Here is a 55,675-nt window from a genome sequence, read left to right as displayed (position 1 = left end):
TCCACACCAGGTTCACGCGCAGCACCAGGTAAATGCGCTCGATCGCCTCAATCAGGCGCGTGGCCCAGGCCGGGGTCCCGGCACGGTCCGACGGGGTTCGGGAAACGGTCATGCGGTGCAGGCTATCGCTCCGTGTGACACGCCGCTCATCTCTTGGTCGTGATGGACCGGCGGAGCCGCGTGCTCTGCCTCGGAGCGATGTCGAGCTGACGGGCCTGGCGACGCCCGTGTGCATCCGGACGGGTCGGTCCAGGAGTTCGCGTGATCATCGGATCTCCGGAGGCGTGGAGGGCGGCCACACGGTGTGGAGAGATCGGATGGCTGTCAGGCGTTCTCTGCACGGCGGCACGCAGAAAAGTGTCCACCACCGAGGTGTCCGGCTTGTGGATCGCGCCCGCAATCCGTACCGTCGCCTCAAACATCGGAGGAGTGGGTCAATTTCCCACGGCGTGATTCGAGGTAGACGATGCCCACCATCACCGAGCTGCAGGTCCACGACGTCCGCTTCCCCACGTCGCGCGACCTCGACGGCTCCGACGCCATGAACCCGGACCCGGACTACTCGGCGGCATACCTGGAGCTGATGACCAGCGATGGGAATGCTGGCTACGCCCTCGTGTTCACGATCGGACGCGGCAACGACGTCCAGTGCGCCGCTATCCGGGCCCTGGCGGATCATGTCGTCGGGCGCGACGTCGAGGCTCTCCTGTCGGACCTCGGCGGCTTCTCCCGCGAGCTCGTCGGCGACTCCCAGCTGCGCTGGCTCGGCCCGGAGAAGGGCGTCATGCACATGGCGATCGGTGCCGTGGTCAACGCTGCGTGGGATCTGCGGGCCCGGCGCGAGGGCGTACCGCTGTGGCTGCTGCTGGCGCAGCTCTCGCCGGAGGAGATCGTGGATCTCGTCGACTTCCGTTACCTCTCCGATGCCCTGACCCGCCAGGAGGCGCTGGAGCTGCTTCGTCGCGCGCAGCCGGGCAAGACCGCGCGGATCGCCGCTCTCCAGGCGGTCGGCATCCCTGCGTACACCACCTCTCCGGGGTGGCTCGGCTACAGCGACGAGAAGCTCGTGCGCCTGCTGCGGGAGGCGCGTGCTGAGGGCTTCGGCATGGTCAAGCTGAAGGTCGGCGGCGACGTGGAGGACGATGCCCGCCGGCTCCGGATCGCTCGCGAGGAACTAGGACCGGGGTATCCGATCGCCCTGGATGCCAACCAGCGCTGGGACGTCGAGGAGGCGGTGGCCTGGCTGCAGCGCCTGGCGCCGGAGGGACCGGCCTGGATCGAGGAGCCCACCAGCCCTGATGATGTGCTGGCCCATGCCGCGATCCGTCGGGCGGTGTCGCCTGTGAAGGTCGCCACCGGCGAACAGATGCACAACCGGATCATCGCCAAACAGCTGCTGCAGGCGGGCGCTGTCGATGTCCTCCAGCTCGATGCCGCACGTGTCGGAGGAGTCAACGAGAACGTGGCGATCCTGCTGCTGGCCGCGAAGTTCGGTGTCCCCGTCTGCCCGCACGGTGGTGGCGTCGGCCTGTGCGAGCTCGTCCAGCACTACGCCTTCTTCGACGCGGCGGCTGTCGCGGGGGAGCGCCCGGACCGGGTCATCGAGTACGTCCACCACCTGCACGAACATTTCGAGGACCCGGTCAGGATCGAGGACGGCGCGTATCGCGCCCCCGACGCCGCCGGCTCCGGAGCCCGCATGCACGAGTCCTCCGTCCGCGAGCACCTGTTCCCGGACGGCCCCGTCTGGAAGGATCCCGCCCATGTCGCCCACGCCTGACCCACCCGCCTCGCCGCAGGCCGACGCGGACCCCCACGGCTGGTTCGACCAGGCGCGCTTCGGTCTCTTCGTCCACTTCGGGCTGTATGCCGTCCCCGCGCGCCACGAATGGTCGATGACCCGCGAGAAGCGCACCCTCGAGGACTACGGACGCTACGCGGAGGTCTTCGACCCCGACCGGTTCGACGCGGCCGAGCTCGCCGGGCGCGCCCGGCAGGCAGGCATGCGGTATGCGGTCCTGACCACGAAGCACCACGAGGGATTCTGCCTGTTCGACTCCCAGCACACCGACTACTCCGCACCGGCCGTCTGCGGGCGCGACCTGGTGCGCGAGTTCGTCGACGCGATGCGCGCCGAAGGCCTCCACGTCGGCTTCTACTATTCGCTGCTGGACTGGGCCCACCCGGACTTCACCATCGACCACAACCATCCGCTGCGGGATCGGCCCGACGTCGTCGCACTGAATGCCGAGCGCAATATGGCTCGGTATCGCGAGTACCTCCACGCCCAGGTCCGGGAGCTGCTGACGAACTACGGGACCATCGACTACCTCTTCTTCGACTTCACCGACCCCGGCCCCCACGGCAAGGGACCCGAGGACTGGGACGCCGACACGCTGCTGGGGATGGTCCGCGAGCTCCAGCCGACGTGCGTGGTCAACGACCGCCTCGGCATCCCCGGCGACCTCGTCACCCCCGAGCAGTATCAGCCGGTCGCCCCGATGACCGGGGCCGACGGCAGTCCGGTGCGCTGGGAGGCCTGCCAGACCACCAACGGCAGCTGGGGCTACGACCGCGACAACCTCGACCACAAGAGCCCGGACCTGCTGGTGCGGATGCTGGTCGATTCCGTCGCCAAGGGCGGCAATCTGCTGTTGAACGTCGGCCCGGACGGGCGCGGCGCCGTCTCCCCGCCGGACCGCGAGATCCTCGCGGGGCTGGCGGACTGGATGGACGTGCATGCCGATTCCATCCATGGCGCGGGCCCGGCCGAGGGGATCGAGGCACCGCCGGGCGCGTTCCTGACCCAGCGCGGGGATCGACTCTATGTCCATCTGGCCGTGTGGCCCATGCAGCACGTGCATCTGCGGGGGCTGGCCGGCCGGGTGCGATTCGCACGGTTCCTGCACGACGGGTCCGAGGTGGCCGTGAGCACGATCGACCCGGGCCAGGCCGCGTGGAACACCACGATCGGCGGGATCGGCGAGGATGTCGCGACGCTGACCCTGCCGATCCGGCGCCCCGACGTGCTGCTGCCCGTCGTCGAGCTGTGGCTCGAGGAGTCGCCGGCCCGGGCGTACAGCGCGAAGGAGTGAGCGAGATGGAGACCATCGCCCTGCACACCCGTATCGCACTCGGCCACGAGGCGGACTACGTCCGCGAGCATCAGAAGATCCCCGAGGACCTCGACCCGGTGCTGCGACGGGCCGGAGTGCACTCCTGGCGCATCTGGCGCGACGGCCGCGACCTCTTCCACCTCGTCGAGGTGGAAGACTACCGCGCGATGCGCCAGATGCTGGCGGCCTCTCCCGCCAACCAACGCTGGCAGGAGCACATCAACCAGTTCCTCGAGGTCGCCGATTCCTACGCGGGGGACGACACGGGCATCGAGCACGTGTGGTCCCTGCCCGGCACGGGGACGCGGCCGTGAGCGCGCCCCGGCTCCCCGCCCTCGGCTTCGGCGCCGCCCAGCTCGGCAACCTCTACCGGGAGACCAGCGACGAGGAAGCCGCCGGTGCCGTGCAGGCGGCCTGGGACGGCGGCATCCGCCTGTTCGACACCGCGCCCCACTACGGCCTGGGCACCTCGGAACGGCGACTGGGCGCGCTGCTCGCGGAGTACCCGCGCGAGGAATACCTGCTCTCGACGAAGGTCGGCCGGCTGCTCGAGCCGGGGCCCGGCACCGGGGACGACACCGCCCACGGGTTCGCCGTCCCCGACCACCACGTGCGCCGCTGGGACATGAGCGAGTCCGGCATCCGGCGCAGCCACGCCGACTCCGTGGAACGACTCGGCCTGGACGCGGTGGACATCCTCTATCTCCATGACCCCGAGGAAGGTCCCACCGAGCAGGCCTTCGCCGACGCCCTGCCCACCCTGGTCGCCATGCGCGAGGAGGGCCTGGTCACTCAGGTGGGCGTCGGCTCGAAGGACGTCGATGTGCTGACGCGTGCCGTGCGCACCGGCATGGTCGACGTGATCATGCTGTCCGGCCGCTACACCCTGCTCGAACAGCCCGCCGCGCGCGAACTGCTGCCCGCGTGCCTCGAGCACGGCGTCGAGGTGGTCGCCGTGTCCGTGTTCAATTCGGGCATCCTCTCGCGGCCCCAGGTGGCGGAGGATGCCCGGTACGAATACGCCGGCGCCCCCGTCGAGCTCCTCGAGCGAGCCCGTCAGCTGGCCGCCCTGGCGCGGAGGCACGGGGTCGAACTGCCCGACCTCGCCCTGCGGTATCCGCTGCGCCACCCGGCGATCAGCTCTGTCGTCCTGGGGATGCGCACCGGAGACCAGGTGCGGCAGAACCTCGAGCGGATGGCGCGTGAGATCCCCGAGGAGCTCTGGCAGGCGATCGATGGTTGAGGGGATCACCGATGCCCATCTGCACCTGTGGGACCTCTCGGGGGGAGGGTACGGCTGGCTGGACACCGCGCCGGAACCCTTGCGCCGCGATGCCCGCTGGGAGGAGGCCGCCCCGCAGCACGCCCGGCTCGGCGTGGACCGTGTCGTCCTGGTCCAGGCCGACGACACCCTGGCCGACACCTGCGCCCTGCAGAGGGCAGCGGCCCGGATCGAGCAGGATCCCGGTCCCGTGGTCCGGGCCGACGTCGTGGCCTGGCTGCCGCTGGCGGATCCGTCGCGGACCACGGAGCTGCTCGCCGACGCGGAGGCGATGGACCGGATCGTCGGGGTGCGGCACCTGGTCCATGACGATCCCGACCCCGGGTTCCTCGACCGTCCCGAGGTGCGCGAGAGCCTGGCTCTGCTCGCGGGGCGCGGGCTGCCGCTGGACATCCCCGATGCCTTCCCGCGGCACCTGGACCAGGCCGCCCGTGTGGTGGGGGAGGTCGACGGGCTGACGGTGGTCCTCGACCACCTGGGCAAGCCTCCTCTCGGCGACCACCGGGCGATGGGGCAGTGGGAAAGCGGCCTGCGCGATCTGGCCGCCCACCCGTCGGCCGTGGCGAAGCTGTCGGGACTGTCCACCAGCGGGACCGGATCGCGCCGGCCCCGGCAGCTGCGCTGGGCCGTCGAGACCGCCGTGGAGGCGTTCGGGCCGCAGCGACTGATGTTCGGCAGCGACTGGCCGATCGCACCGGCCGCCTTCGACCTGGGATCGGGCACGGCGGACTTGCTGGCTCTGATCGCAGAGCTCGGAGCGGACCAGCGCCAGGAGATCCGGAGCGGAACCGCCGCTCGCGTCTACCGGCGGCTGGAGCACGCACGGCCCTGAAAGGTCTGCGAGGTCTGAGAGGTCTGGGAGATCTGAGCATCCGTCCTATTCACGACGTCTGACGTCGCGAACAGGCCTACCGGGATGCGGCCGGCGGCGCTCCGGTGGATCGGGGCGTCCCCGTCGAGTCAGTCGAGCGCTGCGCCTTTGAGGATCCAGCTCTCGACCCCGGCGATGTGGGCCGCGGCATGGACGCGTGCCAGATCTCCGCGGCCGGCCTTCAGCGCATCGAGGATCCGGCGATGCTCGGCGAGGGTACGCTCGACGGCCGAATCCTCGGTCAGGCCGCGCCAGACCCGGGCCCGCGCGGTGGCGCTCGCGAGCCCCTCCAGCATGGAGGACAGGTAAGCGTTGGGGCAGCGGCTGGCGATGAGCTGATGGAAGTCGATGTCCGCCTGGACGAGCTCCTGGACCGAGGACTGCTCGGAGAGGTCGACCATCAGCTGTTCGAGCCGTTCGACGTCGTGCTCACTGAGATGCGGGCACGCCTGCTCCACCGCAGTCGGCTCCAGCAGGCGCCGCACTTCGAGGATCTTGCCCTCCGCGGAGCCCTGGTGCAGATCCAGGACGAAACCCAGCGACTCGACCAGCAGGTTCGGGGCCAGCGAGCTGACGTAGGTGCCGTCGCCCTGACGCACGTCCAGCACCCGGATCACCGAGAGGGCTTTCACCGCCTCGCGCAGGGAGTTGCGGCTCACCCCGATCCGCTCGGCCAGCTCCTTCTCGGGCGGCAGGCGATCGGCCGGGCCCAGCTCGCCCTCGATGATCATCTGCTTGATCGCATCGATAGCCCGGTCCGTCACGGCATGCGGTGCCGCCATAGCGCTCCACTCCTCGCTCGGACCGGTCGGTGTTCGTGCCGGACACGGTGATCCTGATGCTAGCCGAGGCGCTGATCGCGAGTGCGGAGCAGTCGCCGGCGCGGAGCACCTCAGGGTGGCTCAGGCGGTGGGCGGGGGATCCCGGCGCTCGGAGACGGTGCGTCCCGGCCCGCTCTCGGTGTTGACCACGGTCTTGCGCGAGCGCAGCATCAGCAGCAGGCCGACGACGAACAGCACGGCGCCGCCCACCATGAGGATCGTGCCGAGCATCGCCGAGTCCAGGCCCGGCAGGTCGAACTCCAGAGCGAATCTCGCGATCGCGCCGAGGATGAAGAGGATGATTCCGCCGACGATGGCTCCCATGGCGTGCTCCTGACGATGAGGACGGACAGGTCGGATGATCATGCTACGGGCCGGCATCCTCCCAGGGCGGCTCATTCGACCACGGGGTCGGACTGTGCCGTTCCCGCTCCGCAGGCGATCAGGCCCCTCCCGCATCACGCCCGCGGCGAACAGGCGGGGAATCCGCGGCGAACGCGCGTAGTCTCGATGCAACACCACCACCGGACGGGGGAGGACCATGTTCGAACGCTTCACCGATCGCGCCCGTCGCGTCGTCGTCCTGGCACAGGACGAGGCCCGGCTGCTGAACCACAACTACATCGGCACCGAGCACATCCTGCTGGGACTCATCCACGAAGCCGAGGGAGTGGGCGCCAAGGCGCTCGAGGCCCTCGACGTGACCCTCGATGCCGTGCGCGAGCAGGTTCGCGACATCATCGGGGAAGGCAACCAGACCCCCAGCGGGCACATCCCCTTCACGCCCCGCGCGAAGAAGGTGCTCGAGCTGAGCCTCCGCGAGGCGCTGCAGCTGGGCCACAACTACATCGGCACCGAGCACATCCTGCTCGGCCTGCTGCGCGAGGGCGAGGGCACCGCCGTCAAGGTGCTCTCCCGCCTCAAGGCCGAACCGTCGGCCGTGCGCCAGGAGGTCATCGAGCGCCTGTCCGGCTACCAGGGCAAGGAGCCGGCCACCGCCGGCGGCCCCTCCGAGGGCCAGCCCTCCGGGTCGCTCGTGCTGGACCAGTTCGGCCGCAACCTCACCCAGGCCGCCCGCGACGGCAACCTCGACCCGGTCATCGGCCGGGACAAGGAGGCCGAGCGGGTCATGCAGGTGCTCTCGCGCCGCACCAAGAACAACCCCGTGCTGATCGGCGAGCCCGGCGTCGGCAAGACCGCCGTCGTCGAGGGGCTGGCCGAGGCGATCGTCGCCGGCGACGTCCCCGAGACGCTCAAGGACAAGCAGCTCTACACCCTCGACCTCGGCTCGCTGGTCGCGGGCTCGAGGTACCGCGGTGACTTCGAGGAGCGCCTGAAGAAGGTCCTCAAGGAGATCCGCACCCGCGGCGACATCATCCTGTTCATCGACGAGATCCACACCCTCGTGGGAGCAGGTGCCGCCGAGGGCGCGATAGACGCCGCCAGCATCCTCAAGCCCATGCTCGCCCGTGGCGAGCTGCAGACCATCGGGGCGACCACCCTGGAGGAGTACCGCAAGCACATCGAGAAGGATGCCGCGCTCGAGCGCCGCTTCCAGCCGATCCAGGTGGATCAGCCCTCGGTCGCGCTCACGGTGGAGATCCTCAAGGGCCTGCGCGACCGCTACGAGGCGCACCACAAGGTGACGATCACCGATGCCGCTCTGGTGGCCGCCGCCAATCTCGCCGACCGGTACGTCAACGACCGGTTCCTGCCGGACAAGGCGATCGACCTGATCGACGAGGCCGGCGCCCGGCTGCGGATCCGTCGCCTGACCGCGCCGCCCGAGCTCAAGGAGTTCGACGCGAAGATCGAGGAGACCCGTAAGAAGAAGGAGGAGGCGATCGACGGGCAGGACTTCGAGCTCGCCGCCTCCCTCCGGGACACCGAGCAGCAGCTGAAGTCCGAGCGCGACGAGAAGGAACAGGCATGGCGCCACGGTGAGTCCGACGTCGTCACCACCGTCGGCGAGGAAGTCATCGCCGAGGTGCTGGCGGCCGCGACCGGCATCCCGATCGTGAAGCTCACCGAGGAGGAGTCCTCGCGACTGCTCCACATGGAGGACGAGTTGCACAAGCGGGTCATCGGTCAGGACGAGGCCATCAAGGCCATGTCCCAGGCGATCCGTCGTACCCGTGCCGGGCTCAAGGATCCCAAGCGCCCCGGCGGCTCGTTCATCTTCGCCGGCCCCACGGGCGTCGGCAAGACGGAGCTGGCCAAGGCGCTCGCCGAGTTCCTCTTCGGCGACGACGACGCCCTCATCCAGCTGGACATGTCGGAGTTCGGCGAGAAGCACACCGCCTCGCGCCTGTTCGGCTCGCCCCCCGGCTACGTCGGCTACGACGAGGGCGGTCAGCTCACCGAGAAGGTGCGCCGCAAGCCGTTCTCCGTGGTGCTGTTCGACGAGGTGGAGAAGGCCCACGTGGACATCTTCAACTCGCTGCTGCAGATCCTCGAGGACGGTCGCCTCACGGATTCCCAGGGTCGCATCGTCGACTTCAAGAACACCGTGATCATCATGACCACCAACCTCGGCACGCGGGACATCGCCAAGGGCGTGTCCATGGGCTTCAGCGCCGGCGGCGATCTGAACACCGACTACGACCGGATGAAGTCGAAGGTCCACGAAGAGCTCAAGCAGCACTTCAAGCCGGAGTTCCTCAACCGTGTCGACGACGTCGTGGTCTTCCCGCAGCTGTCCCCGGACGAGATCGTCCAGATCGTCGATCTGATGATCGCCAAGCTGGAGGCTCGCCTGGCCGAGAAGGACATGACGATCGAACTCACCGAGGGCGCCAAGAAGCTGCTCGCGGACAAGGGCTACGACCCGGTCCTCGGTGCCCGGCCGCTGCGCCGGACGATCCAGCGCGACATCGAGGATGCCCTCTCGGAGAAGATCCTCTTCGGGCAGGTCCATGTCGGCGACACGATCGTGGTCGACTCCGAAGGCGAGGGGCTGCTCGGCGAGCTGACCTTCAACCGCCGCGGAGCCGACGGCACCCTGGAGCCGATCACGGAGGACATCGATGTGGAGTCGATGACCCAGGCCAGGGCCGAGGATCTGGCCCGCCCCGACAATGCGGGCGCCCCTGAGGACGACAACGCGGAGGCCAGCGCCTCCTGATCGGTTCGGGCCGGCCCCGCCGAGCGGCGGGGCCGGCCCTTCGACGTCGGCCGGCCTCCATGAGGCCGGCCGCTCACGAACCGCTCCCGCTCCGCCGAATCTCCGGCCGATCGGGAGCGGTTCGCCCCATCCCGTGCGGCGACGAGCCCGCGCGGTGACGCCGGGCCCCCAGCAGAGGCAGCGGACGGAGAGGACGCATGGGCGGATTCATCGACTGGCTGCTGTCCCTGTCGGGGCAGATCGAGGAATGGATCCTCGCCGTCGCGGACGCGTGGTGGGTCCACCTGGTCGTCTACGCCTTCGCCGCCCTCGACGGTTTCTTCCCGACCGTGCCCAGCGAATCGACCATCGTGACGCTGTCCTCGCTGTGGGCGAGCTCGGGCAGGCCCTCGATCATCCTCATCGGCTTGGCCGCCTGGCTCGGTGCCTGGAGCGGCGACAACCTGGGGTACCTGCTCGGGAACAAGGTCGGCTGGGAGCGCTTCAGGTTCCTGCGAGAGGGCAAGGGCCGACGCGCGGTGGACGCCGCCGACCGCGGCCTGCAGCGGCGCGCTCTGCTGTTCCTCATGACCGCCCGCTACATCCCCTTCGGCCGCACCGCCGTGAACCTGGTAGCCGGGGCGGTGCACTATCCCCACCGCAAGTTCTGGCCGCGCTCACTGCTGTCCACGTTCGTGTGGGCGGTCTACTCCTGTGCGATCGGTGTGGTGGCCGGCTCGTGGTTCGAGGACAATCATCTGATGGCGATCACCGTGGCCCTGGTGGCCGCCGGGGTGCTCGCCCTGGTCGTGGAGCGAGCGATCAACACGGTTCACCGGGTGCTCGACCGGCGCGCGGAACGTCGCGGTGATGCGGTGCGTGACCGGGTCGGGGAGGACGACGACTCCGGTGACGGCGCGGGGACGGACGAGGACACCGATCCCGAGCAGGCCACCGATCGCCGCGACTCCCCAGCCCCCACGGACTCACCGGACCCCGGCGACAACGCAGCCCCCAGTGACTCACCGGATGCCGGCGGCTCCGCAGATCCGCGCGACGACGGAGCTTCCTGCGACTCCCCGGGATCCGAGGATCCCGCCAGAGTTCCCGCCCGAGAAGAGGACAGACCGTCGTGAGCGTCAGTATCCGGCCCGCGCTTCCTGCGGATGTGCGGGGCATCAACCGCCTCGTCGAACCGATGACGCATACGGGTATCCTGCTCGGCAAGGACCTGGTCTCCTACTACGAAGCGGTCCAGGAGTTCCTGGTCGCCGTCGACGAGGAGGGCGATGTCGTCGGGTGCGGCGCGCTGCACGTCATGTGGGAGGACCTCGCCGAGGTCCGCACCCTCGCGGTGCGTGATGATCAGCGCGGCACCGGGCTGGGCCATCGGATGCTGCTCGCACTGCTGGAGCGGGCGACGGAGCTGGGGCTGAGCCGCGTGTTCTGCCTGACCTTCGAGGTGGGGTTCTTCTCCCGGCACGGCTTCGAGGTGATGTCCGAGGACGTCGACCCGGAGATCTACAACCAGCTCCTGCGCTCGCCCGACGAAGGCATCGCCGAATTCCTGGACCTCGCGCGGGTCAAGCCGAACACGCTCGGTAATACGCGCATGATCAAGCAGCTGGACGGGCGGGACAGGCCCGAGTAGTCGGCTGGGCAGATGCCGGCAGCTGCACGTCAGGGCAGGCGCAGGCCGTCCTGCTGACGCACGGCGAGCCCGTCGGCCACCAGGGAGTTCGCGCAGCGTTCGACCCGTGCGGCGTCGGCGGCATCCAGTGCCAGCAAAGTGGACCGTGTCGCGTCGCCGTCTCGCCTCAGCACGGCCATGATCTGGCCTCGCATCTGCCGGTCGGTGCCCTCGAAGGCCTGCCGGCGCCGCGCGCCGTCCTCGGCGGCGGGCCGGCCTGCGGCGAACCACGCGCATCCGGCCCCGGCCAGCGGACACTGCTCGCAGCGCGGGGAACGGGCAGTGCACACCAGCGCCCCGAGTTCCATGACCGCTCGGTTCCACTGCACGGACCGTCGACGCTCGAGGGGGAGGGTGCGCGTCGCGAGCGCGCGTTCGGCAACGCTGTACGACGGTGCCGGAAGAGCCGTGCCCTGGACCGCGCGCGCCAGCACCCGCCGGATGTTGGTATCGACCACCACGGCCCGCTCATGATGGGCGAAGGCGGTGATCGCGGCGGCGGTGTACTCACCGATGCCGGGCAGTGCGCGCAGAGCATCCTCTCCGCGCGGGACCTCTCCGCCGTGCTCTCGCACGATCGCCCGCGCGCATTCCTGCAGGCGCAGGGCTCGCCGCGGATACCCGAGCCGGTCCCAGCGCTGCAGCACCTCGGCCGTCGGCGCATCGGCGAGGTCGGCCGGAGTGGGCCACTGCTCGATCCAGTCGCGCCAGCGGGGGAGCACACGCACCACCGGGGTCTGCTGGAGCATCACCTCGGAGACGAGGATGGCCCACGCCGAGACGTGCTCGTGGCGCCACGGGAGGTCGCGCCCCTCACGGCTGAACCACCCGGTCACCATGTCGATGGCGGGATCCGGCAGGGATTCGCAGGAGGAGTCCGGCCCGGTTCCCCGCGCGGGGGGATCCACATGATCGACGCGGGGCGGGGCCGCTCGGGTCCGCCCCGCGTCGCGGGAGTGTGGTGCCGCAGCACCGGTGTTCTTACTCAGGGGTGCGAGGTCCTCAGATCTGGGGCGGGGTAGTGCCGGGCCGGGCGGTGCCGCCGGCCTGGGCCTGGAGCAGGTCGCGGATCTCGGTCAGCAGCTGGACGTCCTCCGGCGCGGTGGTCTCCTCCTCCACCGGGAGGCCGCGGCGCTTGCGGTCGAACTTGCGGGCCTGCGTCATGGGCAGGACGAAGACGAAGTACACCACGGCTGCGGTGATCAGGAAGGCGATGATCGCGGAGATGATGGCGCCGAAGTTGACCACCGTCGCCTCGTTGGTGATCCGCCAGGCGAGACCGTTGGTGTTCCCGCTGCCGCCGAACACGTTGATCACGGGCTGGATCAGGTATTCCACGAACGCACCGATCAGGGCGGTGAACGCACCGCCGATCACGACACCGACCGCGAGATCGATGACGTTGCCCTGCATGATGAAGTCCTTGAAGCCCTTCATGGGTCATCCTTACTGAGGAGTGGGACGGGGAGAGTCGACAGAGCGGACTCATCGGGACTCTAGCCGATGATCGAGATCGTCACCGCTCCCTCGCCGATCGCGCGCGCGAGCTCGGCGGTTCGGCTCCTGTCGACGGCGACGAGCACGTACGCCTGCCCCGCTGACCCCGCATCGAGCACGGCAGCCTCTCCCTTCCCGTCCTCGGAGAGCTCGACGACGCGGGCCGGTGTGGCTGTCGTGCCGGCGGTCACGGGAGACGAGGTGAGCACCTCGATCTCGGACCCGGGACCGAGATGGGGCGTCAGCACAGCGGGAACCGGAACCGCCAGCAGGGAGGAACCTTCCGGGATCGCCGCGGCGCCCCCGTCGAGCAGCCCGGACAGGATCGGAGTCCCCGAGGGGACGGCGAGAGCGGTCTCCTGACCGAGCACCTCCGCGGGGGACTGCGCGGTTCCGTCGGGGACGAGTTCGGCGGCGACGCGCACGGTGCGCAGGTGTCCTGGTTCCAGCACCGTGCCCGCGGGGAGGTCCGCGCCGGCGATCACCACCGGTGTCCCCTGGGAGGCGGGCGGCAGCAGGGTGGGCACCGAGGTGGCGGCCAGCAGGGCGACGGCGAGCACCATCAGGGTGCGGCGGCGCCGGCGCAGTGCACGTCGCCAAGCGGGCAGATGAGCGCGGAACCGTGTGAACATGGCCTCGACGCTAGGCCGGAACCGGGCCACGATCCGAGGCCGCACTCCCACGGTGGACGACGGCGCGCTGGGGAGGAACCATCGCGCGCCGTCGCGCCGTCCGTGAGCACATCAGGGCATGGATGCCCCTTCGGAGGGGCGGAGCCCCGTCAGGACGTCAGGACGCCAGACCGTCAGGATGCCGGCGCAGCCGAGGCGGCAGCCGGCGTGGAGGCCGAGGTGCCGGAGTCGCCGGAGCTGCCGGCCCCGGAATCCCCGGAACCGCTCGCGCCCGACTCGGTCGACGCCGAACCGGAAGCGGACCCGCCCTTGCCGGACTCGACCGAGGCCGTCTCCGACTTCGCGGAGTCGGTGGAGTAGAAGCCGGAGCCCTTGAAGACGATGCCCACCGAGTCGAAGACCTTGCGCAGCGCATCCTGCGTGCACTCGGGGCAGGTCACCAGCGAGGACTCGCTGAAGCTCTGGTACTTCTCGAAGCGATGCCCGCAGCTCTTGCAGGCGTAGACATAGGTAGGCACGCGGAATCCTCCGGGATGTTCGTCGCAACGCGGCCGCGGGCGACGCGGCCGGAATGATTCTACGGCCGCCGACGTGCCCGAGGTGCTCAGGACGCGTCGTTCGTGACCAGCCAGACGAGACCGTCGGCCGTGAGCACCGCGGGCACAGGGACGTCGTGGGCGGCGCGCGGCAGGGTCCCGGCCTCCAGCAGCTCGTCGGGGTGGACGACGGCCACCACCGGTGTGCCCACGCGGACGGCGGTCAGCGCGCGGTCGTAGTACCCGGCGCCGTGACCGATCCGGGTCCCGGATCGGTCCACCGCCACGGCCGGGAGCAGCACGAGGGCCGCGCCTGCCAGGGCGTCCGGTCCGAGCCGGGCACCGGTGGGCTCCTTCCCGAAGCCGCGACCGGGGGAGTCGACGAAGCCGGAGAGGCCGTCCCACCTCACCCATTCGAGCTCGCGTCCGGCGGCCGCGGGGAAGATCAGCTCGGCGCCCGCGGCGGCGAGCGCACCCACCAGCGGCATCACGTCGGCCTCGGTGGGCGTGGGGTGATAGGCGGCGACCAGCGGGGCGCCGCCGCGGGCCGCCTGCGCCTCGAGACGGGAGACGAGGGGAGCGGCGTGCTCGAGCAGCCGTCCCGCCTCCTGCTCGCGGCGCCGGGAACCGGAGTCACCGCCATAGCGCTGCCAGCGGCGGGCGCGCAGCGTGCTGCGCAGCTCGCGCTTGCGCCGGATGATCGCGTCCGGGTCCGTGTCCGCGCCCATGGCACCAGAGTCCCACAGGACTCCACGGGCTCCGTGAACCACCTGCGCACGGAGGCATCGCCGCGTCTACGATGACGCGATGGTTCATGTCTGGCCGCTGACCCTGCGCGATGGGGAGCTGACGCTGCGCCCCCTGCGGCGACGCGACCGTTCCGATTTCGAGCGCCTGCGTCAGCGCAACAGCGACTGGCTGCGCCCCTGGGACGCCACCGATCCCGAGCGCGACGCTCGGCAGCTGCCGTTCTCCACGGTGCGCCGCTGGAACGAGCAGCAGGCCAGGCTGGGGGTTCATCTGCCCCTGGCGATCACCGTCCGCGGCCGGCTGGCCGGGCAGATCACGGCCGGCCCCATCCAGTACGGCGCCCTGCGCTCGGCAGTGCTGGGCTATTGGATCGACCGCGGTCAGGCCGGTCACGGGATGGTCCCGCGCGCGGCCGCCCTGGTGATCGACCATCTCTTCGCCGAGCTGGGTCTGCACCGTATCGAGGTCACGGTGCGGCCCGACAACGCGGCGAGCCTGCGCGTGGTGGAGAAGCTCCACCTGCGATCGGAAGGGCTGCGCCGTTCCGCGATCCACGTCGACGGGGCCTGGCGGGATCACCTCGTCTTCGCGCTCACCGCCGATGAAGTCGCCACGGACGATCAGGGCCGTGGGGTCCTCGCCCGACTTCACAGAGAGTTCCCCCGCGACACGCCCGCCACGTGACCAGGGAAATCACATCGGTGTCATTACTGTGTCGGTGTGGAGTCCATCAACCTCGGGGCCGTGCTCTTCGGCCTGCTGCTGCTGCTGTGGGTGGCCTATGCCCTCCCGCGCACCGCGAGCCGTCGCGACGTGATGGGGCGCGCCCGCGCAGCTGAACTCACCGAGATGACCTCGGAGGCGCGGGATCTGTCCGCAGCCGTCCACTCCCGCCGTTCGTCCCGTGAGGTGAATGCCCCCATGTCCCAGGACCGTCTGCTCCTGCGCCCTGCCGACCCCACCAGCCGTCCCCGGTTCGACGCCGTGCCCGGTATCCGCATCGACCACCTCGAGGAGCGTGCGCGCTCGCGCCGCGTCCAGCGGACCGTGCTGACCGTTCTGCTGCTGGGATCACTGGCCCTGACCGCTCTCGCGGCCGTGCAGGTCGCCCCGTGGTGGGTGCCCGCCATCGCCGTGATCGGCCTCGCCGCCTATCTGGTCGGACTCCGCCGCGCCGAGCTGGAGCGCAGGGCCCGCCTCACCCGCGCCGCGACCCTCGCCCGCCGGCAGCGGGCCGAGCAGGAGAACGCCCGCCGCGCGGCCGAGGCCGGCACGAGCTCGCCGACGAAGCCGGAGACCTCGCAGCCGGACCAGGACGCGCCGGCTCGGCGCGAACCCCTCGAGGCCGTGGCCGAGCGCGCCGCCCACCATGTCGCCGCCGCGGGGGAGTGGACGCCGCGCCCGGTCCCGCGCCCCACCTACGCCCTGCATGGCGAGGTCGAGGATCTCGCCACCCGGCATGCCGCTCACCGTCAGAGCATGCAGGCCACCTCGGTGCCGCTCGAGAAGGCCGACGTCGAGGAGCTCGAAGCGGCCGATGAGGAGTTCGCACCGGCGCTCGACCTCCGCCTCGACGAGGTCCTCGCACGGCGCCGCGGCGCCTGACCTCGCAGGCCCCGCGCACCGATACGACGCCTGCCGCCGGCCGGCGCGACCCCGGGCCCCACACGTCTCGGGGCCGCGGACGAGCGTGACGGTCCCACCCCCTGACGGGGGCGGCGCGCCGGGTCCGGAGCGACATATTCTGGTCGCGATGAGCATCTCCTCCGCGCCCCGCACCCCGTCAGAGCCCGTCCCCGCGCCGTCGCAGCTGCTGGAGATCGCCAGCTCCGCGGCGACGCTCGCGGCCGATTACATCCGCTCGCTGGACCGCGACCACCTGGCGCGGGAGTACAAGACCTCCAGCCACGACATCGTCACCGTGCACGACCGCGCCAGCGAGGACATCATCGTCTCCGAGCTGCGGCGACTGCTGCCGACCTGCCGCATCGTCGGCGAGGAGGGCGGAGAGCGGCCCGTCGAGCACGCTCCCGCGGAGGCGCCGGTCGTGACCTTCTACGTCGACCCCATCGACGGCACCAGCAACTTCGCCGCCGGACTGCCGCTGTTCTGCATCTCGATCGGCGTCGCCGTGGACGACGAGCTCGTCGCCGGCGTCATCGACCTGCCGATCCTCGGGACGGTCTTCTCCGCGGCCGACGGGCCCGCCCTGCTCGACGGGGTCCCGATCCAGCCGCGTTCCACGCGCCCCGCAGCGGATGCCCTGGTGCTCTCCGGGTTCCCCGGTCACCGGGTCACCGAGGAACTGCCGGAGCTGGCCGCGCAGGCGAACGTCCGCATGGCCCTCGACGTCTCGGCCGTCCGTCATCTCGGCTCGGCAGCGATCGAGCTGGCCTACGTCGCGGCGGGGTGGGCCGACGCCACCGCGCTGGGCACCATCAACTCCTGGGACATCGCAGCCGGCTTCCACATCCTGCGCCGCGCAGGCGGCTCGGTGCGCACCTGGCCCGGCACCGGCGACGCGGCCCGTCCGGACCACCTCCAGCCCGCCTACGTCGCGTGCACCGGGCCCGAGCGGATCGACGTGCTCGACGAGCTGATGCAGCAGGTCCAGGTCGCCCGCCTCGCCGCTCGGTGAGGTCCGATGGTCGGGGCGGAGGATCTGTGATCCTCGTCAAGGGTCCCGCGACGAGTCGGCGCCTCGGCCAGCTCAGTGCTAATCTGTCGTGGTCGCCACGCGACATGGGGCTATGGCGCAGTTGGTAGCGCGTCTCGTTCGCAATGAGAAGGTCGGGGGTTCGAATCCCCCTAGCTCCACCGAATGCCGTGAGCCACGTCATCGCCATCGTCGATGACGTGGCTCAGTGTCTTTCTCGAGGAAGGGAGCAGCCGTGGAGCAGCGCCGAGATCCCGGGACGCTCCGATGACGCCCACGGCCGCCCCGAAGCAGCACTTCTACGAGCCGGCCTCCGGGACCGGGCTCCCGCATTCCCCGTTCAACGCCATCATCGCGCCGCGGCCGATCGGGTGGATCTCGAGCCGTTCGGCCGACGGGGTCCTCAACCTCGCGCCATACAGCTTCTTCAACGCGTTCTGCTACACCCCGCCGATCATCGGCTTCTCGAGCAGCGGGACCAAGGACACGCTCACGAACATCGAGGCCACCGGCGAGTTCTGCTGGAACCTGGTCAGCCGGGAGCTCGCCGAGGCCATGAACGTGACCTCGGCTCCCGCGCCGCCGGAGGTCGACGAGTTCGAGCTCGCCGGTCTCACCCCCGCACCCTCGCGCGTGGTCAGCGTCCCCCACGTGGCCGAATCCCGTACGGTCTTCGAGTGCCGCCTCACGCAGATCGTCATCCTGCAGGCGGCCAGCGGTGCCGCCACCGAGAATCGGGTGGTCTTCGGTGAGGTGGTCGGCGTGCACATCGCCGAGGCGCTGCTGGCAGACGGCATCTACCAGACCGCGAAGGCCGAACCGGTGGTGCGCGGCGGCGGTCCCAGCACGTACTTCGCGATCGACGAGGATCTGCGCTTCGACATGTGGCGTCCGGGCCCGGACGGGCGGCCGCCGTCATGAGCGTCCTCCGACCACCATCGCCGACACGGACCGGACCCGGCAGCCGGGGAGAGGACGCCGCAGTGGAGATCCGAGACGCGGACAGCACGCACCTGGAGACGATCACCGAGATCCACAACGACGCCGTGCGGCACACGACAGCGGTGTGGGACGACCACCCCGTCGACCTCGCCGACCGCGCCGCCTGGCTCACCCAGCGGCGGCAGGCCGGTTTCCCGGTCCTGGTGGCAGTCGATGAGCATGGCTCGGTCCTGGGCTACGCCTCGTATGGAACCTGGCGGGCACGCGACGGCTTCCGCCACACGGTCGAGAACTCCGTCTACGTCAGGGATGGTCAGCAGGGCAACGGCGTGGGCCGGTCGCTGATGCTGGAACTGATCGACAGGGCGCAGCAGCAGGGGGTCCACGTCATGGTCGCCGGGATCGAGGCCGGGAACGCGGGATCCATCCGCCTGCACGAGAAGCTCGGCTTCGTCGAGGTGGCCAGGATGCCGGAGGTGGGCGTCAAGTTCGGCCGCTGGCTCGACCTGGTGTTCCTGCAGCTGACGATCCAGGGCGACGCGACGCCGGGCCACGACGCCGCGGAGGGATGAGAACGCTGCCGATCCGGTTCAGCCCGGCCCGATCGGCCGGAACCGACCCGCGCCCCCGCGAGTGAGCACGATTGCGCTCTGCGGCGCGATGCGGCCGACGCTGCGCTCGAGGTGGTCGATGACCACGGTCAGGGCGTGCCGGGCCGCTTCGTCCTCCTCCGGCCTGCTGCTGGCATCGACCGCGAACCGCAGCACCACGCGACCCACCCGTCGCCCACCCACCAGGGGAGCCTCGACGTCCGTCTTCTCCACCGCGTGGAGCGTGCCCAGCGCCAGCTTCGCCTGCTCCGTGACGTCGCCGGGGGAGGCCCCGGGCAGCAGCTCGCCGATCGGCAGATGCATGCGGTAGCTCGGCATGCGCCCAGGGTAGCCGTGGGTACGGAGCGCGCTCCCGACGGCCGCCGGAGCGGGTAGTCTCCCGTCGGGGAGCGGCAGGCCGCGCGGCGCACAGGAGGGACCACGATGACCACCAGCATCGTGCTGATCCATGCCGTGCGCTCCTCCCGCACCATGTGGAAGGGCCAGACCCGCCGCCTCCGCGAGCGTGGGTTCGAGGTGTTCGCTCCGGACCTGCCCGGCCACGGCGACCGTCACGGCGAGAAGTTCACGCTCGAGGCCGCGATGGAGACCATCGAGGAGGCGGTCAGCGCCTGCGGGGAGCCACCGCTGCTGGTCGGGCTCTCCCTCGGCGGCTATCTCACCCTGCATTGGGCGGCGCGGAACCCCGGGCGGCTGGCCGGTGTGGTCGCCGCGGACTGCACCATCGTCCCCGGCCCCACGATGGCGCGGCTGTACGGGCTGTGGATGTCGATGAAGGACTGGCTGCCCGGGGATTCCGACACACGGGTGCAGAGATCCTTCGCCCGGCGCCACACCCGCAAGGCCGCGCGCCGGTACTACGGGGGCGGCCGCGCCCGCGGGGTGGTGCGCACCGTGGTGCGGGCCATCGGCTCCCTCGACCTGCTCGCCGACGTCGCCGCGATCGAGGTGCCCCTGACCTTCGTCAACAGGGAGCACGACCCGTTCCGCCGCCACGAAGCACTCTTCCTCGATGCAGCGCAGAACGGTGAACTGGTGATCCTCCACGACGCCGGGCACATCGCCAACCTCTCGCGCCCCAAGCGCTTCGCGAAGGTGCTGCGTCGCTGCGCCGGGCACACGGTGTCGGCGTGAGGGCTGCGCCCCGGCCGGTCGTCCTGGTCCACGGCGCCCGCACCTCCGCCAGCCAGTGGGACCGGCAGGTGCCGTCGCTGCGCGCCGCCGGGCACCGGGTGATCACGCCGGATCTGCCCGGCCATGGAACCCGCCGCGGCGAGCCCTTCACACTGGCCGCCGCGCTCGCGGCCATCACCGAGGCGATCGAGACAGCGGCCGGGCCCGAGAGGCGAGCAGTGCACCTTGTCGGCTCCTCGCTCGGCGGAATGCTCGCGATCCAGGCCGCCGCGGAGATCGAGGACCGCGAACTGCTGGCCTCGCTCGTCGTCGTCGGGGCCTCGGCCCAGCCCACCGCGCGCACAGCGTGGCTGTACGGCCTGGCCATCACGGCGACCGACCTTCTGCCGGGGACTCGGGAGCGAGGCTCGGGAGGACCGCCGCCGGCGCTGGCCGCGGTCCTCGGCCGCGCAGGCGCCCGCGCCTACGTGCGAGGTGGCAGGGCGGGCACCGACGTGGTGCCGCCGGCGATGAGCGCGGTCGCCTCACTGGACCTGCTCGGGGCACTGAGCAGCATCTCGGCGCCGGTGACCATCCTGAACCCTCGCGTCGACCAGTTCCGTCTGCACGAACGTGCCTTCGCCGACGCCGCCCCGCGGGGACGGCTCGAGGTGCTGGGCTACGGCACCCACCTGGTCAACCTCGGCCGCTCTGAACGGTTCACGCCCGATCTGCTACGGATACTGGCGCGCACCGAACGCTCGATCTGACGGTGCCGACGGGGCAGGGCGTCGTGCCCCGGGATCCCTCCGACGGGGACATACTCACGACGGGAGGCGCCCGGTGCGGATCACGTGGGCGAATTCTGTCGCGAAGCGCTCGGCGTCCGCCTCGCGGTGGGGCATCATCCGCACATCACGTCCATCGGCCACCCGGACGCGGACGCGGGAGAACACTCCCGGACGGTACTCGACGCCGGTGATGCCTCGGGCCGGAACTTCACGCTTGACCTTGGCCTTCTTCAGCGGGCCCGCGACCGATGCCAGCAGGAATCGTCGATCCGTGGCGATCATGACATCCGGAAAATCCCCGCCCACGCCCGGCAGCACCAGCAGCACCTCCTCGTCGGGGGCCAGGACGGCCGGGATATCGCGGCGCAGCCCCGGGCTCTCGAACAGCTCGTTCCGGTTCAAGGCGGTCGCGTAGCTCATCGAGGCACGGGTCGGTGTCATGCACTCATCGTAGGGGCGCGGCGTCCGGGCATGGGGAGTCCTCCCCATGGGCAGCCGCCGCTGCGGGCGATAGCGTCGTGGCCATGATGATGACCCGGGCGACCGAGCACCGTGCCCGGCCAGCTGACGACGGAGGCGACGAATGAGTGGGTTCTTCGGAGCCGACACCGGCCAACTGCGCGACCACGCACAACGGGTCACACAGCAGGCGCAGCGGCTGAGCGAGCTGCGCGAGACGCTCGAGCCCATGGTTCTCGACGAGAGCATCTGGCAGGGGCCCGACGCGGATGCCTTTCGCCAGAACTGGACCGGCAGCGTGGCCACGCTGTTCGACCTGCGCCACACCGAACTCTCCCAGCGCGCGCGGGACCTCGAGGCGCACGCCGAGGAGCAGGACGCTGCCTCGGGTGCCGGCGGCGCCGGGGGCTCAGGCGCCGGCTCGGGCGGCGGGGGAGGAGAGGACGGGTTCAGTCCGATCGGGTTCATCAAGGACCTGGTCAAGGACGGTCAGTCCATGTACCTCAAGCTCAAGGAGCTCTCGGATTTCCTGGGTCGTATCCCGTCGGCCGCCGATGAATACGCGCAGCTGGCGCAACGCGGCCTGCAGAAGCTGTGGCGCGGCGCGTACCTCGATGAACTGTTCTCGAGTGGCAAGGGGTGGCAGAAGGCCGCCGAGAACGTGCTCGGCAAACTGGGGCTGCCGTCGTCGATCGGGAACTTCGAACCGGGGAAGTACCTCAACAAGCTCGATGATGTCGCTCCGTTCCTCAAGACCGGCGGCAGGATGCTCGGCAAAGCCCTGCCGTTCGTCGACATCGGCGTCGGGATCCATCAGGCATTCACGGCGGACAACACGTACGACCAGGTCAGCGGTGGGATCGGAGCCGCCGGAGGCACGCTGTTGGCGATCGCCCCGCTGACAGGCCCTGCCGCCCCCGTGGTGGGGGCGATCGGCGCGGCCGCCGGAGTGGTCTCGATCGGGATGGATCTCGGCAAGACCGTGTACGAGAACTGGGACGGGATCACCAACGCGGTGGGCAACGCCGCCGAGGCCACCGTCGGGGCGGTCAGCAACGCCGCGTCAACCGTCAGCGATGCCGTGGGCAATGCGGCCGAGACCGTCGGAGAGACGGTCAGCAATACGGCCTCGACCGTCAGTGACGCCGTGGGCAATGCGGCCGAGGCCGTCGGCGACACGGTCAGCGACGGTCTCGACTCGCTCGGTGGCCTGGTGGGCCTCTGACCCTGCCGCGGCGACCTTAGGATGAGAAGCATGACCCAGCAGACCCTCCGTACCGAACGCGATGCCGCCGGGGCATACGAGATCCTCGCCGCCGCGAGCAGCGAGGCAGAGGTCCTCGCCGTGCTCACCGACGAGGAGCTGATCGCGCTCAGGGGGAACCAGGCCCTCGATCCCGCGGGGACGCCCTTCCTGGACGCCTCCGGGCTCGATCGTGATCCGGCCGCCGCCGTGGCGCTGAGGTCCTTGACCGCCCGCGGCCTCGTCCAGTTCACCGACGAGGGCCGGGAGAACGAGGGGGAGGATCTCGCCACCGACGCGCCGGCCGAACGCACGGCACAGCTCGATCGCACGCTCGCCGGGCTCCTGACATTGCGTTCCGCGCCCCTGGCCCTGGTCAATCTCACGCGGCGCGTGGCCGACCAGACCACGGAGATCATCGTCTACGTGTTCCCTCACGACGGGGTGCTCGAGGAGTTCGTCACCGTCGACGGCTTCCATCACTTCAGTGTTCCGACCCGGGAGGCGCTCCCTGCCCGGCTGGCCCGTTATGTCGACCAGAACTCGGTCGCCGGTGACGAGGACGGCGAACCGATCGACGGCACGCTCTCCGACTTCGAGGGCACCGACAGCGACATCGCGCGACGCCTCCAGGACACGCGCGCGCTGAGCGTCCTGACGACCGCCGACCGAGGGCCGGACTCGGTCCAGGTCTCGATCATGGCCACCTCCGACGCCGTGTTCGTGATGGACACCCCGCAGGACGAGACGAGTTCGACGGCGCTGCGCGAGGTCAGCGCCGATACCTTGGTCGATCTCCTGGGCACCGCGCTTCCCGAGGCCGCCGCGCTCTGACCATCTCCGCGGCGCCGGTGACATCGTGCCGCTCGCCGCCGGTGCGCCGTAGGCTGGGCCCATGGAAACCCGCACCCTGCGCGTCGGCTACGTGCCCGGTGTCGAGCCCGACCGGTTCCTGCGCCGGTGGAAGTCCGCGCGCCGCGAGGCCTGGCTCGAGCTCGCCCCGGTCCCGTTCTCGCGCCAGCACGAGGCTCTGCAGGGCGGAGAGGTCGACATGTGCTTCGTCCGGCTGCCGATCCCGGCCGACGATCTCCACGTCGTCGCGTTGTGGGAGGAGCGCCCGGCGGTCGTCGTCGGGACCGAGAACGTCCTCAGCCTCCTGGACGAGGTCCACGAATCCGACCTGGCCGACGAGACGGAGATCCTCCCGCGGGATCCCGACGACGCCGCAGATCGCGTCGCCGTCGTCGCCACCGGCATCGGGTACACCCGCATGCCCCTGTCCCTGGCTCGGCTCCACCACCGCAAGGACGCCGCCCACCGCCCGCTGGCCGACGCCGAACCGACCCGGATCGCTCTGGTCTGGCCCCGGGCGAGCGACGACGAACTGCGTCAGGAGTTCGTCGGCGTCGTCCGTGGTCGCACCTCGCGCTCCGGTCGGGGCAGCGATGCCGCCGACAGCAAACGCTCCATCGACCCCAAGAGCTCCGGCGACGGCAAACGCTCCGGCGAGCGCGGCCGGTCCAGCGGCGGTGGCCGCTCCAGCGGCGCGCGCGCCGCCGGCAGCTCCCGGTCCGGGCGCCCCGCCCGGTCGAACCGCACCACCCGACCCGGCCGCTGACGCGGCCATCGACCCGCACCCCGCGAAGGAGTCCCGATGACGGACCAGACCCCCCAGAGCCCGCACACCCAGCAGGCTCAGCAGCCCCAGCAGCCTCGGATGAACGTCGAGAGCTTCAACCTCGACCATCGCACCGTCGCGGCCCCCTACATCCGGATCGCGGATCGCAAGGAGCTGCCCGCCGGCGACGTGCTGACCAAGTTCGACGTGCGCTTCACCCAGCCCAACGTCGCCCACCTCGACTCGGAGACCGTCCACTCCCTCGAGCACATGATGGCCGAGCACATGCGCAACCACTCCGGTGACGTCCTGGACGTCTCGCCGATGGGCTGCCGCACCGGCTTCTACGTGCTGCTGGTCGGCGACCACACCCCGGAGGACTTCGCCCCGCTGCTCGAGGCGACGCTGCGAGATCTCGTCGAGGCCGACGAGGTGCCTGCCGCCAACGAGGTCCAGTGCGGCTGGGGCGCCCACCACACCCTCGAGGGCGCTCAGAGCGCTGCGCGGGCCTTCCTGGCCGAACGCCCGAACTGGGCCCAGGTCACCGCGGCCTGATGCCCTCGCGCACCGCCGCCAGCAGGCGTGCGGTGCGCTCATCGGTCGCGATGTCGTCGACTCCCACCGGTTCCCCCGCGGCATCGGCCAGGGGGATCCGCCAATTGGGGTACTCCTCATCCGTGCCCGGCTGGTTCTGGATCCTCCGCTCGCCGACGCAGTCCACCAGCGACACCCCGAGCAGAACCGACGGCGTCGACGCCAGGTGCCGGTGCAGGGCGATCACGGTGTCCTCGACCGCGTCCTGACCGGGGGCGGTCTCCTCCAGCAGCCCTTCGGCCCGCAGCACGTCGAGGACCTGCTCGCGCCCGGCGGCGTCCTCGAGCTGCTCCGCCTCCAGCTCCCGCTCGAGCAGCCCCAGCTGGTGGCGCAGCTCGACGTGGTCGCCGGCGAGGTACCCGGCCGTCGGCGGCAGATCGTGGGTGCCCACCGAGGCCATGCACAGGGTGCGGTAATCCTTCGCCCGCAGCGGCCGCCCCTCCTCGTCGTACTCGAACCAGACGATCGAGGTGCCCAGGATTCCGCGTCCGACGAGGAAGTCGCGCACCCATGGCTCGAAGGTGCCGAGGTCCTCGCCGACCACCACGGTCCCGGAGCGCTCCGCCTCCAGGGCCAGGATCCCGATCATCGCCTCGTGGTCGTAGGAGACGTAGGCGCCCTCGGCGGCCTCCACGCCCTCGGGGATCCACCACAGCCGGAACAGCCCCAGCACATGGTCGATGCGCAGCGCCCCGGCGTGACGCATCAGGGTGCGCAGCATGTCGCGCCAGGGCCGGTACGAGGCATCACGGAGCCGCTGCGGGTGCCACGGCGGCTGGTGCCAGTTCTGCCCCTGCTGGTTGTACTGGTCCGCCGGAGCGCCGACCGTGACGCCGTCGGCGAGGACCCCGCGCAGGCGCCAGGAGTCGGCGCCGACCTGCTCCACACCGACGGCCAGGTCGTGCATGATCCCGATGCGCATGCCGGCCTCGCGCGCCGCGGCCTGGGCCCCGCGCATCTGCTCGTCCAGCAGCCACTGCGTCCAGATGTGGAACTCGATGCGGTCGGCCAGGTCGTGGCGCGACTGCTGAATGGCGGCCTCGTCGAGGTGCTCCAGCAGATCCGACCCGGCGTCCTCGGGGGACGTGCGTGCCCGTTCGGCGATCGCCATCCAGGTGGCGAAGTCCTCGAGGCCCTGTCCCTCCCGCTCGCGGTAGGCCTCCAGCAGGGCTCGGCGAGCCGGGGTCAGTGGAACGGCGAACAGCTCCTCGAGCGCGTCCAGCTTCGCGCGGAGCACGTCGTCGCGCTCGAGCCGGTCCGTGCGGGCGTTCCATCCGTCGACCTCCCGCTTCAGCACCGCCAGCCGCTGCCGCGCGATGTCCGTCAGCTCTCGGTACTCGGGCACGTCCTCCGGGCGCAGGTAGAGCGCGCTGGTGAAGCGGCGGGTGACCGGCAGATACGGCGAGGGCTCCATCGGCGGCGTCGGGTAGGAGGCGTGCAGCGGATTGACCAGCAGGAAGTCCGCGCCGTGACGGGCGCCGGTGATCGCGGCCAGGTCCCGCATGTCCGCGAGATCGCCGATGCCCCACGACCGCGGCGAGCGCACGGAGTACAGCTGGGCCTGGAGGCCGAACCCGCGGCGGGAGAGGAACTGCTCGTGAGTCGTGAGCCGTGCCGGCGTCACGACGACGTCGGCCTCCTCGGTGCCGCTCGCCGTGTCCGCGACCAGACGGTGCCAGCCCAGAGGCAGACCTTCCGGGAGGGAGAAGCCGGCCCGGCCTCGAAGGCGCCCGTCGATCTCCACGGGAGCCGTGAAGTCCTCCACCTGTGCCAGGTCGCGGCGGCTACCGTCCTCCAGCAGCAGGTGCGTGGTGACCGGCGTGCCGTGGTCGACGTGGACCGGGACGGTGGTGGAGCGGTCCTGCCGCAGCACGGTCACCGGGGGAAGGGTGCGGGTCCAGGGGGCCAGCTCCCGCTCGGCCCGGACGCGGGCGATGTCCTCCTCGGTCTCCACGGGTGTCCCGAGGGCGGCCAGCACGGCATGCAGGGTGGCGTCGGCGACGGCTCGACGAGTGCCGTCCCAGCCCGAGTAGTCGGTGCCGACACCGAGATCGCGGGCGAGGTCGCGCAGGGCTGAGGAGTCCGGAGCCATGCGGCAATCGTAACCGTGGTCACACCCTCGACGGTCCGGAGATGATCAGGTCCAGCCAGGCAGCCACATGCGGTAGCGCCATTGCTCCAGATCGATCACCTGACCGGTCCAGATGGGCCAGAAGAAGGCGGAGACGAGCACGATCAGCACCAGCAGTGAGCCGGCGAAAAGACCTCCGGCCAGGCGTCTCTCCGCGTCGGCGCCGGGCGGGCCGATGACGAGGCCCAGCACGTACGCCAGGCACAGCAGCAGCCAGGGTTCGAAGACGACCGCATAGAAGGTGAAGATGGTGCGGTCCAGATACAGCAGCCACGGCAGGTAGCCGGCCGCGATGCCGGCCAGAGCAGCCCACGCACGCCCGTCGCGTCGCAGGATCGCGATCACCAGGGTCACCAGCACTGCGAGACTGCCCAGCCACCAGATCAACGGGTTGCCCACGTCCAGGATGTGCGAGGCGCACTCGGCGACCTCGCAGCCGTTCTCCCCGTACTCGTAGGAGCGGTAGTAGAAGTTCGTCGGCCGCAGCATCAGAGGCCAGCCCAACGGGTTGGCCTGATAGGGATGCTCGGAGTCCAGTCCGATGTGGAAGTCGTAGGCCTGGCGGTGATAGAGCCACAGCGAGATCAGCGAATCGAGCGGCCCGAACCCGGTCGCCGCGCCCTGCTCCGCAGCGAGGTGCCGGTTGTACCCGATGGCGGAGGCGAACCAGCCCGCCCAGGAGGCGAGGTAGACCATCAGGGCCGTGCCCACGGTCGCGAAGAACGCCGGGATCGCGTCCTTGACGAGGCCGCCGAGCAGCCATCGGCGCTGGCCGACGCTGCGGCGGGCCCACCAGTCCCACAGCACGGTCATGATCCCGAACACGGCCACGAAGTAGATGCCGGACCATTTCACCGAACAGGCCATGCCCAGCAGTGCCCCGGCGAACAGGCGCCACGGCCGCCATCCGCCGGAGACGCCGAGGCGCGGCTCGGTCTCGACGGCGCCATGGAGCTTCACGGCCTGCAGCGCCAGGTGCTCGCGGAAGCGGTCACGGTCGATCAGCAGCGCCCCGAAAGCGGCCAGGGCGAAGAACATGACGAAGGGGTCCAGCAGGCTGGTGCGCGAATGGACCAGATGCATCCCGTCCACCGCGAGCAGCAGGCCCGCGATCAGGCCGACGGTGGTCGAGCGGAAAAGCCGGCGCCCGATGCGGGCGAGCATCAGCACGGCCACTGCGCCCAGCATCGCGGAGGAGATCCTCCAGCCCCAGGCGTTGTCAGCGCCCAGCAGCGTCATCCCGCCGCCGATCAGCCATTTGCCCAGCGGGGGGTGGACCACGTACGACCCGGTGTCCTCATAGGTGTCCACATCACCGGCCTCGAACACGGAGTCGTGCTCGTCCGGCCACGACATCTCCACGCCCTCCTGGGTGAGGGCGTAGCCATCCTTGACGTAGTAGGTCTCGTCGAAGATGAGCTCCCCGATCGAGCCGAGGCCCCATAGCCGCAGCACGAGCGCCAGACCGAACAGCGCCATGGCACCGGCCCAGGCGAGGCGGGACAGCGGCAGGTCGAAGGTCTTCAGGCGGCGCCGGTAGGAGCTCAGCAGTGCACCGGGCTCCTCATCGACATCGGCGCGATGAGTCGCCTCCTCCTCCGTGTGCACCCGCACATGCTAGGTCATCGCCCCTGCCCCGTCCCGGGGACGCGAGGGGCGTGGGCTGGCTAGCATGGCCGGATGCTCGAACCCGGAGTCCTCACCCTCGCCGCCACGCCGATCGGCAATCCGCTGGATGCGTCCGTGCGCCTGATGCGGGCGCTGGGGGAGGCCGACGTCATCGCGGCGGAGGACACGCGGCGTCTGGCGCGTCTCCTCAGCGCGCTGGAGGTGACCGCGCAGGGGCGCATCCTCTCGTACCACGAGCACAATGAGGCCGAGCGCACCGACGTCCTGCTCGAGGCCCTCGGCGAGGGTGAGCGCGTCCTGATCGTCACGGACGCCGGCATGCCCGTCGTCTCCGATCCCGGATTCCGTGCCGTGCGTGCCGCGACCGAGGCCGGGTACACGGTCACGGTCATCCCGGGCCCATCGGCCGTGCTGACCGCGCTGGCGGCGTCCGGGATCGCACCGGACCGGTTCACCTTCGAGGGATTCCCGCCGCGTCGCGAGGGCCGTCGCGCGAGCGCTCTGGAACCTCTGGCCACCGAGCAGCGGACCATGGTGTTCTTCGAGTCACCACGTCGCACCGCCGTGACCCTCGCCGCGATGGCGGAGGCGTTCGGCCTCGAGCGCCGCGGTGCCGTCGCGCGGGAGCTGACCAAGACCTACGAGGAGATCCAGCGCGGCACCCTGGGCGAGCTGGTCGCCTGGGCGGAGGCCACCGAGGTGCTCGGCGAGGTCGTGATCGTGGTGGCCGGGGCCGAGCCGGTCGCGGCCAGCGCGGAGGATCTGGTCGAGGACGTCCTGGCCCGGGCCGCGGCGGGGGAGCGGCTCAAGGATGCCGCGAAGGCCGCCGCCAGGAGCGCCCCGGGCATCACGGCCAGCGAGCTCTACGACCAGGCGCTGCGACGCAAGGACACTCACGCGCCGCGCGGCAAGGGCTGACTGCTTCTCGGGCGTCCTTGGTGTCCCGGCGGTCCTGCGGACGCACGAAGCCCCCGGCACCATCAGGTGCCGGGGGCTTCGTGCGGACTGGATGGATCGGGCCACGGGCCCGACCGGATCAGTCGTCGATCTGGAGCAGACCGCGCTGGTAGGCCTTGGCCAGCCGGCGCGGCACAGCGGCGCTGCGGCCGCGGACGTTCACCTGCACGAGGTCGGCGTTGTGCGCCTTCCACTGCGAGCGACGGGACCGCGTACGAGAGCGGGACATCTTGAACTTGGGCACTGCCATGGGAACGCTCCTTGACGGTCTGGAGGATGATCGTGCGCTGGCATCCTTCCCGAGCAGCGACCCGAACCCGGTCCAGCTGAGTCGGGGCGCTCGGGTGCGCGACAGGACGCGCAACGACCGCCCATCTTGCCATATCGGCCGCTCTCGCGCCTCCCCCGGAGCTGACCCGATGTCGTGACCTTGCCCACCGCGAACGTCCGGGTGGGCCCACCGTGCGACGAGCGGACCGACCGACGGAGACGGAACCGGACGACGACGGAACCGGCCGGCGGACGAGCACAGCAGGAGTGGCTCGGTGCCGTGGCAGATCCTCCTACGATGGTCGCATGTCGTCATCGCACGAGAACGAGGCCGGGCGAGCCCCCGGCTCAGGGGCCGCCGTCGTATCGGGCGCATCGGCGCCGGCCGCAGCTGAGCCGGGCGCCTCCGCACCGGTGCGCAGCCGGGAGCAGATCGACCCGCGCGGAAGGTCTCGCGACCGCTCCTGGCCGCCCGCCCCGGAGCCGCTGCCGTTCCCGGTGATCGACAACCACTGCCATCTCGACTTCGCCGACGGCGACCAGGAGCTGAGGGTGGCCGACCACGTCCAGCGCGCCGCGGCCGCCGGCATCGACGCCCAGATCACGATCGGCTCCGATCTCGAGGCGGTGCGCTGGACGGCGGCCCTGCTGGCCTCCGAGTCCTGCCCGGCCTCGCTGCGCGGCGGAGTCGCCGTCCATCCCAACGAAGCAGCTCTGCACGCGCGCGGCCGCGACCACGACGGGGAGCCGACGATCTCGCTCGATGCGGCCATCGCCGAGGTCGCCGAGCTGCTGCGCGGGCCCGGGATGGTGGTGGTGGGGGAGACGGGACTGGACTGGTTCCGCACCTCGCGCACGGACGAGGCCGCCCGCACGGCCCAGATCGAGGCCTTCCGCGCCCACATCGCCCTGGCCAAGGAGCTGGACCTTCCCCTGCAGATCCACGATCGCGACGCCCACCGCGATGTGCTCGAGGTCCTCGAGGCCGACGGCGCCCCCGAGCGCACCGTCTTCCACTGCTTCTCGGGCGATGCCGAGTTCGCCCGCGCGTGCGTGAACCGCGGCTACTACCTGTCCTTCGCCGGCAACGCCACCTTCAAGAATGCGGGTGACCTGCGGGAGGCCCTGGCCGAGGTGGGGCTGGGCCAGGTGATGGTCGAGACCGATGCGCCCTTCCTGACGCCGGTGCCGTACCGCGGCCGCCCGAACTCCTCCTATCTGATCCCGCTCACGATGGGCACCATCGCGGAGGTCACCGGGACTGATCTGGAGCAGACGTGCCGCGCGATCCGCTCCACCACCGAGCAGGTCTACCGGTGGCCGGAAGCCACGGCGGCATGAGCACCCGAGCGCCTCGCAGCGCGCACGAGCCCGTCGGCGAGCCGGCCGACGGTGCCGTTGCCGCTGACGACGCCGCCCGCTCCGACGACGTCGCCCCCGCGGATGGCGCCGCCGGCGGGGACCTGCTGCTGACCGGTCGGGACATCCGCGAGCTGGCCGAGGCGGCCGGTATCCGTCCGTCCAAGCAGCGCGGTCAGAACTTCGTGATGGACCCCAACACGGTCCGCACCATCGTCGCGCGCGCCGGCACCGGAGCCGGGCAGGCCGTGCTCGAGGTGGGGCCGGGCCTGGGGTCGCTGACCCTGGGGCTGCTGGAGTCCGGGGCCGACGTCGTCGCCATCGAGCTCGATCGCGGCCTCGCCGAGCTGCTGCCGCTGACGCTGCGAGCCCGAGGAGTCGACGAGGAGCGGTACCGGCTCGTGCACGCCGACGCCCTGCGGGTCACGGAGCTGCCCTCCCTGCCGCGCACCGGAACGCCGAGCACACTGGTCGCGAATCTGCCCTACAACGTGGCCACGCCCATCCTGCTCACGGCCTTCGAGCGCTTCGACTCCCTCCGCACGGCACTGGTGATGGTCCAGTCCGAGGTCGTCGACCGCCTCACCGCTGGCCCGGGCTCACGCGTCTATGGAGGTCCGAGCGTGAAGACCGCCTGGTACGGCCGCGCCGTGCACGCCGGCAGGATCTCCCGGCAGGTCTTCTGGCCGGTGCCCAACGTCGATTCGGCGCTGGTCGAGCTCGTGCGTCATGACCATCCGCTGGGGACCGCGGCCGAACGGGACCGGGTCTTCGCCATCGTCGATGCCGCGTTCGCGCAGCGACGCAAGACCCTTCGCGCCGCGCTCGCCGGCTGGGCCGGCGGCCCGGCGCGCTCCGAACAGATCCTGCGCGCCGCCGGCATCGATCCCGGCGCCCGCGGCGAGACCCTCGGCATCGACGAGTTCCGGGCGATCGCCCGCGCGAGTGAGGAGGCGGCGTGATGAGTGCCGGATGGGACCGGGTTGTCGTGCGCGCACCGGGAAAGATCAACCTCTCGCTCGCCGTGGGAGCGCTCGACGACCGCGGGTACCACCGTCTGGCGACGCTGTTCCAGGCCGTCGATCTGTACGAGACGGTCACCGTCACCCGCAGCGCCGACCTGCGCCTCGAGGTCGACGCCGAGGTCCCCGGGGAGGTCCCGCTGGATTCGAGCAATCTCGCCCTCCGCGCCGCTGAGCTGCTGCGCAGCGAGTACGACCTGGACGAGGGAGCCGCGCTGCACATCCGCAAGCAGGTGCCCGTCGCCGGCGGCATGGGCGGGGGATCGGCCGACGCCGCCGCCGTCCTGGTGGCTCTGGACCGTCTGTGGGGCCTCGGGCTCGGCAGCGAGCGGCTGCGGCAGCTCGGCTCGCGGCTGGGTGCCGACGTGCCGTTCGCCATGCTCGGTCACACCGCGCTGGGCCGCGGGAACGGAGGCGACCTCACGACGGTCCTCACCCATGGCGACTGGACCTGGCTGCTGGCGGTCCCGGGCGGGCACCTCTCGACACCGGAGGTCTACCGTCGCCATGATGAGCTGGCCTTGGCGCGCGGCCGCGCCCTGGCGGAGCATCCGGAGCTCGACGAGCGCCAGCTGCAGGCGTTGAGCAGCGGTGACGCGCAGCTGCTGGGGCAGACCCTGCACAACGACCTGCAGCCTGCCGCGTTCGCCCTGCATCCCGGGCTGGAGCCTCTGGTCGAGCATGCGGAGCAGGCCGGCGCGCTGGGAGCCCTGGTCTCCGGCTCCGGGCCGACGGTCGCCGTGCTGGTGGCGGACGAGGATCAGGCGCACTCGGTGGCCTCGCTCCTCACCGCCGACGGGGTGGTCGAGTCATGCCTGGCGGCCAGAGGCTCGGCGCCCGGAGCGAGCGTGCTCGAGGAGAGCTGAGCCGAGCGTGCTCGCGGGGAGCTGAGAAAGAGGGTCAGCCCACCAGCTCGGAGAGCTCCAGCCAGCGTTCCTCGAGCGTCTCCAGCTCGGCCTCGACCGTGCGCAGCTCCTCGGCGATCGACTGCAGCCCGACGTAGTCCGACTGATCGTGAGCCGCCAGGCGCTCGTGCAGCCTCTGGGTCTGACCGGTGAGCTTCTCCATCCGGCGCTCCACGGACGCGAGCTCCTTCTGGGCCGCGTGCGCCTCGGCTCCCGAGACCGCGGCAAAGCGCGGCGCGGAGACGCCCGTGCCCCTGCCCCCCGTCGAGCTCCGGGCAGTTCCCGCGGGAGTACCCGCTCCGGTGTTCCTGCCGCTGCCACCGGCGCTCGCCGCGCCCGCCTGCTCCGCTGCCGTGCGCAGCTGGATGTACTGATCGACCCCGCCCGGCACGTGCCGGACCTGACCGTCCAGGACCGCGTACTGCATCTCGGTGACGCGCTCGAGCAGGTACCGGTCGTGCGAGACCACGATCAGCGGACCCGGCCAGGTGTCCAGCAGATCCTCCATCGCCGTCAGCATGTCGGTGTCCATGTCGTTGGTGGGTTCGTCGAGCACCAGCACGTTCGGCTCCTCCAGCAGCGTCAGCAGCAGGTTCAAGCGACGCTGCTGGCCGCCGGAGAGGGCGCCGACGCGAACCTTCTGGTGGGCCGCGGTGAACCCGAGCCGCTCCAGCAGCTGGCCGGGGGAGACCTCGTCCTTCCCGGTGCGGTACGAGCTGCGGTAGCGGCCCACCACGTCGCTGATCCGCGAGTCCTGGTCCTCCTGGAGCCCCTCGATCCGCTGGGAGACCTGGCGCACCGTGACCGTCTTGCCGCGCTTGACGCGACCCGCCTGCGGCTCGAGTTCACCCGTGATGAGCTTCAGCAGGGTCGACTTGCCGGCGCCGTTGGGGCCCAGCACGCCGATCCGGTCCGCCGGGCCGATGTGCAGGGTGACCTCGTGCAGCACGCGCACGTCCCCGTAGCCGGCGTCGACGTCGATCAGGTCGATGATGTCCCGGCCCAGTCGGGAGGTCGCCAGCTGTGTCAGCTCCACGGTGTCGCGCACCGGCGGTTCGTCGGCGACCAGCTCGTGGGCGGCGTCGACACGGAACTTCGGCTTCGAGGTGCGGGCCGGGGCGCCCCGCTGCAGCCAGGCGAGCTCCTTGCGCATGAGGTTCTGGCGCTTGGACTCGATGGCCGCGGCCTGCCGGTCGCGCTCGACCCGCTGGAGGATGTAGGCGGCGTATCCGCCTTCGAAGGGATCGACGACGCCGTCGTGGACCTCCCACATGCGCGTGCAGACCGCGTCGAGGAACCAGCGGTCGTGGGTGATGACCACGAGTCCGCCGTCCTTGGCGCTCCAGCGACGGCGCAGATGCTCGGCGAGCCAGGCGATGCCCTCGACGTCGAGGTGGTTGGTCGGCTCATCCAGCAGCAGCACATCCCAGTCGCCGACCAGCAGCTCGGCCAGGTGCACGCGCCGCAGCTGGCCGCCGGAGAGATCCGCCAGGTGCGCCTCCAGGTCGATCTCGTCCAGCAGGCCGGCCAGGACGTCGCGGATCCGCGGATCGGAGGCCCATTCGTACTCGGGCCGGTCGCCGACCACGCGGTGGCGCACGGTGGTCTCCAGCGTCGCCTCGTCCTGCTGGCTCAGCACCCCCACGCGGGTGCCGCCTCGCACGGTGACCCGGCCGGAGTCCGGCTCCTGGAGCCGTGCGAGCAGTCGCAGCAGCGTGGACTTGCCGTCACCGTTGCGACCGACCACACCGATGCGGTCGCCCTCGTCGATCCCGACCGTGACGTTCTCGAGCAGGATGCGGTCGGGCAGGGCGACGTGCAGGGACTGGGTGCCGAGGAGATGGGCCATGCAGGGGAGGTCCTTTGCGAAGACGGGAACGCGTGAGCAGTGGAGATGACGGCGGGGCAGCGGCGCCGGACGCGGCGGCCGGAGGACCCGGAGGATTCAGCCCTCCAGCGGGTCGTCCACCTCGAAGGTCAGCAGCAGCGAGCGCAGCGTGTCCGCGAGGGCGGATCTTCCGTCGGCCGTCAGGGGCCGCAGCAGTTCGCGCTCCGCAGCCAGCAGGGACTCCATGGCGGCGTCCACGCGGGCCACCCCGTCGGGCTGCAGACGCACCTCCACCGCCCGGCCATCGTGCGGGCTGCGGTTCTTGCGGACGAGTCCGCGGGCGACCAGCTTGTCGATCCGTGCGGTCATCGTGCCGCTGGTGACCAGCGTCTGATGCATCAGCGCGCCGGGGGACAGAGCATCGTCCCCGCTGCGACGCAGCGCCGAGAGCATGTCGAACTCCCAGCCTTCGAGACCGGCGGCCGCGAAGGACTCGCGGCGCGCGGTCTCCAGGTATCGGGCCAGGCGTGAGATGCGGGAGAAGACGGCCAGCGGCTCGATGTCGAGGTCTCCTCGCGCCTGCCGCCAGCCCTCGACGATCCGGTCGACCTCGTCATGGTGCGCCGAGGCGGCGCCATGGGAGGAGGGCGGGGTGGACATGGGCCGAGTCTAGGCGGCGGCCCCGCGGCCCGGGCGGGCCCGGACCGTCGCGGGTGGCGCGTCCCACGGCCGCGCGCCCGCCGATCCCGTGCCCGCTCCGATCCCCGGGCACGGGGCGATCCCGTGCGCCCGCCCTCGGTCGCGGAGGTCACCGGGTCAGGGGCGGTCGCCGCCACGCAGGCCGGGCTCCCGCTGCAGGGCGGCCAGTCCGAACCAGGAGAGGTTCACCATGCGGGCGGCCACGATCTCCTTGGCCGGCTCGCGGGTCTCCAGCCACCACTGGCCCGTGTAGGCCACCATCCCCACCAGCATCTGGGCGTACATGGTCGCGTCCCGGGAGGGATAGGAGTGCAGGGCCAACTGGGCGGCCAGGATCTCCTCGACGCGCTGTGACACGTCTGTCAGCAGGGAGGAGAAGGTCCCGCCGGCCTGGCTGACGGGGGAGTCGCGCACCAGGATGCGGAAGCCGTCCTCGTTCTCGTCGATGTAGGACAGGAACGCCATCGCGGCCCGCTCCATCAGCAGGCGGGGGTGGGCGCGCTGATCGCGCAGGGAGCGCTCCAGATCGGCGAGCAGCGTGCTGACCTCGCGATCGACGACTACCGCGTACAGGCCCTCCTTGCCGCCGAAGTGCTCGTACACGATCGGTTTGGAGACCTTCGCCCGGGCGGCGATCTCCTCCACGCTGGCCATGTCGAAGCCGCGCTCGGCGAAAACGCTCCGGCCGACCGCGAGCAGCTGCTCACGGCGCTGCCTGCCGGTCATCCGGGTGGGCCGCCCGCGCGGGGCACCGTTCTCCGCCATGGCGGGCAGTCTTCCACAGCGGCCCGGTGGTCCGTCGCGCGGCCGCGCGGGCGATAGGATCGGCCCGCGTCCGCGACGCCGCCTCCCGTGCCCGCAGTCCGCTGCGCCCGCCGCCACGCGGGTCCTCGACCCCGGGCGGTCGGCGGCATCGGAGACTGCTCCGCCATGGTGTAATCGGCAACACCTCAGATTTTGGTTCTGAAGTTTCAGGTTCGAGTCCTGATGGCGGAACGCCCACCGCTGCTGCTGCGGCGCTGTCGCACCACACCACCCGTCGATCCGAGGAGCCGCTGACGTGGACAAAGCCGAGACGCCTGCCCCCGCCGCTGTCATCGTTCTGGCCGCAGGCGCCGGGACCCGCATGAAGTCCCGGACGCCGAAGGTGCTCCACGAGATCGGGGGCAGGTCCCTCCTCGTCCATGCGCTCACCGCTGCCGAGGGCACCAGCCCCTCGGAACTGGTCGCCGTGCTGCGCCACGAGCGCGACCTCGTCGCCGAGCACCTCGCCGAGCATGCGCCCGAGGTCACGGTCGCCGACCAGGACGAGATCCCGGGCACGGGCCGCGCGGTCCAGTGCGGTCTCGGCCAGGTCGCGGCCACCGAGGGCACCGTGCTCGTCACCTACGGGGACGTCCCCCTGCTGGATCCCGCCGCCCTGCGGGAGCTCGTCGCCGCGCACGAGGACGCCGGGGCCGCGGTCAGCGTGCTCACCGCGCGGGTGCCGGACCCGACCGGCTACGGTCGCATCCTGCGCAGCGAGGACGGCACCGAGGTGCTGGGCATCGTCGAGCACAAGGACGCCACCGACGCGCAGCGGGGGATCGACGAGATCAACTCCGGGATCTACGCGTTCGACCTGGCCGTGCTGCGCGATGCTCTGGGCCGCCTCGGCACCGACAACGCCCAGGGTGAGATGTACCTGACCGATGTGCTGGCCATCGCCCGTGCTGACGGCCGCGCGGTCCGCGCCGTGGTCACCGCGGACGTCACGATGGTCGAAGGCGTCAACGACCGCGTCCAGCTCGCACAGCTCGGCGCCGAGATGAACCGCCGCATCCTCGAGCGCCACATGCGCGCCGGCGTCACCATCGTCGACCCCGCCACCACCTGGATCGACGCCGATGTCACCATCGCGCAGGACGCGGTGATCCGGCCCGGAGTGCAGCTGCACGGTGCCACCGACATCGGCGAGGACGCTGTGATCGGCCCGGACACCACCCTGCGCGACACCGAGGTCGGCTCCGGCGCCGAAGTGCTGCGCTCCCACGCCGTTCTCGCCCAGATCGGGGCCGGCGCCAGCGTCGGCCCCTTCTCCTATCTACGGGCAGGCACCGTCCTCGGGGCCGACGGGAAGATCGGCGGATTCGTCGAGACCAAGAACGCCCAGATCGGCGAGGGTGCCAAGGTTCCCCACCTCAGCTACGTGGGCGACGCCGAGATCGGGGAGGGCACCAACATCGGGGCCGCCACGATCTTCGCGAACTACGACGGGGTGACCAAGAACCGCACCACCGTGGGCAAGCACGTCCGGGTGGGCTCCGACAACATCCTGGTCGCCCCGGTGACCATCGGTGACGGGGCAGCCACCGGCGCGGGCACCACGGTGCGCAAGGATGTGCCGCCGGGCGCTCTGGCCGTCAACGCCGTCGCGCAGCGGAACATGGAAGGATGGACTCTGCGACGCCGTGCGGGGACCGCGGCCGAGACAGCGGCCCGGGCCGCGCTCGGGACCGAGGACAGCCCCGCCACCGAGACGCCTGCAGGACCTGCCGCCGAGGAGAACCAGGAGCACGAGCAGCGATGAGCGGAATCGTCACCACGGGGGAGAAGCGGCTGGTGCTGGCCTCGGGCCGGTCCCACCCCGTCCTCGCCCAGGAGGTCTCCGAGGAGCTCGGCGTCGAGGTGCTCCCGATGGACGCCTGGGACTTCGCCAACGGCGAGATCTACGTGCGCTACGGGGAGTCCGTTCGAGGGACCGACGTGTTCGTGCTGCAGTCCCACCCCGCGCCCATCAACACCTGGCTGATGGAGCACCTGATCATGATCGACGCCCTCAAGCGGGCGTCGGCCAAGCGCATCACGGCCATCGCCCCGAGCTTCCCCTACGCCCGCCAGGACAAGAAGCACCGCGGCCGCGAGCCGATCTCCGCGCGCCTGGTGGCGGACATGTACGAGACCGCCGGCATCGACCGGATGATCTCCGTGGATCTCCACGCCCCGCAGGTGCAGGGCTACTTCAACCGGCCGCTGGACCACCTGATGGCGCTGCCGATCCTGGCCGACTACATCCTGCGCAGCTACGGCGACGAGGACATCGCCGTGGTCTCCCCGGATGCGGGCCGGATCCGCGTCGCGGAGCAGTGGGCCAAGAAGCTCGGCGGGGTCAACCTGGCCTTCATCCACAAGTCGCGCGATGCCAACCGGCCCAACCAGGCCGTCGCCAAGCGCGTGATCGGTGACGTGACCGGCAAGACCTGCATCCTCGTCGACGACATGGTCGACACGGCGGGCACGATCGTGCAGGCGGCCGACGCCCTGGTGGCCAACGGCGCCTCTTCGGTGATCATCGCCACCACCCACCCGATCCTCTCCGACCCCGCCACCGAACGCCTCAAGTCCAGCTCCGTGCGTGAGGTGGTGTGCACCAACACGCTCCCGATCCCGGCGGACAAGAAGTTTGACCGGCTCACGGAGCTCTCCATCGCGCCGCTGATCGCCCGGGCCATCCGGGCCGTCTTCGACGACGGCTCCGTCACCAGCCTGTTCGATGGTGAAGTCTGATCGACGTACTGCGAGCTTGCGAGCGGTAGGAGATCGGGCAGTGCGGTCGGGTCTGATCGACGTACTGCGAGCTTGCGAGCGGTAGGAGATCGGGCAGTGTGGTCGGGTCTGATCGACGTACTGCGAGCTTGCGAGCGGTAGGAGATCGGATGGTGTGGTCGGGTCTGATCGGCGCGAGGCTCCTCACGCCGGCGGCGCCACAGGGGCCGCGGCGTGCTAATCTCACCGCGTCACTTCGGCGAGGGAGTGGGCGCTGCCCCCTCCGTGATCGACGCGGTGCGGATGTCCGGGAGCGGTGCTCCCGTGCCCCGTGGCGTCGCTCATCGCCCGCATCCGCACCCACGAGGAGCATCCCATGGCTGAGAAGCTGAACGTCGAACTGCGCGAGGACTTCGGCAAGGGCGCAGCCCGCCGCATCCGCGCCACCGATCGCGTCCCCGCTGTCCTGTACGGACACGGCGAGGCACCGATCCACCTGTCGCTCCCGGGCCACGAGACCGCGCTGGCCGCCCGTAACCCCAATGCGCTGCTCGAGCTCGTCCTGGGGGACGGCGCCCAGCACCTGGCGCTGATCAAGGAGATCCAGCGCCACCCGCTCAAGCGCACGCTGACCCACCTGGACCTGATCACCGTCCGCAAGGGCGAGAAGGTCGACGTCGACATCCCCGTCGTGGTGCACGGCGAGCCGGTCTCCCCGGCGGTCGCCTTCGTCGATCTGCAGGCCATCACCCTCTCGGTCGACGCGCTCAACGTCCCCGAGCAGATCGACATCGACGTGGACGGCACCGAGGACGGTTACCAGCTCTTCGCCGGTGACGTCACGCTGCCCGAGGGCGCCGAGCTGGTCTCCGACGCGGAGCTGCTCGTGCTCAGCGTCTCCGAGCCCCGTGGCGAGGCCTCCGAGGACGAGGAGACCGAGGCCGACGCCGAGAGCGGCGAGGAGCCGGCCGAAGGCGACGAGGAGTCTTCCGAGCAGGAGTGACCTCCCCGAGCGGCCCCGCCGGGTCTTCGGCACCGGCTATCCGCTCGATTGCTCACATGCACCGCCCCGGGGCGTCGCGCACTGCGCGGCGCCCCGGTACGGTATCCGGGGCCGCCCGCCACGCCGGGGGCCCAGGCCGTGCCGGGCAGCAGCGCCCGGACGGCGCCGACGCTGCATCGAGGAGCCGTCCATGACCGTGAGCGATCGTCGAGTGGGACCTCATCTGGTGGTCGGCCTCGGCAACCCCGGCGCCAAATATGCGGCGACGCGCCACAACATCGGGCACATGGTCCTCGACCACATCGCCGGTGCCGCCGGGGGCCGCTTCGCCGCCGCTCGCCGGGCCCAGGCCGTCGTGCTCGAGGGCCGGCTCGGTGTGCCGGGCTCGGGCGAGCGCGCGATCCTCGCCAAGACCACCACCTACATGAACGTCTCCGGCGGGCCCGTCAAGGCGCTCGCCTCCTACTACGACATCCCGCCGGAGCGGATCGTCGTCGTCCACGACGAGGTCGACATCCCGTTCGAGGCCGTCCGCCTCAAGCTCGGAGGCGGCGAGGGCGGCCACAACGGCCTGCGCGACATCACCAGGGCGCTCGGGACCAAGGACTACCTGCGTATCCGGGTCGGCGTCGGCCGCCCCACCGGGTCCCGCGACACCGCCGACCATGTGCTGGCGCCCTTCACCGCCGCCGAGCGCAAGAGCCTCGACCTCGTGATCGCCGACGCCGCCGATGCGGTCGAGTCCGTCGTCCTCGAGGGCCTGACCACGGCCCAGCAGCGATTCCACTCCCCGAAGGCGTGACACCTCGATGAGCACCACCACCCACGCACCCGCCACCTCCACCCGGGCACCGCTGTCTCCGCTGCTCGACCAGCTCTCCGAGGGCCGAGACCTCACTGCGGTCCGCTCCCTCGTCGAGGACGGATCGGGCACCGGCGAGGGCGGCAGCATCGTCGCGGCCACCGCCCTGTTCCCCTTCGTCGTCGCCGATCTCGCGCGCCGCGCGAGCGCCGAGCACCCCCTGGTCGTGGTGACCCCCACCACCCGCGCCGCCGAGGATGTCCGCTCGGCACTGTCGGCACTGGTCGGCACCGAGCACCTCGCCGAGCTCCCGGCCTGGGAGACGCTCCCTCACGAGCGGCTCTCCCCGCGAGCCGACACCGTCGCCAAGCGGCTGGCGACGCTGCGGCGCATCGCCCATCCGGAGTCCGAGGATCCGGTGCATGTCCTGATGATGCCGGTGCGCTCCCTGCTCCAGCCGATCGCCACCGGGCTCGGCGACCTGGCACCGGTGCGCGCGGCCGTCGGCGACACGTACCCGCTCGAGGATCTCGAACGGGACCTGGTCGACGCCGCCTACGTCCGGGTGGACATGGTGGAGAAGCGCGGCGAGTTCGCAGTGCGCGGCGGCATCCTCGACGTGTTCCCGCCCACCGAGCCGCATCCCGTGCGCGTGGACCTCTTCGGCGACGACGTCGATGAGGTGCGCTACTTCTCGGTCGCCGACCAGCGCTCCCTCGACCCGGCGCCGCGAGGGCTGGACGCCCCGCCCTGCAGAGAGATCCTCCTGACCCCTGCCGTGCGTGAGCGCGCCCGGGCCATGGCCGACGAGCTGCCCGGCGCACGCGACCTGCTGCTGCGGATCGCCGACGGGATCGCCGCCGACGGCATGGAATCCCTCAGCCCGGTTCTGGTCGACGGGATGGAGCAGGTCACCGACACCCTCCCCGAGGGCTCACGCTTCCTGGTCCTGGACCCGGAGAAGTCCCGCGCCCGCGCGGCGGAGCTGGTGGCCACCACCGATGAGTTCCTCGCCGCCGCCTGGTCCAGCGCCGCCGCCGGCGGCGGGCTGCCGATCGACGTGGGCGAGGCGAGCTTCGTGCCGCTGGCCGAAGCCGAGCGGCATGCCCGCGACGGTGGCCGCCCCTGGTTCACCCTGGCTCCCTTCGGACTGGATGCCGACGTCGACCTCACCACCTCCTCACGCACCCACCCGGGCTATTCGGGCAAACCCGGTGACGCCGCGAAGGATCTGGACAAGCGCCGCCAGGACGGCTGGTCGGTGCTGGCCACCATGGTCGGTGCCGGTGGCGCCCGGCACGTCACCGAGAACCTCCGCGGCGAGGGCATGCCCGCCGTGTTCACGCCAGAGCTGGAGGGGCCCGTGGCTCCGGGCGAGGCCGTGGTCACCGTCGGCCCGTTCCCGGAGGGCCTGATCGACGAGGACGCCCGCGTGATCCTCGCCTCCGAGCGGGACCTGACCGGCAAATCCGGCGCCCGCCGCGCCGAGGAGCGCCGGATGCCCTCGCGCCGGCGCAATGTCGTCGATCCCCTGCAGCTGCGCCCCGGCGACCACGTCGTCCACTCTCACCACGGCGTCGGGCGCTTCGTGGAGATGACCAGCCGCACCGTCGGCACCGGCGCCAAGCGCACCACCCGCGAGTACCTGGTCATCGAGTACGCGGCCTCGAAGAAGGGCCAGCCCGGGGACCGCCTCTACGTCCCCAGCGACCAGATCGACCAGGTCACCAAGTACGTCGGCGGCGAGGAGCCGGCCGTCAACAAGATGGGTGGCTCGGACTGGGCCAAGACCAAGTCCCGTGCCCGCAAGGCCATCCGCGAGATCGCCGATGAGCTGGTGCGGCTGTACTCGGCCCGGCAGTCCGCGCCCGGCCACGCCTTCGGGCCGGACACCCCGTGGCAGCGCGAGCTCGAGGACTCCTTCGAGTTCATCGAGACCCCGGACCAGCTCTCGACCATCGAGGACGTCAAGGCGGACATGGAGAAGCCGGTCCCCATGGACCGATTGATCCTCGGCGACGTCGGCTACGGCAAGACGGAGATCGCGGTGCGCGCCGCCTTCAAGGCCGTCCAGGACGGCAAGCAGGTCGCCGTCCTCGCCCCCACCACGCTGCTGGCCCAGCAGCATCTGGACACCTTCACCGAGCGCTACGCCGGCTTCCCCGTCACCGTGCGGGGCCTCTCGCGCTTCCAGAGCGCCGCGGATTCCGAGCGCACCGTCGAGGGCATCGCCGACGGCAGCGTGGACGTGGTCATCGGCACCCACCGGCTGCTGACCGGCAACGTCCGGTTCAAGGATCTGGGGCTGCTGATCGTCGACGAGGAGCAGCGCTTCGGGGTCGAGCACAAGGAGACGCTGAAGGCGCTGCGCACCAACGTGGACGTGCTGGCGATGTCCGCCACCCCGATCCCGCGCACACTGGAGATGGCCGTGACCGGGATCCGGGAGATGTCGATCCTGGCCACGCCGCCGGAGGAGCGCCACCCGGTGCTCACCTACGTCGGGGTCCAGGACGACAAGCAGGTCACGGCGGCCATCCGCCGCGAGCTGCTGCGCGAGGGCCAGGTCTTCTACGTCCACAACCGGGTCGAGGACATCGATCGGGTCGCGAACCATCTGCGCGAGCTGGTGCCCGACGCCCGGGTCCAGGTGGCCCACGGCAAGATGAACGAGGCCCAGCTGGAGCGCGTCATCATCGACTTCTGGGAGCGCGACTTCGACGTGCTGGTGTGCACCACCATCGTCGAGACCGGCCTGGACATCTCCAACGCCAACACCCTGATCGTGGAGAACGCCGACCGGTTCGGTCTCTCGCAGCTCCATCAGCTGCGCGGGCGTGTGGGCCGCTCCAGCGAGCGCGCCTACTCCTACTTCCTCTACAACGGGGCGAAGCCCCTGACCGAGACCGCCCATGACCGGCTGACCACTCTGGCGACCAACACCGACCTCGGGGCCGGCATGCAGGTGGCGATGAAGGACCTCGAGATCCGCGGCGCCGGCAACCTGCTGGGCGGCGAGCAGTCCGGCCACATCGCCGGGGTCGGGTTCGACCTGTACGTGCGGATGGTGGGCGAGGCGGTCGCGGCCTTCCGCGGGGAAGGGGCTGCGCCGGAGAAGGAGATCCGCGTCGAGCTGCCGCTGGATGCGCACGTCCCGCACGACTACATCGGCTCCGAGCGGCTCCGGCTGGAGGCGTACTCGAAGCTCTCCGCGGTGCGGGAGCTCTCCGAGATCGAGCAGATCCGTTCCGAGCTCACCGACCGCTACGGCCCCCCGCCGGCGCCGGTCGAGGTGCTGCTGGACGTCGCGCGCTTCCGCATCGATGCGCGCGCCGCCGGCATCGACGAGGTCCAGGCCCAGGGCAAGATGATCCGCTTCGCCCACCTCGAGGTGCCGGACTCCGCGGCGATGCGCATGAAGCGCCTCTACCCGGGCACGCTGCTGAAACCCACCACCCGCCAGGTGCTGGTGCCGCGGCCCACCACCTCCCGCTTCGGGGGGACGGAGCTGCGTGACCACGAGCTGCTGGACTGGGCGCGCGAGGTGCTGGGCACGCTCGTGCCCGCCCCGGTAGCCTCGCCCTCGTGAACGACCCACGTGAGGCGGACCCTGCTCCCGCTCGCGGCAGTGAGCTGCTGCGAGCGGTCGAGGTGATGGAGGCCCTCCGCGCGGCCGACGGGGACGCCTGGACGCACCAGCAGACCCACGCGTCGCTCGCGCGATACCTGCTGGAGGAGACCTACGAGGTCCTCGAGGTGATCGACGACCCGTCGGCCCATGGACCCGGCGCGCTGGCCGACGAGCTCGGCGACCTGCTGTTCCAGATCCTCTTCCACGCCCGTGTGGGGCAGGAGTCCGACCCGGCCTGGGACATCGATGACGTGGCCCGTGCCTTCGTCGCCAAGATGGAGCGGCGCAACCCGCACGTCTTCGGTGAGAACCGCACCGAGACGCTCGAGGACCCCGGCGACGTCGAGGAGATCATCGCCCAGTGGCATGCCGCCAAAGCCGCGGAGCGACGGGCCTCCGGCCAGGGCGAGAAGGGCTGGTTCGAGGGCATCCCCGCCCAACTGCCCGCCCTGCAGAGCGCCGCCAAAGTGGTCCATCGGGCACGCTCGGCCGGGCGGCTGGACGAGCTGCTCGAGGCTGCCGACGGTGCGGCGGCGGCCGAGGACTCCGGGCAGTGGGGAGGGAACCTCGGGCGCTCCCTGCTGGACCTCGTGGTCACCGCCGAGGCGCGCGATGACGACCCCGAGACCGCGCTGCGGGCGCTGCTGACCCGCATGGCCGCAGCCGGTGAGCCCACGCGCCAGGACCCCGCGGCGGGCGGCGCGCACCACACGGCCTAGACTGTCCGAGGACGGTCAGCGCCGACCGGCCGTGACGGATCTTCACCCGAAGGAAGGAACAGCCCATGGCAGCTCTGATCGATGCCGTTCACGCCCGCGAGATCCTCGATTCCCGAGGAAACCCCACCGTCGAGGTGGAGATCCTCCTCGACGACGGCACCTTCGCCCGCGCCGAGGTGCCCTCCGGCGCGTCGACCGGTGCCTTCGAGGCCGTCGAGCGCCGTGACGGCGACAAGGACCGCTACCTGGGCAAGGGCGTCGAGCAGGCCGTCGCGGCCGTCATCGCCGACATCCAGCCCAAGATCCTGGGCATGGACGTCCAGGAGCAGCGTGCGATCGACGCCGTGATGAACGAGACCGACGGCACGGACAACAAGGGCGCCCTGGGAGCCAATGCCATTCTCGGCGTGTCCCTGGCCGTGGCGCGCGCCGCCGCGGACTCCGCCGGGGTGCCGCTGTACCAGTACGTCGGCGGTGCGAACGCGCACATCCTGCCGGTGCCGATGATGAACATCCTCAACGGCGGATCCCACGCGGATTCGAACGTCGACATCCAGGAGTTCATGATCGCCCCCATCGGCGCGGAGAGCTTCTCCGAGGCCCTCCGGGTCGGCGCCGAGGTGTACCACGCCCTGAAGTCCGTGCTCAAGGACCGCGGGCTGGCCACCGGTCTCGGCGACGAGGGCGGCTTCGCCCCGAACCTCGACTCCAACCGCGCCGCGCTGGATCTGATCGTCGAAGCGATCGGCAAGGCCGGCTACGAGGCCGGCAAGGACGTGGCCCTGGCGCTGGACGTCGCCGCCTCCGAGTTCTTCGCCGACGGCTCCTACACCTTCGAGGGCACCTCGAAGTCCTCCACCGAGCTGATCGACTACTACGCCGAGCTCGTCGAGTCCTACCCGCTGGTCTCCATCGAGGACCCGCTGGACGAGGACGACTGGGAGGGCTGGAAGGCCATGACCGACCGCGTCGGCGCCAAGGTCCAGCTCGTGGGCGACGACCTCTTCGTCACCAACCCCGAGCGACTCGGCCGCGGCATCGAGGAGGGCTCCGCCAACGCCCTGCTGGTCAAGGTCAACCAGATCGGCTCGCTCTCGGAGACCCTCGACGCCGTGGACCTCGCCCACCGCGCGGGCTTCAAGGCCATGATGTCCCACCGCTCCGGTGAGACCGAGGACACCACCATCGCCGATCTCGCCGTGGCCACCAACTGCGGCCAGATCAAGTCCGGTGCCCCCGCCCGCGGGGAGCGCGTGGCGAAGTACAACCAGCTGCTGCGCATCGAGGAGGAGCTGGACGAGGCCGCGCGCTACGCAGGTGCCTCCGCCTTCCCGCGTTTCTCGATCTGAGATCCGTCTCGAGGTTGTAACCTCGTGCGCATGAGCAACAGACGACCGGGCGCCCCGCGATCAGCGCGGCGCCCGGTCTCTGCGTCCGGGGCCCGTCGCCCCACGACGCGGACGACCGGGCGCCCCGCCGCGAAGGGTGCCCCCGGCTCCCGCAACCGCGGCCCTGCCGCGGCCTCCCGTCCCCGCAGCACCGCTCCGCGCGGCCCGGAGGAGGACGGTCCCGGGGTCGTCATCACCCGCCGCACCCTCGCGCTGGTCGCGCTGGTCGTCATCGCCCTCGCAGCGCTCGTGCCCACCGTGAACTCCTACGTCGCCCAGCGTCAGCAGCTCTCCGAGCTGCGGGCACAGGTCCAGCGGCAGGAGGAGGAGGTCGAGGACCTGCGCACCCAGGTCGACCGCTGGGAGGATCCTGCCTACGTCGCCGCGCGCGCCCGCGAACGCCTGCTGTTCGCGATGCCCGGCGAGACGCAGTACCGGCTCACCGACACCTCCGGCCGGGACGTCCCGCTGACCGAGGCCGAGCAGGCGGCCGAGAAGGCCCGGGAGGGCGAATGGTTCTCCACGCTCTGGGAGAGCGTGGAGGGATCCAGCCGCGTCACTGCCGAGGACATCCCCGACGAACCCGGCTCCACCGACGAGGACGCCGCCGACGAGCCCCCCGAGGACCCCGACCAGTGACATCCCTTCCGCCCCTGCCCTTCGAGTCCCCGGCCACCGCCCATGACCTCGAGGTGATGCGGGACCAGCTGGGACGGGAGATGCGAGGTGTGGTCTCCATCGCCAGACGCTGCGGCTGCGGGCGTCCTGCAGTGGTCCGCACAGCGCCCCGGCTGGAGGACGGCACCCCGTTCCCCACCTCCCTGTACCTCACCCTGCCGTGGCTCACGCTCGAACTCTCCCGCCTCGAATCGACCGGGGTGATGGCCGAGCTGACCGACCGGCTCGCCACCGACGAGTCGCTCGCGGAGGGCTATCGACTGGCCCACGAGCGCTATCTCGCCCGACGCCAGGAACTGGGCGAGGCCGAGGAGGTCCGCCACGTCAGCGCCGGGGGCATGCCCACCCGGGTGAAGTGCCTGCACGCCCTGGCCGCGCAGGCCCTCGCAGAGGGCACCGGGGTCAATCCTGTCGCCGACGAGGCACTCGGACGGATCCGCGGTGCGGCTCCCGAGCTGATGTGCCGGTGCGCGCACGACCTCGACGCGCAGGACCTCGACGCGCAGGACCCCGACCCACACGACTCCCAGGAGCAGCGTTGATCGTCCCCGTCGCCGCCATCGACTGCGGCACCAATTCCATCCGTCTTCTCATCGCGCGGCGCGAGAACGACGGCCCCGGCCTCGTGGACGTCGAGCGCCGGCTCGAGATGGTGCGACTCGGACTCGGCGTGGACCGCACCGGCAGTCTCGACCCCGTGGCCGTCGAACGCACGCTGGACGCCGCGAGGCGGTACCAGCAGCTGATCGAGCACCACGGAGTCGCCCCCGAGAACGTGCGCTTCGTGGCGACCTCGGCCACCCGGGACGCCTCCAACCGTGACGTGTTCATCGACGGCATCCGCGCGATCCTCGGGGTGAGCCCCGAGGTGATCACTGGCGACGAGGAGGCCGCGCTCTCCTTCCGCGGCGCCGTCAGCACGGTCGAGGCCCTGCCCGAGGGGCCACGGCTGGTGGTGGACATCGGCGGCGGGTCCACCGAGCTGGTGCTGGGCACCGAGACCCCGAGCCATCGCATCAGCATGGACATCGGCTCCGTGCGCCTGACTGAGCGTCACCTCGCCACCGACCCGCCCACCGAGGCGGAGATCGCGGCCGCCACCGCGGACATCGACCTCCTCCTCGAGGACGCGGCGCGAGAGGTGCCCCTGGACCGCGCGGCCGCCCTCGTCGGCGTCGCCGGCACGATCACCACCCTCACCGCCGTCGCCGAGGGACTGACGGAATACCGGCCCGACGTCACCCACGGTGCGACCCTGCAGATCCCGGACGTCGAGCGGATCTGCCGCGACCTGCTCTCCCAGAGCCGCGCACAGCGTTCCCGGCACACCACGATCCACCGCGGACGCATCGACGTGATCGGCGCCGGAGCGCTGATCTGGTCGCGGATCATGCGCCGCGTGGCCGACGCCTCGGGCATCACCGAGACCCGCACCAGCGAGCACGACATCCTCGACGGCATGGCGCTGGACCTGCTCGACCGCGCCCGCTGAGTCCACCGCCGCGTCACGCGGGGCGGACCGTTTTTGTGTGACGGCCGCGACGGTCATAGGCTGTGCCCATGAACACCACTTTCGGCGGCAAGCCCCATGTCCTGATCCTCGGCGGCGGGTCCGTCGGCCAGACGACCGCGTCCGAGCTGCGCAAGACCCTCGGCTCCGAGGTCGCGATCACCGTCGTCGACCCGCGCCCGTACATGACCTACGCGCCCTTCCTCCCCGAGGTCGGTGCCGGCAGCATCGATCCCCGCAACGCTCTCGCGCCCCTGCGCAAGATGCTCCCGGGGACGAAGGTCGTCACCGGTTCGGTGACCAGCATCCGCAGCGCGGAGAGCACGGTGGTGGTCAACACCGAGGAGGACGTGCAGCTCGAGATCACCTACGACTATCTGGTCGTCGGCCTCGGCGCCGTCCCCCGCCTGCTGCCCATCCCGGGCCTGGCGGAGAACGCCATCGGCTTCAAGTGGATCGAGGAGGCCGTCGCGGTGCGCGACCGGATCCTCGCCAACCTCGCCGAGGCGGCGTCGACCAAGGATCCCAAGATCCGCAAGCGGCTGCTGACCTTCACCTTCATCGGTGGCGGATTCGCCGGCGGCGAGGCGATCGCCGAGACCGAGGACATGGTCCGCGACGCCCTGCGCTACTACCCCGACCTCCACGCCTCGGACATCCGCTTCGTGCTGATCGACGCCGCTCCGTTCGTCTTCCCCGAGCTCTCCGAAGATCAGCGCGCCTACGTGCTGAACCAGCTGCGCGAGCGCGGCATCGAGGTCAAGCTGGAGACCTTCTTGAACTCCGCCGAGGACGGCGTGATCAAGACCAGCGACGGCGACGAGTTCGAGTCCGACCTGCTGGTGTGGAACGCCGGCGTCAAGCCGGCCCCGGTGCTGTCCGATTCGGACGTCTCGGATCTGCCCGTGATCACCGAGCGCGGCCCCATGATGGGCAAGCTCGAGGCCCTCGCCGATCTCCGCGTCAACGGCAACGACGGTCCGCTGGACAATGTGTTCGCCGCCGGCGACTGCGCGGCCGTGCCGGATCTGGCCTCCGGCGAGGGCAAGTTCTGCCCGCCCAACGCGCAGCACGCCACCCGTCAGGGCAAGCGTGTGGCCGACAACATCGCCCGCTCCGTGCAGGGCCGGCCGCTGGTGGACTACTACCACAAGAACCTCGGCGTCATGGCGACCCTCGGTATGTACAAGGGAGTCTGCCGGCTCAACCTGGCGGACAAGGAGCTGGACGTCCGTGGCCTGCCGGCCTGGGCCCTGGCTCGCTCCTACCACCTCTACGCGATGCCGACCATGGGCCGGAAGGCCGCCGTCGTCGCCGGCTGGGCGACCAACCTGCTCTCCCGTCGCGACATCGTCGGCATTCCGCAGACCTCGACCCCGCGCGCGGCATTCGAGTACGCCGCGAACACCGGCAAGAAGAAGTGAGCCGACCGGGGGACGCCGCCTGAGCATCGCGTTCTCCCACCCATGACGAGGCACCGTCGCGCACAGCGCGGCGGTGCCTCGTCGTATGTCGGCATCGTGTGACGTTGCGGGCGAGCCACGCCCACCCACAGCCATCACTCCGGTGACCGAGTATGCTCATTTACATCATGAAGTGAGCGCGAACGGCCATGCGGGACGGCGTCGCCGATGCCGGGCGCTCGACGAGCAGGAGGGAGGATCCCGATGGAGATCCACATCGTGGCGGACGCCGAGGCGGGCGCGCAGGTCGTCGCCGACGTCTTCGAACAGACGGTGCGCGGGGCCCGGGACGCGCAGGACCCCGCACCGCGGCGGGGGGAGGAGACTGTCCCGGCCTCTCCGGGGCGGACCGGCGCCGTGCTCGGCCTCGCGACCGGTTCCACGCCGGTCCCGGCGTACACCGAGCTGATCCGCCGCCACCGCGAGGAGGGACTCTCGTTCGCCGGCACCCGCGCGTTCCTGCTCGACGAGTACGTCGGGCTGCCCCCGGACCACGAGCAGAGCTATCACCGGTTCATCCGGGAGAACTTCACCTCCCACATCGACATCGACGACGCCGCTGTGCATTCCCCCGATGGCTCCGCCGCCGACCCCGTCGCCGAAGCAGCGCAGTACGACCGGCGCATCGCCGAGGCCGGCGGCGTGGACCTGCAGATCCTCGGGATCGGATCCAACGGGCACATCGCGTTCAACGAGCCCGGCAGCTCCCTGGCCTCCCGCACCCGCGTGATCGGACTGACGCGCCGGACGATCTCCGACAACGCCCGGTTCTTCGACGACGTCCAGGACGTCCCCGTGCGCGCCCTCAGCCAGGGGCTCGGCACCATCCGCGAGGCACGCCGCATCGTGCTGAGCGCCACCGGCGAGGGCAAGGCCGAAGCCGTCGCACAGCTCGCCGAGGGCGCGATCAGCGCCCGGTGGCCGGCGACCTGCCTGCAGCTGCACCCGGATGTGGTCGTCGTCGTGGACGAAGCCGCAGCCTCGCGGCTGGAGCTGGCCGACTACTACCGGTATGCCCGCGCGCTGGAGAGCGAGCACTCTGCTGCGGGGTCCGACCGACGTCACAGCTGAGCGGACTGGCTGCGCACGACGGGGCTGTGTGCGGCCGGATACGATCACTGCATGCAGCAGGCTGACCCCTCCTCGTCCCCCTCCTCGACGGCCGTGGCGCCGCGTTCCGGTCTCGACCGGTTCTTCCAGATCTCCGAGCGCGGCTCGACCGTGCCCCGCGAGATCCGCGGCGGGTTGGTCACCTTCTTCTCGATGTGCTACATCGTGGTGCTGAACCCGCTGATCATCGGCACCGTGCCGGACTCGACCGGCCAGTATCTCGGCGGGGGGACGGAGCCGAATCTGCCCGCCGTCGCCGCCGGCACCGCGCTCATCGCCGGGTTGCTGAGCATCTTCATGGGCGCCTGGGCGAAGTTCCCGCTGGCCCTGGCGACAGGGCTCGGCCTGAACGCCTACATCGCCTACTCCGTGGCGCCGCTGCCCGGAATGACCTGGGGCGGCGCGATGGGCCTCGTCCTGCTCGAGGGCGTGGTGATCCTGATCCTGGTCCTCACGGGCTTCCGCAAGGCCGTCTTCGACGCGGTGCCACCCTTCCTCAAGACCGCGATCGCTGTCGGCATCGGGCTGTTCATCGCGTTCCTGGGCCTGTTCAACGCCAAGTTCGTGACCACGGCGGCCAGCACCCCGGTCCAGCTCGGCAACGACGGCTCCCTCACCGGTTGGCCGACCTTCGTGTTCGTCGCCGGTCTGCTGCTCATGCTGATCCTGTGGGTCCGCAAGGTCCCCGGTGCCATCCTGATCGCGATCGTCTCCGCGACCGTGCTGGCGATCCTCATCGAACAGGTGCTGGGTCTCGGCGCGTGGGCTCCGGCCGATGAATCCGGCAACGGCAACCCCGGCGGCTGGGCGATGAACGTGCCCACCCTGACCGACTTCCCGATCCAGGCTCCGGATTTCGCGACCCTGTTCACGGTCGACCCCATCGGTGGCATCACCGCCGCGGGCGGCATCGGCGCCCTCGTCATCGTCTTCTCCCTGCTGCTGGCGGACTTCTTCGACACCATGGGCACGATGGTGGGCGTCGCCTCCGGGGCGGACCTGGTCGACGAACGCGGCGACATCCCGCGCTCCCAGCGCATCCTGGTGGTCGACTCCGTCGGGGCGATCGCCGGCGGCGTCGGGGGCGTCTCCTCGAACACGAGCTTCGTGGAGTCGACCTCCGGCGTGGCCGAGGGCGCCCGGACGGGTCTCAGCGCCGTGGTCGTCGGGATCGCCTTCCTGCTGACGACGTTCCTGTCGCCCCTGGTCGCCCTGGTGCCGTACGAGGCAGCGACCCCGGCTCTGGTCACGGTCGGCTTCCTGATGATGACCCAGATCACCGACATCGACTTCACCGACGTCGAGATCGCGCTGCCGGCGTTCCTGACCATCATCCTGATGCCCTTCGCCTATTCGATCACCGTCGGCATGGGCGCGGGCTTCATCATGTACGTCCTGATCCGCGTGGTGCGGGGCAAGGGACGCGAGGTGCACTGGCTCATGTACCTCATCGCTGTGCTCTTCGTCGTGTACTTCCTCCGCGGAGCGATCGAGAGCCTGCTGCTGTGATGGCCGACGACGACCAGGATCCGACCGGACCGGGCCGCCCTCCAGCGGGCGCGGACGGACCGGAGGGCGTCGACGGTGCCGTGGGCGCTGACGGCGCCGGGCGGGCGGATGGCGCTACGAGCGACGTTTCTGTCGGCGACGTCGCGGAGCTGGCCGCCGAACTGCGACGCGTCCTCCTGGTCTCCTCCCGCATCCTCCGCTCGCACACCGCCTCCGAGGACGTCTCCGCCTCGCAGTACTCGGTCCTGGCCTATCTCCAGCGCACCGGGCAGTCGACGCCCGGGGCGCTCGCAGACTTCGAGCACGTCACGCCGCCGGTGATGACCAGGATCCTCGGTCGGCTCGAGGAAGCGGGGATGGTGACCAGAGCTGCCCACCCCGGGGATGGACGCCAGGTACGCGTGACGCTCACCGACGCCGGCGAGCAGGTGGTCCTGCGCGGCCGCGCCGAACGCGACGAGTGGCTCCGCTCCCGCATCCAGGAGGCCGGCCCCGAGGAGCGGGACACGTTGCGCGAGGCGGCCGAGCTGCTGCGCCGGACCCTCATCGAACGTCGGGACTGACCGCTCCGGGATCCGGCGCCGCGTCAGGCGGAGCGATCCAGCACGTGATCCAGCACGGAGATCAGCGAGGCCACATCATCCGGTGCCACCGCCGGGAACGTGGCGATGCGCAGCTGGTTGCGGCCCAGCTTGCGGTACGGCTCGATGTCCACGACCCCGTGGGCCCTCAGCACGGCGGTGATCGACGTGGCATCGATCGCCTCGTCCACGTCCAGAGTGGTCACGACCTGCGACCGTGCATGTGCCTCACCGACGAACGGTGTGATCTCACCGCGGCGCGCCGCCCAGTCGTGCAGCATCCCGCTGGTGGTCCGGGTCCGCTCATCGGCCCAGGCCAGGCCGCCCTGCGCCAGGAGCCAGTCGATCTGCTCGGCGAGCATCACGAGGGTGGCCACGGCCGGCGTGTTGAGGGTCTGGTCCTTGCGAGAGTTGTCGATCGCGGCCGTCAGGGAGAGGAACGACGGGATCCAGCGGGTGGCGTCGGCCTCGAGGCGCTGGGCCCGCTCGAGCGCCGCGGGGGAGAGCAGCGCGAGCCACAGCCCGCCGTCGGAGGCGAAGGCCTTCTGCGGCGCGAAGTAGTAGGCGTCGGTCTCGGCGATGTCGACCATCACCCCGCCGGCGGCCGACGTCGCATCGATCATCACGAGCTGGTCCGCTCCGGCGCCGGCCGGGCGGCGCACGGGAGCCATCACTCCGGTCGACGTCTCGTTGTGGGGCCACGCGTAGGCATCGACATCGTCGCGAGCCGCCGCTTCCGGCAGGGCACCGGGGTCGGCGCGGATCAGCTCGGGCTCGGCCAGGTGGGGGGCGCCGGCGACCTCGGAGGCGAACTTCTGGGAGAACTCGCCCAGCACCAGGTGCTGGGAGCGGGACTCGATCAGTCCGAAGGCCGCGATGTCCCAGAACGCTGTGGAGCCCCCGTTCCCGAGGACCACCTCATACCCCTCGGGGAGGGAGAAGAGCTCGCGCAGGCCGGCGCGGATGCGCCCGACGAGCTGCTTGACCGGTGCCTGGCGGTGCGAGGTGCCCAGCACCTCGCGGGAGACGGAACGCAGCACATCGACCTGCTCGACCCGGATCCGGGAGGGACCGGAGCCGAAGCGACCATCGGCGGGCAGGAGCTCCCGGGGGATGGACAGACCGCGGATGGTCTCGGCACGGAGGGTGCGGGCATCGGACATCAGCTGCTCCTCGAGATGGGTGGGCCGGTGCCGCCGGGGACCCGGCGGGCGGGACCATCCTGCCAGGGGCGCGGGCGTCGGCCGAGACCGGTCCGCGCCGGCGCGGATCCCTGCTGCGCCGGTGCGCTCTGCGACTGGACTCTCCGCGCCCGGCCCGGTCGTCCGGCCCCCGCGCCCCGTCCCGGGTATCGACGCACCACGCCCTGTCCCGTCCGGGTACATGGCAGGATCGGATCATGAGCCGTGCCGATCTGGAGAAGCAGCCGTACGACGTCGCGGGGATGTTCGACAGCATCGCCAAGCGCTACGACCTCATCAACGACGTGGTGGGACTCGGGCAGGTGCGGATGTGGCGCGAAGCGATGGTCGACGCGCTCGAGGTCCCTCAGGGCGGCACCGTGCTCGACCTGGCGGCGGGCACCGGGACCTCGTCCTCGGCGATCGCACGGTCCGGTGCGCGCGTGGTCGCGGCCGACTTCTCCTTGGGGATGATGCGCGAGGGGCGGCGCCGGGGGGAGCCCGTGCCCTTCGTCGGGGCCGACGCCCAGCGCCTCCCGTTCGCGACCGACGCGTTCGACGCGGCGGTGATCTCCTTCGGCCTGCGCAACGTCCAGCACCCGCGCGCCGCGCTCGCGGAGATGGTGCGCGTGGTGCGCGGGGGAGGCACGGTCGTGGTGTGCGAGTTCTCGACCCCGAGCTCCCGTGTCTTCCGCACGGCGTACGAGAGGTACCTGCTGCGCGCGCTGCCCACGGTCGCGCGGCGGCTGACCACCAGCGGTGACGCGTATGACTACCTCGCCGAGTCGATCCTGGAGTGGCCGGACCAGGAGGAGCTGAGGGGTTGGTTCCTCGAGAGCGGCCTCGAGCGGGCGCAGTACCGGAACCTCACCGGAGGCATCGTCGCGCTGCACCGGGGCGTCGTGCGTCACTCCTGATCGGGCACTTCGCGCTCGGTGACCCGGGCTCGGGAACCCACCTGCCGACCGATCAAGCCTCTGACCAGCGTCTTTGTAAGTTACCGGCCAGTGTGGCGCAGACCACCGCCACGAAGGCCGTTCTGGCTTGACGGCACCTGGCGATCTGCGTAATGTTCTTCCTCGTGCCCAGCCGAACGGGACAGCGGGACAGCCGAGAGGTTGGAACGCGAAACCCGGTCCGAGCAGGCACAACGGATCTCTCCGAAATCCGGCGCGGCGCGAGTCACGTCGCACCGAGTTGACAAGGAGAACCGGAACCCCTAAGTTATAAGGGTTGCCCCGGAGCAAAGAGCCTAGCGGCTTGGAGCACCGAGTGCGCGTGTTGCTTGATATCTCAATAGCGTGTCTGTTTGTTGATGCCAATATTTGATTGGCAAATTTTAACGGATGATACAGCAGTTATATGCTGGTTGTTTGTTGTTTGCCAGGGTTTTTTCTATGTTTTCATGGAGAGTTTGATCCTGGCTCAGGACGAACGCTGGCGGCGTGCT

General features: G+C 70.8%; 55 protein-coding genes and 2 tRNA genes (1 of these 57 cut by a window edge). 40 read left to right on the top strand and 17 right to left on the bottom strand.

What is annotated here, in order from left to right:
- Positions 1–112, bottom strand: the start of a protein-coding gene (locus tag ACFQS2_RS14850) for a DUF624 domain-containing protein (protein ID WP_377794249.1). Its footprint begins 566 nt before the window's first position; 112 of the gene's 678 nt are visible here — the first part of the coding sequence; its start codon is at positions 110–112; the stop codon falls past the left edge of the window.
- 354 nt (positions 113–466) lie between these two features.
- Here ACFQS2_RS14850 and ACFQS2_RS14845 point away from each other — a divergent pair, with 354 nt between their 5' ends.
- The 5 genes from ACFQS2_RS14845 to ACFQS2_RS14825 are packed head-to-tail and all read left to right on the top strand — an operon-like array spanning position 467 to position 5,230.
- Complete coding sequence (locus ACFQS2_RS14845) at positions 467–1,780, top strand: enolase C-terminal domain-like protein (protein ID WP_377794248.1); 1,314 nt, start codon at positions 467–469, stop codon at positions 1,778–1,780.
- Positions 1,764–3,095 (top strand): alpha-L-fucosidase, encoded by a 1,332-nt coding sequence (locus tag ACFQS2_RS14840; RefSeq protein ID WP_377019249.1) that lies wholly within the window; start codon positions 1,764–1,766, stop codon positions 3,093–3,095. Before ACFQS2_RS14845 ends, ACFQS2_RS14840 begins: the two co-directional genes overlap by 17 nt.
- Positions 3,096–3,100: 5 nt before the next feature.
- The gene (locus ACFQS2_RS14835; protein WP_377794247.1) at positions 3,101–3,430 is read left to right on the top strand and encodes an L-rhamnose mutarotase; all 330 of its coding nucleotides are present in this window, start codon (positions 3,101–3,103) and stop codon (positions 3,428–3,430) included.
- A complete protein-coding gene (locus tag ACFQS2_RS14830) occupies positions 3,427–4,359 on the top strand; it encodes an aldo/keto reductase (protein ID WP_377794246.1) in 933 nt (310 codons plus the stop codon). Before ACFQS2_RS14835 ends, ACFQS2_RS14830 begins: the two co-directional genes overlap by 4 nt.
- Positions 4,352–5,230 (top strand): amidohydrolase family protein, encoded by an 879-nt coding sequence (locus tag ACFQS2_RS14825; RefSeq protein ID WP_377794245.1) that lies wholly within the window; start codon positions 4,352–4,354, stop codon positions 5,228–5,230. Before ACFQS2_RS14830 ends, ACFQS2_RS14825 begins: the two co-directional genes overlap by 8 nt.
- 128 nt (positions 5,231–5,358) lie before the next feature.
- Here the strand turns inward: ACFQS2_RS14825 and ACFQS2_RS14820 are convergent, their stop codons facing one another.
- Positions 5,359–6,051 (bottom strand): FadR/GntR family transcriptional regulator, encoded by a 693-nt coding sequence (locus tag ACFQS2_RS14820; protein WP_377019254.1) that lies wholly within the window; start codon positions 6,049–6,051, stop codon positions 5,359–5,361.
- A gap of 120 nt (positions 6,052–6,171) precedes the next feature.
- Positions 6,172–6,414 (bottom strand): DUF6458 family protein, encoded by a 243-nt coding sequence (locus tag ACFQS2_RS14815; protein WP_377019255.1) that lies wholly within the window; start codon positions 6,412–6,414, stop codon positions 6,172–6,174.
- Between the two features lie 217 nt (positions 6,415–6,631).
- Between ACFQS2_RS14815 and ACFQS2_RS14810 the strand changes: the two genes are divergently transcribed.
- From ACFQS2_RS14810 to ACFQS2_RS14800, 3 genes are all read left to right on the top strand, one after another.
- Complete coding sequence (locus ACFQS2_RS14810; RefSeq protein WP_377794244.1) at positions 6,632–9,214, top strand: ATP-dependent Clp protease ATP-binding subunit; 2,583 nt, start codon at positions 6,632–6,634, stop codon at positions 9,212–9,214.
- Positions 9,215–9,411: 197 nt separating this feature from the next.
- Positions 9,412–10,329 (top strand): VTT domain-containing protein, encoded by a 918-nt coding sequence (locus ACFQS2_RS14805; protein ID WP_377794243.1) that lies wholly within the window; start codon positions 9,412–9,414, stop codon positions 10,327–10,329.
- Complete coding sequence (locus ACFQS2_RS14800; protein WP_377794242.1) at positions 10,326–10,844, top strand: amino-acid N-acetyltransferase; 519 nt, start codon at positions 10,326–10,328, stop codon at positions 10,842–10,844. The genes ACFQS2_RS14805 and ACFQS2_RS14800 overlap by 4 nt, the downstream gene beginning before the upstream one ends.
- Before the next feature lie 29 nt (positions 10,845–10,873).
- On the opposite strand, the gene ACFQS2_RS14795 is transcribed toward ACFQS2_RS14800, so the two are convergent.
- The 5 genes from ACFQS2_RS14795 to ACFQS2_RS14775 all read right to left on the bottom strand — a co-directional run bounded on the left by ACFQS2_RS14795 (position 10,874) and on the right by ACFQS2_RS14775 (position 14,276).
- Positions 10,874–11,722 (bottom strand): A/G-specific adenine glycosylase, encoded by an 849-nt coding sequence (locus tag ACFQS2_RS14795; RefSeq protein WP_377794518.1) that lies wholly within the window; start codon positions 11,720–11,722, stop codon positions 10,874–10,876.
- A gap of 163 nt (positions 11,723–11,885) precedes the next feature.
- Positions 11,886–12,320: a large conductance mechanosensitive channel protein MscL gene (gene mscL / locus ACFQS2_RS14790; protein ID WP_377794241.1), complete on the bottom strand. Its 435-nt coding sequence runs from the start codon at positions 12,318–12,320 to the stop codon at positions 11,886–11,888.
- A gap of 59 nt (positions 12,321–12,379) precedes the next feature.
- Positions 12,380–13,012 carry an SAF domain-containing protein gene (locus tag ACFQS2_RS14785; protein ID WP_377794240.1) on the bottom strand — a complete coding sequence of 211 codons (633 nt, stop codon included), beginning with the start codon at positions 13,010–13,012 and terminating at the stop codon, positions 12,380–12,382.
- Positions 13,013–13,185: 173 nt separating this feature from the next.
- A complete protein-coding gene (locus ACFQS2_RS14780) occupies positions 13,186–13,530 on the bottom strand; it encodes an FmdB family zinc ribbon protein (RefSeq protein WP_377019262.1) in 345 nt (114 codons plus the stop codon).
- A gap of 86 nt (positions 13,531–13,616) precedes the next feature.
- Entirely contained in the window at positions 13,617–14,276 is a 660-nt protein-coding gene (locus ACFQS2_RS14775) for a 5-formyltetrahydrofolate cyclo-ligase (protein ID WP_377019263.1), read from the bottom strand.
- 79 nt (positions 14,277–14,355) lie between these two features.
- On the opposite strand from ACFQS2_RS14775, the gene ACFQS2_RS14770 reads away from it, so the two are divergent.
- The 6 genes from ACFQS2_RS14770 (at position 14,356) to ACFQS2_RS14745 (ending at position 18,468) form a co-directional block, all read left to right on the top strand.
- Complete coding sequence (locus ACFQS2_RS14770; protein ID WP_377019264.1) at positions 14,356–14,982, top strand: GNAT family N-acetyltransferase; 627 nt, start codon at positions 14,356–14,358, stop codon at positions 14,980–14,982.
- A 36-nt stretch (positions 14,983–15,018) separates the two neighbouring features.
- Entirely contained in the window at positions 15,019–15,903 is an 885-nt protein-coding gene (locus ACFQS2_RS14765; protein WP_377794239.1) for a hypothetical protein, read from the top strand.
- Positions 15,904–16,051: 148 nt separating this feature from the next.
- Positions 16,052–16,936 (top strand): inositol monophosphatase family protein, encoded by an 885-nt coding sequence (locus ACFQS2_RS14760; RefSeq protein WP_377794238.1) that lies wholly within the window; start codon positions 16,052–16,054, stop codon positions 16,934–16,936.
- Between the two features lie 106 nt (positions 16,937–17,042).
- A tRNA-Ala gene (locus ACFQS2_RS14755) sits at positions 17,043–17,115 on the top strand.
- 106 nt (positions 17,116–17,221) lie between these two features.
- Complete coding sequence (locus tag ACFQS2_RS14750) at positions 17,222–17,875, top strand: flavin reductase family protein (RefSeq protein WP_377794237.1); 654 nt, start codon at positions 17,222–17,224, stop codon at positions 17,873–17,875.
- A 62-nt stretch (positions 17,876–17,937) separates the two neighbouring features.
- Positions 17,938–18,468 (top strand): GNAT family N-acetyltransferase, encoded by a 531-nt coding sequence (locus ACFQS2_RS14745; protein ID WP_377794236.1) that lies wholly within the window; start codon positions 17,938–17,940, stop codon positions 18,466–18,468.
- An 18-nt stretch (positions 18,469–18,486) separates the two neighbouring features.
- Here ACFQS2_RS14745 and ACFQS2_RS14740 read toward each other — a convergent pair whose 3' ends face one another.
- Positions 18,487–18,825, bottom strand: a complete 339-nt coding sequence (locus ACFQS2_RS14740; RefSeq protein ID WP_377794235.1) for a hypothetical protein — start codon at positions 18,823–18,825, stop codon at positions 18,487–18,489.
- A gap of 105 nt (positions 18,826–18,930) precedes the next feature.
- Between ACFQS2_RS14740 and ACFQS2_RS14735 the strand changes: the two genes are divergently transcribed.
- Complete coding sequence (locus ACFQS2_RS14735) at positions 18,931–19,641, top strand: alpha/beta fold hydrolase (RefSeq protein ID WP_377794234.1); 711 nt, start codon at positions 18,931–18,933, stop codon at positions 19,639–19,641.
- Positions 19,638–20,390: an alpha/beta fold hydrolase gene (locus ACFQS2_RS14730; RefSeq protein ID WP_377794233.1), complete on the top strand. Its 753-nt coding sequence runs from the start codon at positions 19,638–19,640 to the stop codon at positions 20,388–20,390. Before ACFQS2_RS14735 ends, ACFQS2_RS14730 begins: the two co-directional genes overlap by 4 nt.
- Positions 20,391–20,444: 54 nt before the next feature.
- Here the strand turns inward: ACFQS2_RS14730 and ACFQS2_RS14725 are convergent, their stop codons facing one another.
- A complete protein-coding gene (locus ACFQS2_RS14725) occupies positions 20,445–20,852 on the bottom strand; it encodes a hypothetical protein (RefSeq protein WP_377794232.1) in 408 nt (135 codons plus the stop codon).
- A gap of 142 nt (positions 20,853–20,994) precedes the next feature.
- On the opposite strand from ACFQS2_RS14725, the gene ACFQS2_RS14720 reads away from it, so the two are divergent.
- The 4 genes from ACFQS2_RS14720 to ACFQS2_RS14705 all read left to right on the top strand — a co-directional run bounded on the left by ACFQS2_RS14720 (position 20,995) and on the right by ACFQS2_RS14705 (position 24,286).
- Positions 20,995–22,095, top strand: a complete 1,101-nt coding sequence (locus ACFQS2_RS14720) for a hypothetical protein (RefSeq protein WP_377794231.1) — start codon at positions 20,995–20,997, stop codon at positions 22,093–22,095.
- 30 nt (positions 22,096–22,125) lie between these two features.
- A complete protein-coding gene (locus ACFQS2_RS14715) occupies positions 22,126–22,947 on the top strand; it encodes a hypothetical protein (protein WP_377794230.1) in 822 nt (273 codons plus the stop codon).
- Between the two features lie 61 nt (positions 22,948–23,008).
- Positions 23,009–23,731 carry a LysR substrate-binding domain-containing protein gene (locus tag ACFQS2_RS14710; RefSeq protein WP_377794229.1) on the top strand — a complete coding sequence of 241 codons (723 nt, stop codon included), beginning with the start codon at positions 23,009–23,011 and terminating at the stop codon, positions 23,729–23,731.
- Positions 23,732–23,767: 36 nt separating this feature from the next.
- Entirely contained in the window at positions 23,768–24,286 is a 519-nt protein-coding gene (locus ACFQS2_RS14705; protein ID WP_377794228.1) for an S-ribosylhomocysteine lyase, read from the top strand.
- Here ACFQS2_RS14705 and malQ read toward each other — a convergent pair.
- The gene (gene malQ / locus ACFQS2_RS14700) at positions 24,273–26,417 is read right to left on the bottom strand and encodes a 4-alpha-glucanotransferase (RefSeq protein WP_377794227.1); all 2,145 of its coding nucleotides are present in this window, start codon (positions 26,415–26,417) and stop codon (positions 24,273–24,275) included. The genes ACFQS2_RS14705 and malQ overlap by 14 nt on opposite strands.
- 45 nt (positions 26,418–26,462) lie before the next feature.
- The gene (locus ACFQS2_RS14695; RefSeq protein ID WP_377794226.1) at positions 26,463–28,064 is read right to left on the bottom strand and encodes a dolichyl-phosphate-mannose--protein mannosyltransferase; all 1,602 of its coding nucleotides are present in this window, start codon (positions 28,062–28,064) and stop codon (positions 26,463–26,465) included.
- A 72-nt stretch (positions 28,065–28,136) separates the two neighbouring features.
- Here ACFQS2_RS14695 and rsmI point away from each other — a divergent pair, with 72 nt between their 5' ends.
- Entirely contained in the window at positions 28,137–29,003 is an 867-nt protein-coding gene (gene rsmI, locus ACFQS2_RS14690; protein WP_377794225.1) for a 16S rRNA (cytidine(1402)-2'-O)-methyltransferase, read from the top strand.
- A gap of 118 nt (positions 29,004–29,121) precedes the next feature.
- Here the strand turns inward: rsmI and rpmF are convergent, their stop codons facing one another.
- Positions 29,122–29,292: a 50S ribosomal protein L32 gene (rpmF, locus tag ACFQS2_RS14685; protein ID WP_377019591.1), complete on the bottom strand. Its 171-nt coding sequence runs from the start codon at positions 29,290–29,292 to the stop codon at positions 29,122–29,124.
- 326 nt (positions 29,293–29,618) lie between these two features.
- Here rpmF and ACFQS2_RS14680 point away from each other — a divergent pair, with 326 nt between their 5' ends.
- Genes ACFQS2_RS14680 through ACFQS2_RS14670 form a run of 3 tightly spaced genes read left to right on the top strand, consistent with a single transcriptional unit; the run spans position 29,619 to position 32,559 of the window.
- Positions 29,619–30,653 (top strand): TatD family hydrolase, encoded by a 1,035-nt coding sequence (locus ACFQS2_RS14680; RefSeq protein ID WP_377794224.1) that lies wholly within the window; start codon positions 29,619–29,621, stop codon positions 30,651–30,653.
- Complete coding sequence (rsmA, locus tag ACFQS2_RS14675; protein WP_377019589.1) at positions 30,650–31,633, top strand: 16S rRNA (adenine(1518)-N(6)/adenine(1519)-N(6))-dimethyltransferase RsmA; 984 nt, start codon at positions 30,650–30,652, stop codon at positions 31,631–31,633. The genes ACFQS2_RS14680 and rsmA overlap by 4 nt, the downstream gene beginning before the upstream one ends.
- Positions 31,633–32,559, top strand: coding sequence for a 4-(cytidine 5'-diphospho)-2-C-methyl-D-erythritol kinase (locus ACFQS2_RS14670; RefSeq protein WP_377794223.1), 927 nt, complete (start codon positions 31,633–31,635; stop codon positions 32,557–32,559). Before rsmA ends, ACFQS2_RS14670 begins: the two co-directional genes overlap by 1 nt.
- A 34-nt stretch (positions 32,560–32,593) precedes the next feature.
- Here ACFQS2_RS14670 and ACFQS2_RS14665 read toward each other — a convergent pair whose 3' ends face one another.
- From ACFQS2_RS14665 to ACFQS2_RS14655, 3 genes are all read right to left on the bottom strand, one after another.
- Entirely contained in the window at positions 32,594–34,447 is a 1,854-nt protein-coding gene (locus ACFQS2_RS14665) for an ABC-F family ATP-binding cassette domain-containing protein (RefSeq protein WP_377794222.1), read from the bottom strand.
- 96 nt (positions 34,448–34,543) lie between these two features.
- Complete coding sequence (locus tag ACFQS2_RS14660; protein WP_377794221.1) at positions 34,544–35,086, bottom strand: MarR family winged helix-turn-helix transcriptional regulator; 543 nt, start codon at positions 35,084–35,086, stop codon at positions 34,544–34,546.
- 156 nt (positions 35,087–35,242) lie between these two features.
- Positions 35,243–35,890, bottom strand: coding sequence for a TetR/AcrR family transcriptional regulator (locus ACFQS2_RS14655; protein WP_377019583.1), 648 nt, complete (start codon positions 35,888–35,890; stop codon positions 35,243–35,245).
- A 159-nt stretch (positions 35,891–36,049) separates the two neighbouring features.
- On the opposite strand from ACFQS2_RS14655, the gene ACFQS2_RS14650 reads away from it, so the two are divergent.
- The 15 genes from ACFQS2_RS14650 (at position 36,050) to ACFQS2_RS14580 (ending at position 53,026) form a co-directional block, all read left to right on the top strand.
- Positions 36,050–36,121: transfer RNA gene (locus ACFQS2_RS14650), tRNA-Gln, on the top strand.
- Between the two features lie 64 nt (positions 36,122–36,185).
- Positions 36,186–37,694 carry a bifunctional UDP-N-acetylglucosamine diphosphorylase/glucosamine-1-phosphate N-acetyltransferase GlmU gene (gene glmU / locus ACFQS2_RS14645; RefSeq protein WP_377794220.1) on the top strand — a complete coding sequence of 503 codons (1,509 nt, stop codon included), beginning with the start codon at positions 36,186–36,188 and terminating at the stop codon, positions 37,692–37,694.
- The gene (locus ACFQS2_RS14640; protein ID WP_377019581.1) at positions 37,691–38,671 is read left to right on the top strand and encodes a ribose-phosphate diphosphokinase; all 981 of its coding nucleotides are present in this window, start codon (positions 37,691–37,693) and stop codon (positions 38,669–38,671) included. The genes glmU and ACFQS2_RS14640 overlap by 4 nt, the downstream gene beginning before the upstream one ends.
- A 355-nt stretch (positions 38,672–39,026) precedes the next feature.
- Complete coding sequence (locus ACFQS2_RS14635; RefSeq protein ID WP_377019580.1) at positions 39,027–39,653, top strand: 50S ribosomal protein L25/general stress protein Ctc; 627 nt, start codon at positions 39,027–39,029, stop codon at positions 39,651–39,653.
- Between the two features lie 190 nt (positions 39,654–39,843).
- The gene (gene pth, locus ACFQS2_RS14630) at positions 39,844–40,455 is read left to right on the top strand and encodes an aminoacyl-tRNA hydrolase (protein ID WP_377794219.1); all 612 of its coding nucleotides are present in this window, start codon (positions 39,844–39,846) and stop codon (positions 40,453–40,455) included.
- Between the two features lie 7 nt (positions 40,456–40,462).
- A complete protein-coding gene (gene mfd, locus ACFQS2_RS14625) occupies positions 40,463–44,044 on the top strand; it encodes a transcription-repair coupling factor (protein ID WP_377019578.1) in 3,582 nt (1,193 codons plus the stop codon).
- Entirely contained in the window at positions 44,041–44,805 is a 765-nt protein-coding gene (locus tag ACFQS2_RS14620; protein WP_377019577.1) for a MazG nucleotide pyrophosphohydrolase domain-containing protein, read from the top strand. The genes mfd and ACFQS2_RS14620 overlap by 4 nt, the downstream gene beginning before the upstream one ends.
- Before the next feature lie 65 nt (positions 44,806–44,870).
- Entirely contained in the window at positions 44,871–46,154 is a 1,284-nt protein-coding gene (gene eno / locus ACFQS2_RS14615) for a phosphopyruvate hydratase (protein ID WP_377019575.1), read from the top strand.
- A gap of 30 nt (positions 46,155–46,184) precedes the next feature.
- Complete coding sequence (locus ACFQS2_RS14610; RefSeq protein WP_377019573.1) at positions 46,185–46,832, top strand: septum formation initiator family protein; 648 nt, start codon at positions 46,185–46,187, stop codon at positions 46,830–46,832.
- Positions 46,829–47,413 carry a DUF501 domain-containing protein gene (locus tag ACFQS2_RS14605; protein WP_377019572.1) on the top strand — a complete coding sequence of 195 codons (585 nt, stop codon included), beginning with the start codon at positions 46,829–46,831 and terminating at the stop codon, positions 47,411–47,413. Before ACFQS2_RS14610 ends, ACFQS2_RS14605 begins: the two co-directional genes overlap by 4 nt.
- Positions 47,410–48,363, top strand: a complete 954-nt coding sequence (locus ACFQS2_RS14600) for an exopolyphosphatase (protein ID WP_377794218.1) — start codon at positions 47,410–47,412, stop codon at positions 48,361–48,363. Before ACFQS2_RS14605 ends, ACFQS2_RS14600 begins: the two co-directional genes overlap by 4 nt.
- A gap of 68 nt (positions 48,364–48,431) precedes the next feature.
- Complete coding sequence (locus ACFQS2_RS14595) at positions 48,432–49,805, top strand: NAD(P)/FAD-dependent oxidoreductase (RefSeq protein WP_377794217.1); 1,374 nt, start codon at positions 48,432–48,434, stop codon at positions 49,803–49,805.
- Between the two features lie 243 nt (positions 49,806–50,048).
- Complete coding sequence (gene nagB, locus ACFQS2_RS14590) at positions 50,049–50,915, top strand: glucosamine-6-phosphate deaminase (RefSeq protein WP_377019569.1); 867 nt, start codon at positions 50,049–50,051, stop codon at positions 50,913–50,915.
- Positions 50,916–50,966: 51 nt separating this feature from the next.
- Positions 50,967–52,463 (top strand): NCS2 family permease, encoded by a 1,497-nt coding sequence (locus ACFQS2_RS14585; protein WP_377794216.1) that lies wholly within the window; start codon positions 50,967–50,969, stop codon positions 52,461–52,463.
- Positions 52,463–53,026, top strand: coding sequence for a MarR family winged helix-turn-helix transcriptional regulator (locus ACFQS2_RS14580; protein ID WP_377794215.1), 564 nt, complete (start codon positions 52,463–52,465; stop codon positions 53,024–53,026). The genes ACFQS2_RS14585 and ACFQS2_RS14580 overlap by 1 nt, the downstream gene beginning before the upstream one ends.
- 23 nt (positions 53,027–53,049) lie before the next feature.
- Here the strand turns inward: ACFQS2_RS14580 and serC are convergent, their stop codons facing one another.
- Complete coding sequence (gene serC / locus ACFQS2_RS14575; RefSeq protein ID WP_377794214.1) at positions 53,050–54,207, bottom strand: phosphoserine transaminase; 1,158 nt, start codon at positions 54,205–54,207, stop codon at positions 53,050–53,052.
- 236 nt (positions 54,208–54,443) lie between these two features.
- On the opposite strand from serC, the gene ACFQS2_RS14570 reads away from it, so the two are divergent.
- Positions 54,444–55,142 carry a ubiquinone/menaquinone biosynthesis methyltransferase gene (locus ACFQS2_RS14570; protein WP_377019565.1) on the top strand — a complete coding sequence of 233 codons (699 nt, stop codon included), beginning with the start codon at positions 54,444–54,446 and terminating at the stop codon, positions 55,140–55,142.
- The last annotated feature ends 533 nt before the right edge of the window (positions 55,143–55,675 follow it).

The sequence above is a fragment of the Brachybacterium sp. GCM10030267 genome, assembly GCF_042666875.1.
Lineage (GTDB): Bacteria > Actinomycetota > Actinomycetes > Actinomycetales > Dermabacteraceae > Brachybacterium.
This window is presented reverse-complemented; position numbering and strand designations above follow the sequence as displayed.

Coding starts and splice junctions, on each gene's coding strand:
- ACFQS2_RS14845 (WP_377794248.1), top strand. CDS start 467: ATGCCCACCATCACCGAGCTGCAGGTCCACGACGTCCGCTTCCCCACG.
- ACFQS2_RS14840 (WP_377019249.1), top strand. CDS start 1,764: ATGTCGCCCACGCCTGACCCACCCGCCTCGCCGCAGGCCGACGCGGAC.
- ACFQS2_RS14835 (WP_377794247.1), top strand. CDS start 3,101: ATGGAGACCATCGCCCTGCACACCCGTATCGCACTCGGCCACGAGGCG.
- ACFQS2_RS14825 (WP_377794245.1), top strand. CDS start 4,352: ATGGTTGAGGGGATCACCGATGCCCATCTGCACCTGTGGGACCTCTCG.
- ACFQS2_RS14820 (WP_377019254.1), bottom strand. CDS start 6,051: ATGGCGGCACCGCATGCCGTGACGGACCGGGCTATCGATGCGATCAAG.
- ACFQS2_RS14815 (WP_377019255.1), bottom strand. CDS start 6,414: ATGGGAGCCATCGTCGGCGGAATCATCCTCTTCATCCTCGGCGCGATC.
- ACFQS2_RS14810 (WP_377794244.1), top strand. CDS start 6,632: ATGTTCGAACGCTTCACCGATCGCGCCCGTCGCGTCGTCGTCCTGGCA.
- ACFQS2_RS14805 (WP_377794243.1), top strand. CDS start 9,412: ATGGGCGGATTCATCGACTGGCTGCTGTCCCTGTCGGGGCAGATCGAG.
- ACFQS2_RS14795 (WP_377794518.1), bottom strand. CDS start 11,722: ATGGTGACCGGGTGGTTCAGCCGTGAGGGGCGCGACCTCCCGTGGCGC.
- mscL (WP_377794241.1), bottom strand. CDS start 12,320: ATGAAGGGCTTCAAGGACTTCATCATGCAGGGCAACGTCATCGATCTC.
- ACFQS2_RS14785 (WP_377794240.1), bottom strand. CDS start 13,012: ATGTTCACACGGTTCCGCGCTCATCTGCCCGCTTGGCGACGTGCACTG.
- ACFQS2_RS14775 (WP_377019263.1), bottom strand. CDS start 14,276: ATGGGCGCGGACACGGACCCGGACGCGATCATCCGGCGCAAGCGCGAG.
- ACFQS2_RS14770 (WP_377019264.1), top strand. CDS start 14,356: ATGGTTCATGTCTGGCCGCTGACCCTGCGCGATGGGGAGCTGACGCTG.
- ACFQS2_RS14760 (WP_377794238.1), top strand. CDS start 16,052: ATGAGCATCTCCTCCGCGCCCCGCACCCCGTCAGAGCCCGTCCCCGCG.
- ACFQS2_RS14750 (WP_377794237.1), top strand. CDS start 17,222: ATGACGCCCACGGCCGCCCCGAAGCAGCACTTCTACGAGCCGGCCTCC.
- ACFQS2_RS14740 (WP_377794235.1), bottom strand. CDS start 18,825: ATGCCGAGCTACCGCATGCATCTGCCGATCGGCGAGCTGCTGCCCGGG.
- ACFQS2_RS14735 (WP_377794234.1), top strand. CDS start 18,931: ATGACCACCAGCATCGTGCTGATCCATGCCGTGCGCTCCTCCCGCACC.
- ACFQS2_RS14725 (WP_377794232.1), bottom strand. CDS start 20,852: ATGACACCGACCCGTGCCTCGATGAGCTACGCGACCGCCTTGAACCGG.
- ACFQS2_RS14720 (WP_377794231.1), top strand. CDS start 20,995: ATGAGTGGGTTCTTCGGAGCCGACACCGGCCAACTGCGCGACCACGCA.
- ACFQS2_RS14715 (WP_377794230.1), top strand. CDS start 22,126: ATGACCCAGCAGACCCTCCGTACCGAACGCGATGCCGCCGGGGCATAC.
- ACFQS2_RS14710 (WP_377794229.1), top strand. CDS start 23,009: ATGGAAACCCGCACCCTGCGCGTCGGCTACGTGCCCGGTGTCGAGCCC.
- ACFQS2_RS14705 (WP_377794228.1), top strand. CDS start 23,768: ATGACGGACCAGACCCCCCAGAGCCCGCACACCCAGCAGGCTCAGCAG.
- malQ (WP_377794227.1), bottom strand. CDS start 26,417: ATGGCTCCGGACTCCTCAGCCCTGCGCGACCTCGCCCGCGATCTCGGT.
- rsmI (WP_377794225.1), top strand. CDS start 28,137: ATGCTCGAACCCGGAGTCCTCACCCTCGCCGCCACGCCGATCGGCAAT.
- rpmF (WP_377019591.1), bottom strand. CDS start 29,292: ATGGCAGTGCCCAAGTTCAAGATGTCCCGCTCTCGTACGCGGTCCCGT.
- ACFQS2_RS14680 (WP_377794224.1), top strand. CDS start 29,619: ATGTCGTCATCGCACGAGAACGAGGCCGGGCGAGCCCCCGGCTCAGGG.
- rsmA (WP_377019589.1), top strand. CDS start 30,650: ATGAGCACCCGAGCGCCTCGCAGCGCGCACGAGCCCGTCGGCGAGCCG.
- ACFQS2_RS14670 (WP_377794223.1), top strand. CDS start 31,633: ATGAGTGCCGGATGGGACCGGGTTGTCGTGCGCGCACCGGGAAAGATC.
- ACFQS2_RS14665 (WP_377794222.1), bottom strand. CDS start 34,447: ATGGCCCATCTCCTCGGCACCCAGTCCCTGCACGTCGCCCTGCCCGAC.
- ACFQS2_RS14660 (WP_377794221.1), bottom strand. CDS start 35,086: ATGTCCACCCCGCCCTCCTCCCATGGCGCCGCCTCGGCGCACCATGAC.
- ACFQS2_RS14655 (WP_377019583.1), bottom strand. CDS start 35,890: ATGGCGGAGAACGGTGCCCCGCGCGGGCGGCCCACCCGGATGACCGGC.
- ACFQS2_RS14640 (WP_377019581.1), top strand. CDS start 37,691: ATGAGCGGAATCGTCACCACGGGGGAGAAGCGGCTGGTGCTGGCCTCG.
- ACFQS2_RS14635 (WP_377019580.1), top strand. CDS start 39,027: ATGGCTGAGAAGCTGAACGTCGAACTGCGCGAGGACTTCGGCAAGGGC.
- pth (WP_377794219.1), top strand. CDS start 39,844: ATGACCGTGAGCGATCGTCGAGTGGGACCTCATCTGGTGGTCGGCCTC.
- mfd (WP_377019578.1), top strand. CDS start 40,463: ATGAGCACCACCACCCACGCACCCGCCACCTCCACCCGGGCACCGCTG.
- eno (WP_377019575.1), top strand. CDS start 44,871: ATGGCAGCTCTGATCGATGCCGTTCACGCCCGCGAGATCCTCGATTCC.
- ACFQS2_RS14610 (WP_377019573.1), top strand. CDS start 46,185: ATGAGCAACAGACGACCGGGCGCCCCGCGATCAGCGCGGCGCCCGGTC.
- ACFQS2_RS14595 (WP_377794217.1), top strand. CDS start 48,432: ATGAACACCACTTTCGGCGGCAAGCCCCATGTCCTGATCCTCGGCGGC.
- nagB (WP_377019569.1), top strand. CDS start 50,049: ATGGAGATCCACATCGTGGCGGACGCCGAGGCGGGCGCGCAGGTCGTC.
- ACFQS2_RS14585 (WP_377794216.1), top strand. CDS start 50,967: ATGCAGCAGGCTGACCCCTCCTCGTCCCCCTCCTCGACGGCCGTGGCG.
- ACFQS2_RS14580 (WP_377794215.1), top strand. CDS start 52,463: ATGGCCGACGACGACCAGGATCCGACCGGACCGGGCCGCCCTCCAGCG.
- serC (WP_377794214.1), bottom strand. CDS start 54,207: ATGTCCGATGCCCGCACCCTCCGTGCCGAGACCATCCGCGGTCTGTCC.
- ACFQS2_RS14570 (WP_377019565.1), top strand. CDS start 54,444: ATGAGCCGTGCCGATCTGGAGAAGCAGCCGTACGACGTCGCGGGGATG.